Below are 57,671 nucleotides of genomic sequence, written 5' to 3'. Positions count from 1 at the left end.
CAGCTTGGCGCAGGCGCACCGCACCCAAAAGGACGGCGCGGTCATCGGCGGGCCGGTCTACTACATAAAGGCCGCCTTCAAGGGCCGTTTCGGCAGGGTGCTGGCCGTCCTCTTCTCGGTGTTCATCATCCTCGCTTTGGGCTTTATGGGGAACATGGTCCAGGCCAACTCCATCTCCTCGGCCTTCGCCACCGCCTTTGGCGCCAACAAACTGGTGGTGGGCGTTGTCATCGCCGTGCTGGCCGGCTTTGTCTTTATCGGCGGCATCCGCCGCATCGCCTCCCTCACCGAAAAGATCGTCCCCTTCATGGCTATCGTCTACATCCTGGGCTGTGTCGTCGCCCTGGCCCTTCACGCCGGCTCCATCGGCGACGCCTTCCGCCAGATCTTCGTGGGCGCCTTCTCCCCCGCCGCCGTGCTGGGGGGCGCCTGCGGCATCGGGGTGCAAAAGGCCATGCGCTACGGGGTGGCCCGGGGCCTCTTCTCCAACGAGGCCGGCATGGGCTCCACCCCCCACGCCCACGCCCTGGCCCAGGTGGAGCACCCCTGCCAGCAGGGCGTCGTCGCCATGATGGGGGTCTTTATCGACACCTTCGTGGTTCTCACCCTCACCGCCCTGGTGATCCTCACCAGCGGGCAGTACGGCTCAGGGGCGGACGGGATCGAGCTGACCCAGGCTGCCTTCACCGCCACCTTCGGTTCGTTCGGCAACGGCTTCATCGCCGTCTGCCTGCTCTTCTTCGCCTTCTCCACCATCGTGGGCTGGTTCTTTTTCGGCCAACAAAACATCATCTACCTCTTCGGGAAAAAGGCCGTCCTCCCCTACGCCCTGCTGGTGGTGGGCTTCATCGTCCTGGGTTCCCTGCTCAAACTGGAACTGGTCTGGTCCCTGGCCGACCTCTTCAACGGGCTGATGGTCATCCCCAACCTGCTGGGGCTGCTGGCCCTCTCCGGCTCCGCCTCCCGCCTCTACCGCGACTACGCCCAGTCCCCCCTGCTCGCCAAGGCCAAAAAGGGGCGGCGGTAACCCCCCACAACAGAAAAGGAGCCCGAGACCGCGCCTTCGGTCTCGGGCTCCTTTTTTGCCTTTTGGGCAGTTGCCTACTGCTCCGCCTCCTGCCGCAGCTCCACCCGGCGAATCTTGCCGCTGATGGTCTTGGGCAGCTCCTCCACAAACTCCACGATCCGCGGGTACTTGTAGGGGGCGGTGTTCTTCTTCACGTACTGCTGGATCTCCTTTTTCAGCTCCTCGCTGGGGGCGTAGCCCCGGGCCAACACGATGGTGGCCTTCACCACCTGGCCCCGCACCGGGTCGGGGGCCGCCGTCACCGCGCACTCCAGCACCGAGGGGTGCTCCATGATGACGCTCTCGATCTCAAACGGCCCGATCCGATAGCCGGAGGACTTGATCACGTCGTCGGTGCGCCCCACAAAGAAGAAGTAGCCGTCCTCGTCCCGCCAGGCGGTGTCGCCGGTGTGGTACATCCCGTCGTGCCAGGCCTCCTTCGTCAGGGCCTCGTCCAGGTAGTAGCCGATGAACATCCCACAGGGCTTCCCCCTGTCGGTGCGGATGACGATCTCCCCCACCGCGCCGGGCACGCAGGAGCGGCCGTTCTCGTCCACAATGTCCACGTCGTACTGGGGGCTGGGCTTGCCCATGGCCCCCATCCGCGGCTCGGCCCCCAGCAGGTTGCCCACCGTCAGGGTGGTCTCGGTCTGGCCAAACCCCTCCATCAAGGTCAGGCCGGTGGCCGCCTTCCACTGGCGAAACACCTCGGGGTTGAGGGCCTCGCCGGCGGTGTTGGAGTAGACCAGGGAGGACAGGTCGTACCTGCTCAGATCCTCCTTTATAAAGAAGCGGTACATGGTGGGCGGCGCGCAGAAGGTGGTGATCTGGTACTTGGCAAACAGGGGGAGGATTTTGTGGGCGTCAAAGCGGTCGAAGTCGTAGGTGAAGATGCAGTCCTCACACAGCCACTGGCCGTAGAGTTTCCCCCACATGGCCTTCCCCCAGCCGGTGTCGGAGATGGTGAAGTGCAGCCCCCCCGGCCGGTTGTTGTGCCACCAGCGGGCGGTCACCACATGCCCCAGCGGGTAGGTGAAGGAGTGGGCCGCAATCTTCGGGTACCCGGTGGTGCCGGAGGTGAAAAACATCAGCATCGGGTCCTCGTTGTCCGGCGCGTCCTCGGGCGCAGGGCGGGGGAACGCGCCGGGGAAGGCCCCGTACTCCGCGTCAAAGGGCCGCCAGCCCGGCCGCTCCCCGTTGACGCAGATTTTCAATTCCACCGTGGGGCTCTCCTCCATGGCCCGGTCCACCTCGTCGGCCACCGTGCCGTCGCAGGTGCAGACGATGGCCTTCACCCGCGCGGCGTTGAAGCGGTAGACAAAGTCCTTCTTCATCAGCTGGTTGGTGGCGGGGATGACGATCGCCCCCAGCTTGTGCAGCGCCAGCACCGCAAACCAAAACTGGTAGTGGCGCTTGAGCACCAGCATCACCACGTCCCCCCTGCCAATGCCCATGTTGGCAAAGTAGTGGGCCGCCCGGGAGGACTCCCGCTTAAAGTCTCCAAAGGTGAAGACCCGCTCCTCCATTCGCTCGGACAGCCAGACCATGGCCCGCTCGTCGGGCTTGGTCCGCCCCAGTTCGTCCATCACGTCAAAGGCAAAGTTAAAGTGTTCCGGCGGGTGAAAGGAGATGCCGGTCAGCCGCCCCTTCTCGCCCACCGTCTCCTCGGTAAATTGTTGGTAGATCATCTCGCTCACCTCTCGTCACGCCCTTCCACGACCATCGCCAAAAATTCGCAGTCCTCGCCCTCGGCGGCGATCATCCCGTGCCCATGGCTGGAATCGTAGTAGATCGAGTCCCCCGCGTGCAGCACCGTGTAGTGGTCCTCAATGCGCACCTTCAGGCTCCCCTTGAGCACAAAGTCAAACTCCTGCCCCTTGTGGCGTGAGAGGGCGATCTCCTGGTTTTGCTCTTCCTTCCGATAGGGAGCCTTGACCAAAAAGGGCTCGCACATCCGCCCCCGCAGCAAATAGGCCAGGTGCTGGTACTCAAATCCCGCCCGGCGGCGGATGGGCATCCCCTCGCCCCGGCGCACCACGGTGAAAAACGACAGCTTCGGCATCTCGCCGGTGATCAGTTCGGTCAGGTCCACCCCCAGGTGCTTGGCGCAGTTGTAGAGGAAGGTGAAGGAAAAGTCCCCCTCCCCCTCCTCCAGGCGCAGGTACTCCTCCACCGCGGTGTCGGTGACCTGGGCCATCTCCTCGGGGGTGGTGTCGGTCATCTGGCGCAGGCCCCGCAGTCTCTCGGCGATCTGGCTGATCTCATTTTGCAGCATTGAAATGTCCTCCCTTAACTCTGGTTTTGTTTCCCTGTTGGACGTGGGCCCTGCCGTGAAGGCAAGAAAAAAAGCCCCGCCCCCCTGACCGGCCCGCCCTCTCGGGCGAATCGGTTCAGAGAGACGAAGCCGACTGTTTTCATCGCTGCTCCGCGGTACCACTCTCAGTTGCCCTCTAAAAAGGGCCGCTCAGCCGTGTCCAACAACACGCTCCCCTCTAACGGTGGGATACCGGCGACACTTACTCCCCTCGTCCGGGTTTCACTGCGCAGCTCCGGGGTGATCGGCGGCGGTCTTACCCGCCGGGCCAAGGCCCTTCCACACGGTTTCCTTCGCGCCTTTCACCAACCGGCGCTTCTCTGTAAGGTTCCGTCTGGCCCGCTGTCCCCTTCTGGGCTTTTTGCTCTTTGGTGTAGCCCCAAAATACCACAATCCACCAGGGTTGTCAACAGCAGGCGCGGGCGGTATATTTCTTTTTTTATCCGCCGTCCCCCTGCCCGCTCACCGTCAACTCGCTCCAGCCCCCGTTGCCCAGCACATCGCAGACGCGCACCCGGTAACTGCCGGGAGACAGGTCAAAATACCCGGTCTCCCCCTGGGTGCACAGCGGGTCGATCCGCGCGCCGTCGGCCCCCTTCAGGTAGCAGCCGGCCCAGTCCACCCCGGTCTCATCGCCCAGCTGCAGGGCGATCAGTCCGCCCTCTCCCCGGCTCTCGACGATCTCCGGCGGCCGCTCATCGGCCTGGGTCACCGTCAACTCCCGGCGATCCTGCCGCCCATTGGCCCCGGCAGCCACCGCCACATAGCTGCCGTTGGGCAGCGGCTGTCCCTCATAGAGCCCCGCCGCCACCTCCACCAGGGGATACCGCTCCCCGTCTGCCGCCGCCAGCCAGACCTGTTTTGCGCCGCGGGCGGACACCACCGCCCGCGCCACCCCGTTTTGCCCCTCTGCGCGCACCTCCCCGATGGCCGGTGCCGGCAGCGCGGCCAGGCCCAGGGCCACCGCCGCCGTTCCCGCCGCCAGGGCGCCCACTGCCGGGCGGGACAGCTGCCGGCGCGGGGGGGCCGTCGAGGCCCGCAGCGCCGCCCCCAGCGGGAAAAAGACGGGCAGCACCCCGCCCAACAGCCGGTGCAGTGCCGCTTTGCCCCCCCGCAGTTCCCGCTTGACGGTGCTGTCCGAACACCCCAACACCTGGGCGATCTGTCGGATCGTCAGCTGTTGGCAGTAGCGCAGCACCAGCGCCTGCCGCTGCCGCGCGGGCAGCCCGGCCAGCCCCTCCGCCAGCCGCTCGGTCCGCTCCCTGTCCGCCAGCCGCTCCTCCGGCTGCGCAAAGCGGTCAAGATCCGGCAGTTCCGCAAGGCGCTCCTCCCCGTCGCTGCGCCGGGTGTGCCGGGTCTCCGCCCGGCGCAGGTTCTGGCAGACATAGAAGGTGGTTCGGTTGAGGTAGGCCACCAGCACCTGCGGGGGAGAAATGCTCTGCAAATTTCGGTAGAGGGCAATGTAGCTCTCCTGCACCGCCTCGTCGGCCAGGGCGTCGCTGCCCAGGAGCAGACGGGCCTGGGTCCACTGGGCGCGATAGGTGGCCCGGTAGAGCTGGGCAAACGCCTCCTCGCTCCCCCCCTGGGCCCGGGTCAGCAGCGCCGCCAGCTGTTGGTGGCTCAAAGGCCGTTCCCCCACAATTTTCCACCTCCCAAAACTTGTAGATACTCGCAAAATAGTTTACCATAGAATGCGCCGGCAGTCACCTCCTTTCGGCCGCTTTTTCCGTTTTTCTCCCCACCTCAAAAATGGTCAAAAAAACAGTTGACCCACTTCTCCTCCCGCCGCACATTTACAGGATGCGGTGTGTTGTGTCCTTTTGTACACAGGGAAGATTTTCCCATCACCCCGCCCGCCGCCGGGGCCGGTTGCCATTTCCCCGCTGGGTTTCCCGGCTGCTACGATTCATATTGCCGCCAGCACCGCGGCAGACAAGGAGTGATTTTTGTGCGCAAAGCGAGAAAAGCAGCGGCCAAACGGGTCCCCGCCGTCATTTCGGTCTTTTTGTCCGCGCTGATTTTGTTGGGGGGATTCCCCCTCCTGGGCGGCAGCGGGGTTGGGTGGGCGGCCACCGACGACTACATCGGCACCAACTCCCTGTCCGATGTCTTCAACTGAGATAACCGCTCCGGCTACGATCCCAAAGCGTACGGCCCCAAGGGGAACACTTTCTACCTCCTCAACACCGACGAGGACAAGACCTTTACAAACGAGGGTGTCTTCCAGGCTGGCAGCGTTTTTTTGAGCAAGCACCGCCTCTCCCTGGATGCCGACTGGTCGCTGAGCGGCAAGTTCAGCATTTCCTTTCCCGATTCCTACCCCAAAAACGCCATGTGCTTGGGAAACGTGGTCCTCCACGCCGGCGTATACGGTGACAATAAGCCGCTGCTGGCCTTTGCCGCCGGCAAAGAGGAGGGCAAGACCGCTCCCTCTGTCACCGTCATCCAGCGGTTGGTCGCCCTCAACTACGTGAGCATTCTGTCGAAACAGGTGGACAAAACCCACTTTGGCAGCCTAAAGACCTTCCGCCTCAGCTACAACGCCCAGACCAATATCCTCAGTTTCGACTACAACGGCACCACCCTCACCAAAAACATCTACGAGGTCTTTGGCGCCGATGTGAAAGACGTGCAGGTACGGATGTCCGGCCTGGCCCACTGGGGCGGCGGCGGCCGCATCCCCGGCTGCGCCATGTCCGGCGTCTTTTCCACCGCCGCCTACACCGGGTACTCCCCGGAATTCGTGGAGACCAAGCTGCTGAAAGCCAACGGCTCCGCCTTTGCCACCGGAGAGACCCCCAAAAACGGGGACACGGTCATCGTTCAGGCCAAGGTGAAAAACAACAACACCAAGGCCTCCACCCAGGCGGTGCCCTGCACCCTCAAGCTCCTCCAGAACGACAGAGACTACCCCACCGCCGGCATCGTCCCCCTCACCGATCGGGAGGGCCAGCAGATCGTCGCCAACGGGGCCCCTGTCCCCTCCACCACCGACATCATTGGCGACGGCATCCCCTTCAAGATGACCGGGGTGGGGGACAACATCATCACCTACAAGGCCAAAATCAACAATCCCACCGGGGCGGCGGTCACCGTGGGCCAGGCCATCGCCGACACCTTCTTCCAGTCCCGGCGGTGCTCTAAGGCCGAATTGGTGCCGGCGGTGGAGCTGGTGCCCCAGGACCCGGACGCCCAGCCGGAGCCGGGCCAACCCGCCCCCACCCCGGGCAGCGACTACCACTACACCCGCACCCCGGCCAACGAAAACGGCTGGAACAACACCCCGGTGGACCTGACCTTCCACGAGGGCACCTTCGACCAGTTCAATGTGAAAAAGGGGAACGCGGTGGACGCCACCCTCACCGCCGGCAACCCCACCAAGCAGTACGCCGGCGAGACCGACGGCACCGCCGTGACCTACCAGGCACAAAACAGCCAGAACGGGGCCATCTCTACCGTGGTCAACGACACCATCAAGGTGGACACCACCGCCCCCACCCTGGCCGCCGGGGCGGGGAAGAGCCTGGCGCTGGGGGACAGCCTCTCGGGGGTGTGGAAGCTGGAGCGGCAGGACCCGGCCACCGGGGGTTGGTCGGCGGCCAACACCTTTGTCCTCACAAACGGCAACGGCAGCCCCAGCCAGAGCGTCACCCCCACCAAAAACGGGGTCTACCGGGCGGTGGACGCGGCGGGGAACGTCTCGGACGCCACCCTCCCGGTCACCGTCAACGACCCACCGGAGATCGGCGTCGAAAATCCCCACCACCACAGCCCCCAGGGGCCCACAAATACCACCGACCAAAGCGGCCTGGTCCACGCGGTGTACCAAGACGCCATCACCGAGATTCTCTCCGACCCGCCAGCCTACGGCGGCGCCCTCACCGCCGGCGACTTGCAGGCCATCATCGAAAGCCGCTACCAGTTCGCCCCCTACGCCGGCTCGGTCAGCGGGGAGCTGGTCTCCATGACCCAAAACGGGACGGACATCGCCGCCACCGGGCTTTCCTCCTCCACCCCCGGCTCCTGCCAGGCGGTCTATACCGTAACCGATCAGGACGGCAACACCTCCACCCTCAACCTGACCTTCTCCTTCATTGAAAAGCCCCTGCCCCCCACCGTCACCCCCGCCGACCCGGAGGAGATCCTCCCCGCCCCCAGCGAGGAGATAGACGCCGAGAACCGGGTCCACCACCGCTACACCGACGCGGTGACAGAGCTCATATCCGACCCGCCGGCCTACGGCGGGACCTTCACCGCGGCCGACGCCCTGGCCTACATCAAGGGCCACTACGCCTTCGCCGCCCAAACCGGCGACGCCCTCACCGAGGCCATGACCATGACCCGGGGCGGGGCGGACATCGCCGCCACCGGGCTTTCCTCCTCCGCCCCCGGCTCCTGTCTCATCACCTACACCGTGACCGACCGGGACGGCAACACCGCCGCCCTGGAACTCACCTATGCCTTTAAAGCGCGCACCGAGCCCCCGGCCGTCGACCCGGCCGACCCGGCGCACCCCCTCCCCGAGCCGGAGGAAGAGGTGGACAAAAACGGCCTGGTCCACCAGACCTACCGGGACCAGATCGTCAAGATCATCGCCGACCCGCCGGAATTCGGCGGCTCCCTCTCGGCGGAGAAACTGAAGGAAATCGTGGAGAGCCGCTACACCTTTGGCCCCGGCGACGTCTCCTTTGCCATGACCCAAAACGGGGCGGACATCGCCGCCACCGGGCTGGACTCCTCTACCCCCGGCTCCTGTCTGGGAGCCTACATCGTCGCTGACAGCCAGGGCAACACCACCACCCTCCTCCTGACCTATACCTACATCGAAAAGCCCGATCCGCCGGCCGTTGTCCCGGCCGATCCCGAAAACCCGCCCGAAGGGCCCCAGGAGACGGTGAACCCGGACAACACCGTTCACCACCGCTACACCGACACGGTGGTGGAACTCATCAGCGACCCTCCCGCCTACGGCGGCCACTTTACCATCGGCGACGCCCTGGGCTACATCCGCGACCACTACGATTTTGCCGCCGGCAGCGCCTCCCTCACCGGCCATGCCCTCTCCATGGAGCAGGAAGGCGACCCGGTGGTGGAGATCTCCTCCGCCGTCCCCGGCTCCTGCCTCATCACCTACACCGTCACCGATCGGGACGGCAACTCCACCACCCTGGAATTGACTTACATCTTCAAAGAGCGGGTGGAGCCCCCGCTCATCACCCCCATCGACCCCGAAAACCCGCCCCTGGGCCCGGAGGAGACGGTGGACAGAGACGGTTCCGTCCACCACACCTATCGGGACAGGATCGTTGTCCCCATCACCGACCCGCCCCAGTTCGGCGGCCTCCTCACCCCCGAAAAGCTGCGGGAGATCATCGAGGAGCGCTACGCCTTCGGCCCGGGGGAGGTCTCCTTCTCCATGAGCACAGCGGGTCTGCCCTCCACCCGGCCCGGCTCCTGCACGGGGACCTACACCGTCACCGACGAAATGGGCAACTCCACCACCCTGGAACTGACCTATGAATACGCAGAGCACTTTGCGCCCCCGGTCATCACCCCTGCCGACCCGGAGCGCCCCCTGCCCACCCCCGAGGAGGTCACCGACCCCAACGCCACCGTCCACCGCACCTACCGGGACGGGATCACCGAGCAGGTGAGCTATCCCCCGGCCTTCGGCGGCTCCCTCTCCGCCCAGGAAGCCCTGGACTGGCTGCGGGGGCAATACCAAATCGCCCCCGGCTCCTCCCACCGGCTGCGGGAGACCATTGCGATCTCCCAAGACGGGGCCGACATCACCCCCCAGGGCTTTGCCACCGACCGCGAGGGCTCCTGTCTCATCACCTATACCGTCACCGACGAGTACGGCAACTCCGCCGCCCTTCTCTTTACCTATACCCTAAAGGAGAAGGGGGCCGCCAACACCGGCGTGGTGCCCGACCCCGACGGCGGCAAAAACATTTCCGGCCAGGGGTCCGGCAGCGGCCCCTACACCGGCGACAGCGGCTGGGCGGACAGCCGCGGCTGCTCGCTGCACTGGCTGATTCTGGGACTGGCCCTGCTGGCCGCCCTCTATGTCGCGGTGCGCTGCCGCCGCCTGGACCGAGAGGAGGAAGACGACCGTGTATCTCTTTGACAGCCTGGTGCTGGCCCTGCTGTTGGCCGCCGGGGCGGTGCTGGCCCTCTTTGCCCGCTGCCCCCTGGACTGGTGCGCCCTGCTGGCGCTGGCCGCCGTCCTCCTCATCGGCGGGCGGGCGCTGGCCCGCCGGGCCCGGCGCTGACCCTTCATCACCTTTCGCAAGGGCCGGTTCCCAGATGATGGGAACCGGCCCTTGATGGCGTTTTCACAAAAATTTTTATCCCCGCTTTTTTTGCCGGCGGGAGTGTGTTATGATATACAAATGGATGCGCCCGGGAAGCGCGGTAGCCCCGCCCCGGCGCAGCGCCAGCGAAAACACAGCGGCCGGGCGAAGAGCGCCCGCCGACTTTCAGGAGGTATTTCAATTGGCAGAATTCAAATACGAAATCGTGGACATGATCGGCGTTCTCTCTGAAAACGCCAAGGGCTGGACCAAGGAGCTCAACCTCATCAGCTGGAACGAGCGGGAGCCCAAGTACGACATCCGCGAGTGGTCCCCCGACCACAGCAAGATGGGCAAGGGCGTCACCATCACCAAGGAGGAGCTCTACTCCCTCAAAGAGCTGCTGATGGAGATGGAGATCGAGGCCCCGGACGACGAGCCCGCCCTCTAACCTTCGCTCCTTCCGGCCCTGCGGCGGGCCGGCCCAAATCCCATCACAGAGAGGACAGTGCACCCCCTATGGAAATTGCCCTTGCAGTATCCGGCCAGGTCGTGGTGATGGTCATCATCGCCGTCTGCGGCATCCTGCTGAAAAAGACCGGCAAGATCAGCGACGCCCTCACCACCCCCTTGAGCAACATCCTGCTCTACCTGGTCTCCCCCATGCTGATCATCAACTCCTTCCTGCGCCCCTTCGACGCGGCCGAGTTTCGCCTCTTCCTCTACGCCTTTGCCCTGGGGGTGGTGGTGCAGGGCATCTGCGTCCTCACCGGCACCCTGATCTTCCGCAAAAAGGGCGACCCCCTAAACGGCATCAACCGCTACGGCACCGGCTACTCCAACGCCGGGTTCATCGGCATCCCCCTGGTGCAGGCCAGCCTGGGCTCCACCGGGGTGTTTCTGCTGGTGGGCTTTCTGGCGGCCTCGGGCATCTTCATGTGGACCAACGGCGCCAAAGAGGTGTCAAACGGCCGCTACAAGATCAATTTGAAAAAGGCCCTCATCAACCCCAGCAACATCGGGGCGGCCATCGGTTTTCTCCTCTATATCTGCCGCTTCACCCCGCCCACCGTCTTCACCGGGGCCATTCAAAACATCGCCAACCTGAACACCGCCTCCTCCATGCTGATTATCGGCATCCTCATCTCCAACGTCAAGCCCAAAGAGCTTGTGAAAAACAGGGAGGTCTTTCAGGTGGCGGCGGCCCGGCTACTGCTCTGCCCCCTGCTGATTTTGGGGCTGGGGTGGCTCCTCTGTCAGACCGGCATCGACAACATCGAGTTCGCGGTGATGGTCAACCTGATCGCCAGCTCCACCCCCTCGGCGGTGGCCACGGCCATGTTCGCCAACATCTTCGGCGCCGACGACGTCTATGCCGGCAAGATCGTGGCGGTCACCACCATCTGCTCGGTCATCACCATCCCCGCCGTCCTCTTCCTCTCCACCTTCCTCATCCCCGTGTGAGGGCGGCCGGTTTCCCCGCGCCTGCAAGCCCCCCGCAGCCACTGCGCTGCGGGGGGCTTTTTTGCGGGCAACTGTCTCCTTTTCACAAAGCCGTCCCGCCTTTTTTCATAGGTATTAACTTTATGTTTTTGACTATTTTTTGAAATTCGGAATATTTAATATAATTTTACTTATTTATTTATTAAATTTATATATTGATAAAAATGTTTATAAGGAATATTCTGATAATATAAAGGGGTGATTCCATTGTGCAATAAAAAAGCAAGTTTCTAAGTTGTAGTTTGGAGTGTATATAATGAAAGCTAGAAATTTAAAAGTGATATACACCGTAAAGAGAAAGATAATTATACCTATTTTGTTGTTTTGTGTTGGATTATTATATTTTACCATTTACTATTTCGTCTACTATTTTGGAAACTTTAATTTTAACTATGTTGGTTTAAAACTTGTTTTTTTCCCTTGTCTTTACATTTCTATTTCATATTTTGTTGTATTGCTTATTAGTTTAAAAACTAACATCACTTATTCTGTCTCAAATTCCTTTGTCCGAATCAGCAAACTCGTTGTAAGTCTATTGATTACTATTTATTATAGTATGTTAGGATTGGCTTTTATTCTCAAAAATGAACGGATGCTAATAATTACAAGATATAATTGGATGTTTTATTTATTTGGACTTATTTATGGACTGAATAGTACTACAGTAATAAAAAAAGAGAAAGTAAAATGAAAAAGATCATTTCTTCTATATTCTATACTAGGATTAGTATTGGCTTTGTCTTGTTTCGTACCAGTTGGGGCTGCTCCCGTAAATGATAAGTCTATTCAACCCCGCGAAACCGTTAGTGCCTACTTAACGGACGATAGTGGAATAACACAAATCGTTACTGGTCATCTTGTCGATATAGTAACTCCAAAAAGCAGAATGTCTTCCGATGAATCCTCCGCAACATACGAATTCACACTATATTCGACTGATAACAAATTAGAGGCAACGGGTAAAGATGGATCTCAGTCTTCAACCGTTCGATTAACTATTTGGTATTCGCGAGACGGCTCTAACTTTTTATTAACAAAGGTATCCGGTGGCTGGACAATCCACGATAGCCGCATTTCAATTACTGGCACTCAGCTTTATTATAGGTGTGAATCGCTATTTATTGATCAGACGGCATATAGGTATCCTAGTACAACTGGCGGTAGCTTTGCTTATAAAACTGGATTTACAAAATATGTCCCTCGAAACGCGGGTACAATGGGTGCTTTTTTGACCTTGGACTATATGATGGGTTCAACTCGTACATAGAGTTTTACGATGGTCAATGACTTGTTTGAGGAATATGGAGTTTAGTTAATCCTAATTGGGGCTCTCGTTGCACTATGTAGCGGGAGCCCCATTTGAAGTTAGTCACTCACTTCCTACAATTTTGTTGTGTCTCTTTGAACCGCTACTAAAACCCAAAGCCAAGGCAATAAAAGGAGGTTTTTCCCATGCAATCCACACCCCGCAAAGTCATCCTCGACGTGGACACCGGCTCCGACGACGCCATCGCCATCATCATGGCCGACCTCTCCCCCGACATCGACCTGTTGGGGGTCTGCGCGGTCAACGGCAACCAGCCCCTGTGCTACACCCTGGAAAACACCCTGCGCATCGTCGAGCTGCTGGGGGCGCAGGATCGCATCCCCGTGGTCAAGGGGATGGACGTCCCCCTGGTCAAAGAGCTCAACCCCGGGCGGCTGCACCAACCCATGACCCCCACCACCCAGTACGACGACCAGGGCCGCAAAATCTGCTACCATCCCAAGGAGTTCGACCTGCCCAAAGCCACTCTCCAGCCGGTGGATGAAAACTTCATCCCCTGGTACATCCGCACCATCAAGTCCTGCCCCGAAAAGGTCACCCTCGTCCCGGTGGGCCCGCTGACCAACATCGCCATGGTGCTGCGGGCCGACCCCACCGTGGTGGAGAACATCGAGGAGATCGTCATCATGGGCGGCGGCCACACCGAGCGCAACTCCACCGCCGCGGCCGAGTTCAACATCTGGAAGGACCCCGAGGCCGCCGAGATCGTCCTCACCTGTGGGGCCAAGGTGGTGCTGGTGCCGCTGGACGCCACCCACAAGGCCTCCACCCGGCTGGAGGAGGCCCAGCTCTACCGCGACCTGCACACCCCCGTGGGGGAGATGGTGGCCCAGCTCATAGAAATCCGCACCCGGGCCTACAACCTCTTACAGCCCCTGCAGGAGCCCGACCTCTGCCCCATCCACGACGCCCTCTGCGTGGCCTATGTCATCGACCCCAGCGTCCTCCCCGGCCTGCTGCACACCCGGGTGGATGTGGACATCTCCGGCGGCTTTGCCGACGGCCAGACCATCGTGGACACCCGCAAACTCCACAACCTGCCGGACAACTGCTGGGTCGCCCTGGACGCCGACCGCGACAAATTCAACCAGATGCTGCTCGACATCTGCGCCCGCTACTCCCGCTAAATTTTCACCACTGTAAAAAAAGCCGCCCGCCGTTTCGCCGGCGGTTTTTTTGCGCATAACGGCGCTCCTGCGGGAAACACTCTGGAAAAAGGGCCGCCCTTTCCCGGCGGCCTCACAACGAGAATCGAGGTCCAACCGCCATGCGCCACACCCCCATCGCCCGCCTGCTCCCTTTGCTCCTGGCCGCCCTGCTGGCCTTTACCGGCTGCGGCAACGACTCCAACAGCTCCTCCAGCGACACCGACCTCTCGGCCATCCACCGGGAGATCAAGGCCCTCTACGGCGAGGCGTACTACCCCTCTCTGGCAATCGACAACGACACCCTGTCCCGCAAGTACGGCCTGACCCGGGAGAAGATGGACGAGGTCATCGCCGAGGAGGCCGCCCTCTCCGAGCACCCCGACGCCTTCATCGCCATCAAGGCCAAGAAGGGGGAGGCCGACGCCCTGGAGGAGGAGCTGGCCGCCTACCGGGACAGGGCCGCCCGCGAGTACCCCGACAGCCCCAAGGCCCAGGCCGCCCGGGTGGTGCGGGCGGGCGACTGCCTCTTCTACCTGGCCCTGGGCCCCGAGCCCGCCGAGGGGGCCACCCCCGCCGCCGCCCTGGAGAGCGCCCGGGAGGAGATCGCCAAGGGGGCGGACGCCGTTGCCGCCCGGCTCAAGGGCTAGCCGCTTCTTTCCCCCTTTCTTTCCCCTTCATTTCCCTCCCGCGGCCGCGCGCCGCGGGATTTTTTTGCCCCTTTCCCCCGCCCACCCCTCAAAAAGGGCCCATCAAAGGGCCTTTTCCTACCTCTTTTGGACCCTTTTGTCCTCTTTTGGCGCCAAATCGGTTCAAAAATGGCCGAAAGTGCATACAAATGGCTTGAAGGGCTTTCGCGCTCCCTCGCAAAAGCGCCCACAAACCATTTCGAGGAGGAACATTTCATGAAATCACTCAAGGGCACCGCCACCGAACGAAATCTCCGGGCCGCCTTTTCCGGGGAGACACAGGCCTGCGCCAAGTACCAATTTTACGCCACCCAGGCGGGGGTGGACGGGCTGCACGCCTACGGCAAACTCTTTGCCGAGACCGCCGCCAACGAGCTGGAACACGCCAAGGTCTGGTTCAAGCTGCTGCACGCCGGCATCCCCTCCACCATGGAGAACCTGCTGGACGCCGCCGGCGGCGAACACGCCGAGTGGACCGACCTCTACGAGCGCTTCGAGAAGGAGGCCCGGGAGGAGGGCTTCACCGAGATCGCCGACCTCTTCGCCAAGATCGGCTCGGTGGAGAAGGCCCACGAGGAGCGCTACCGCGCCCTGATCGAAAACCTCTCCCAGGGGGCCGTTTTCAAAAAGGGGGCAAAGGTGTTGTGGCAGTGCGGCTCCTGCGGCTACCAGTTCGAGGGGAAAGAGGCCCCGGCCATCTGCCCCGCCTGCCACCACCCCCAGAGTTTCTTCGCCGTCAAGTGCGAATCCTACAAGTAGCTGCCCCCCTCAAGGCGGCCGACTTGCCGCCCTTTTGCCCGCCCAAACCGTTCAAACGCGACAATGATCATTCACAATTTTCGTCAAATCTCCCAGTATTTCTCCTCCGCCTTTTCTGTGTGGGCCCTTTTGTTCACAAAATATTGATTGTTAAGGGCCGGCAATTCTGCTATAATGACCTTGATATAAACAACGGTTAACAGAGGTGAACACACACCTGGAGGCATTTTGAAGCAGATAGCGGAACAAGCGAATGACCCGGCACAAAAAATTCATTGATCGCGCTATACCTGAAGTGGGTTCGCCCCGCAAAACGCCCCTCCCGGGTGTTTTGCGGGGCTCTTTTGTTGAAAGACCGCCCTGTCTCTTCTCGGAGGGAGGAAATGACGATGGAAAAAATCATTCTCGGCGCATCCCTTGGCAACTGCGTACACGTGGGCGGCGTGGCCCACTTTTTGCAGCTGGCCGAACGGGAGGGCTATACCCCCGTCTACCTGGGGCCCGCCATCCCCGTGGACGACCTGCTGCGGGAAATTGAGCTGCACAACCCCGCCATGGTGGCCGTCGGCTACCGGCTCACCCCCGAAAACGCCCGCCCCCTGATCGCCGAACTGGTAGAGAAGGTAAAGGCGCGGGGGATCAAGACCGTCTGGTCCTTTGGCGGCACCGGCCCGGTGGCCCGGGTGGCCGAAGAATTTGATTTCTTTGACTACATCTCCGACGGGAGCGACGACATCGACGACTCCCTCTATTTCCTGCGCAACGGCAAAAAGGCCGCCAAGGACGAGGTTCTCCCCGACGACCTGGTGGCCCGCATCGGCGCCAAGTACCCCTACCCCCTGCTGCGCCACCACTACGGCGAGCCCTCGGTGGAAAAGACGGTCGCCGGCATCCGCGAGATCGCCGAGAGCCGGGTCCTCGACGTCATCTCCGTCGGCCCCGACCAGAACACCCAGCAGTTTTTCTTCCACCCCGAAAAGCGCAAGCCCGAGTACGAGGGCGCCGGCGGCGTCCCCCTGCGCACAAGGGAGGAGTTTGAGGCCCTGAAGGCCGCCACCAAGTTCGGCAACCAGCCCCTCATCCGCTGTTACAGCGGCACCGCCGACGTCTTCGACATGGCGCAGCTGCTCAAAGACACCCTCAACAACGCCTGGTGCGCCGTCCCCCTGTGCTGGTACAACAAGCTCGACGGCCGGGGCGACCGGGACATCGACACCTCGGTCAAAGAGGCGGTGGAGCTGATGCGCTGGCACGCCGAGCGGGGCATCCCCGTCGAGGCCAACGAGCCCCACCACTGGGGCCTGCGCGACGCCCACGACGTCATCCCGGTGGTCATGGCCTACTTGAGCGCCCGCAACGCCAAAAAGGCGGGGGTCCGCCACTATGTCAGCCAGTACATGTTCAACGTCCCCAACTCCCTCTCCTTCCCCATGGACCTGGCGCGGGTGCTGGCCATGATCGAGCTGACCGAAAGTTTGCAGGACGACACCTTCACCCTCTACCGGGAGACCCGGGCTGGCCTGCCCTTCCTCAGCGCCGATCTCGACGTGGCCAAGGGCCAGTTGGCGGCCACCACCTATATGCAGATGGCGGTGCGCCCCCACATCATCCACGTGGTGGGCTTCTGCGAGGCCGAGCACATCGCCTCCCCCAAAGACGTCATCGAGAGCTGCAAGATCGTGCGGGGGGTCATCAAGACCTGCCTGGAAGACCAGATCGACCTGGTGCACGACCCCCGGGTGCAGACCCGCAAAGAGCACCTTCTCAAGGAGGCCCGCTTCCTCCTCTCCTTTATCGAGCGGTTTTACAGCGATTACCAAGACCCCCTCTGCGAGCCGGCCGTCATCGCCGACTGCATCAAGCGGGGCTTTATCGACGCCCCGCACATCGTCAAGGGCGGCGAATTCACCGGCGACCTGTTCACCACCATCATTGGCGGCCGCTGCGTGGCGTACGACCGGAAGGCCGGTCGGGAATTGACCGAGCGGGAACGGCTGGCCCACCTCTGCGAAAAAGAGGGAATCCCGATTGAGGGACACTTGGACCCCGCTCCCCTTCACGCATAAGCAGAGGGGGAATCAGGATGAAAATTACTGTCATCGGCAGCGGCAACGGCGGCACCGCCTTTACCGGCTACCTGACCTACCTGGGCCACCAGGTCAAGCTGTTTACCCGCACCCCCCAGAAGGTGGAGCTCTACCGCGCCCAGCCGGAGATCAACCTGGCCGGGGTGGTAAACGCCACCGTGCCGGTGGGCCTGGTGACGCTGGACATGGAGGAGGCCGTTCGCGGCAGCGAACTGATCATGGTGGCCACCCCGGCCAACACCCACAAGGAGATCGCCACCAAAATGGCCCCCTATTTGAAGAGCGGGCAGACGGTGGTGCTCAACCCCGGCCGCACCTTTGGCGCTTACGAGTTTTCCCACACCCTGGAGAGCTGCGGCTGCACCGCCGACGTCACCGTGGCCGAGACCGACACCCTGGTGTTCACCTGCCGCAACCAGGAGTTCAACCACCCCATCATCTACTCCATCAAAGAGGACATCCGCCTCGCCTGCCTGGAGCCGGAGCGGACCCCGGCGGCGGTGGAGCTGATGCAGGAGCTCTTCCCCGGGATCCACGGGGTGCCCTCCATCCTCTACACCGGGCTGACCAACATCGGGATGATCTTCCACCCCACCCCCATCCTCCTCAACTACACCCGCATTGAGTCGGGGCAGACCTTCCTCTACTACAAAGAGGCCATCACCCCCATGGTCGCCCAGTACATCAGCCAGGTGGACGCCGAGCGGGTGGCGGTGGCCGCCGGCCTCGGGCTGGAGGTGGAGACCGCCCTGGAGTGGCTGGTGCGCTCCTACGGCATCGAGCCGGGGGCCGACCTCTACGAGACCATTCAGAAAAACCCCGCCTACGCCGACGTCTACGCCCCCCAGTCCACCGACTGCCGCTATGTCTGGGAGGATGTTCCCACCGGCCTGGTCCCCATCTCCAGTGTAGGGCGGCTGCTGGGCATCCCCACCCCCTTTATCGACACGGTGATCCAGCTGGCCTGCACCATCTACCGGGTGGATTTTCGCCAGACCGGGCGGATGATCGCCGACAAGGCTGCCCTCGACCGCATCCGCATGCCGGAGGCAGCACAGGTCTGACACGCGCAAAGGAGCGCCCGCGAAGGGATCTCGCGGGCGCCCTTTTTGTCGTCTACCGCCGCTCCCCTTCCGTCCACGCACCCGCTCCCATGGGGGGCAGAAAAAAAGAGCCCGCTTTTCGCGGGCCCTTTTTATGCGTTTTGCAGGACGGTGACGGTCACCAAAAGAATGGCCAACAGGGCCACCACCCCTGACATCATCAGCATTTTGGTGGTGTTGGGCAGTTTTTTAAACCACTTGATCACAGCCGGCTCCTCCCCGCCCCCAGGGGGCGATCTGTCGTTTTGTTCAGTATAGCACAGTTTGGCCGGCGGCGCAAAAAGGTACGGCCCAGCACCCGCCGGGCCGTACCCTACCGGGAGACCCTACTTTTTCTCGGCGAACTTGCACTGCATGCAGGCCACCGCCTCGTGGATGTTTTCCTGCCGGTGCAGCTTGATACACTCGCAGCAGTGGCCGTGGTTTTTGCAGTCGGCGGTGCAGGGGCAGGTGTCCTTGTTGGCGCTGGTGGAACAGGACATGGTCGTCCCTCCTTTCCTGAAAGGATACCCCAAGTCTATCAAAACTCGGCACCCCCTGCAACCGGCTCGCAAAAAAGAGAAGCCCCTTTTCCCCTCCCCGGCCAGCGGCGGGCGGCAGAGGGCAAGGGCAAGGGCAAGAGCAGGGGCAGGGGCGGTCCCCCCCTCTAAAGCAACATAAAAAGGCCAAACCATGTAAGTCATTTGACATCTTCACAGGGCAATACTAAAATGAACGCAGTTGGCCGTGCACCTGGCCGCCCGGGGCAGAACAGGGGCACTTGACAAAAGGCGAATGTTGCGTGCGGGGGGCAAAAATGAAGATCGTTGAGATAGAGGAGCGGAGCCCGTTGCTGCTGGAACAGCTGTTGGAGGTATGGGAGAGCTCTGTGCGGGCAACCCACCTCTTTTTATCGGAAGGGGAAATAGGGGACATCAAAAAATATGTCCCCCAAGCGCTCCTCGAAATCCCCCGCCTGGTGGTCGCCCAAAGCGAAGACCGGCTTCCCGCGGGCTTTATGGGAATTGCGGGACAGCACCTTGAAATGCTGTTTATCTCTGCCCAGGAGAGGGGGAAGGGATTGGGCAGGGAGCTGCTGCAATACGGTATCGAACGATATTCGGTGAACGATCTGGCGGTGAACGAGCAAAATCCCCTGGCAAAGGGATTCTATGAACACATGGGGTTTGTGGTTTACAAGAGGACCGATCGCGACGAGCAGGGAAACCCCTACCCGCTCTTATACATGGGCAGGCAGTGACTTTTTGTTTGTCAGGGTGTTTCCCCACACCCTTTCGGTGCAGGGCGGCCTGGACGGGGAGGACGCGTTCGACAATCCTAATTGGAGATGTATATGAAAATAGAAATTAAAGATATACGAAAAAAGGACTATAAAAAAGCGATTCAATTTGCAATTAAGGGCATGCACTTTGATTGGTATTTGACCAATCAATTTCTACTCAATGCTTATGGTAGATATTTTTGGCATCTCGAAATCAACCGAGCAACACAAGTTTTGGCGGCATATGCAGATGGTGAATTTGTAGGTGTTTTATTGGCGGAGATGAAAGGTGAAGAAAAGACGCACCAGAGCTTTCTTCAAAAAATCTATGTCAAACTTGTTGATGGAATACAGAAGTCCTTTTTTAAGGGGGGAGCAGGTCTTTACGAAGATACCACGAAAGAGCAGTTAGCACACTATTTAAAGTCTAATACGCCTGACGGTGAAATTATATTTCTTGCCGCAGACCCCGATTGCAAAATCAAGGGCATAGGTACGGCTCTCCTTAACGTTTTGGGAAAAAAAGAAAGAGGAAAAACCCTTTATCTTTACACCGATGATGCTTGCACATATCAGTTTTATGAACACAGAGGATTTAAAAGGGTAGAAGAAAAAGAAGTCATTTTAGAAATGCCGAAGGGAAAAGTTCCATTAAAATGCTTTGTTTACAGTAAGGTGATGTAACAGCTTCCCGCTTACCGAGTTAATTTGGCTGCGCATTATTGGTAAAAGGCGTATGGATCATTTTGCTGTTTTCAACTGTGGCAAGCAGGGTATAGGGGATATGCCCCCGCCCTGTTTGCCGCAACTGCCCCCAGTGAGATCGGTTTTCCACCGCGCACGACAAAAGCCCCCGCATGCAGTGCACGGGGGGCTTTCAGCAGGTCCTTGTATGGGCCTGCTGTTTTTTTATTTGGCGTCGCCCAACGGGAGGGGGGCCTTCGCCCGCCGGTCAGCGGCGGCCAGCCTGCTCCTCCAAAAGGGTCTCGGCGGCCTTTCTGACAACCGCCCACGATCATGCCAATATATTGCCCCCGGCAATAGAAAGCAAGCCAAAATTCCCCTGCCGGGGAGATGAAAGGAATGGGGGACAGGGCGCTGTTGCCGATGGGAGACATGGCGTGTCCTCAGCAGGTATTTCCTCCACCTCACACAAGCGGCACGCCGCAGATCTTCTCTCCTCCGGGCACTTCGTCGCAAGTCGGTCTCTCAGTCCCGGTAGCGGCGTAAGGGGAAGCCACTCCCGCACCCCGCTCTGACGCCGGCCACTAGTGGGGGAAAGCGGATGGCAAAAAGCGGGTTCCCCTTTTACAGGCGCCAGCCCCCTTTTGCCGTCAGCATCGCTTGGCCGGCGGCCGCCCACGGGGCCGCCACTCTATGCGCGGCATTGGGTCGCCCTGCGGGAAACCCACCGGGGAAAATACGGCAACTAGGCCCCGCGACAGGGGCCTAGTTGCAGCCAATTTCCGCAAAACAATGTCATTGATTGACCATTTTTGCCTTTTTTGTTAGAATGTTGGTACAGTTAAGCGGCGAGGGCCTGTCCTCCGCTGTGCAGACAACAGTCTTTCAATAAGGTGGTGTATCATGTTAATTACGCGGGAAATGGACTATGCCATTCGGGCGGTGCGCGCGCTGGCCGACGGCGAAAAACACAACATCAAAGAAATATGCAGCATGGAGGACATCCCCACCGAATTCGGTTACAAGGTTCTCAAAAAGCTCAGCCACAGCGAAATCGTAACTGTCATCCGCGGCCAGGGCGGCGGCTACCGCCTGCTCTGCGATCTCAACGAAACGACCCTGCTGGACATTGCCCGGGCAATCGGCGGCAACCTGCTGCTCAACGAGTGCCTAGAAGGGGGCTATATCTGCGTCAACAACAGCGGGGAAAAGGTCTGCACCGTCCACAAAGAGCTCTGCCGCATCCAAAACGTATTGATCGCGGAATTAAAGGCCAACACCCTGGCCCAAATTTTGGCCATGTGATGGGCGCGTTCGGCCGTCCCCGGCAGGCGGGGGCGGTTTTTTCGTTCATTCAAAAAGGGGCCCGGCGCGCAAGCGCCGGGTCCCTTCCCCTTTATCGGGCAGAGCCTCTATGCGGTCTGCTCGAACTGGGCGTTGTACATGGTCTTGTAAAAGCCGCCCTGCTCGATGAGCTGGTCGTGGGTGCCCTGTTCGATGATGTCGCCGTCCTTCATCACCAAAATCCAGTCGCAGTCCTTGATGGTGGAGAGCCGGTGGGCGATGATGAAGCTGGTGCGCCCCTTCATCAGGTTGTTCATGGCCTTTTGGATGCGCACCTCGGTGCGGGTGTCCACCGAACTGGTGGCCTCATCGAGGATGAGGATCTTCGGGTCGCTGACCATGGCCCGGGCGATGGTCAACAGCTGCTTTTGCCCCTGGGAGACGTTGCTGGCCTCCTCGTTGAGCTCGGCATCGTAGCCGCCGGGCAGGGTTTTGACAAAGTGCTCCACATGGGCGGCTTTGCCCGCAGCCTCCACCTCTTCATCGGTGGCGTCCAGCCGCCCGTAGCGGATGTTCTCGCGGATGGTGCCGCCATAGAGCCAGGTGTCCTGGAGCACCATGCCGAAGACGTCCCGCAGGTCGCTGCGCCGCAGGTCGCGGATGTCCACCCCGTCGACCTTGATGGCGCCGCCGTTGACGTCGTAAAAGCGCATGAGCAGCTTGACGATGGTGGTCTTGCCGGCGCCGGTGGGGCCGACAATGGCGATGCGCTGCCCCGGCTGGATGTGGGAGGTAAAGTCGTGGATGATGATCTTGTCGTCGCGGTAGCCGAAGGAGACGTCCTCAAAGTCCACCTGGCCCCGCACCTCGCCCAGCGCTTTGGGGGGATCTTTCTCGGGGGCCTCCTCGGTCTCGGCCAAGAACTCAAAGACCCGCTCCGCGGCGGCGGCGGTGCTCTGCAGCACGTTGGCGATGGAGGCCATCTGCGAGATGGGCTGGTTGAACTGCCGCAGGTACTGGATGAAGGACTGGATGTTGCCGATGCTGATGGAGCCCTGCACCGCCAGGTAGCCGCCCAGCACGCAGACCCCCACGTAGCCCAGGTTGCCCACAAAGGTCATGATGGGCATCATCAGCCCCGAGAGGAACTGGCTCTTCCAGGCCGAGTCGTAGAGCTTGCGGTTGATGGTTTTAAACTTTTTGACCGAGACGTCCTCCCGGTTAAAGACCTTGATGACGTTGTGGCCGGAGTACATCTCCTCGATGTGGCCGTTGACGTTGCCCAGATACTTCTGCTGGCCGACAAAGTGCTTCTGGCTCTTTTTGACCACGGTGGAGATCAGCCCCACCGAGATGGGCAGCATCACCAGGGCGACCAGGGTCATCCAAACGCTGATGGACAGCATCATGTAGAGGACGCCGGCCAGGGTGGCCACGGCGGTGACCATCTGTGTCAGGGACTGGTTGAGGGTGGTGGCCACCGTGTCCACGTCGTTGGTGACCCGGCTGAGCACCTCACCGTGGGTCTGGCGGTCAAAGTAGGCCAAGGGCAGCCGGTTGATCTTTTGGGAGATGTCCCGCCGCAGGTTGTAGGACACCTGCTGGGAGACCCCGTTCATGATAAAGCCCTGCACATAGCTGAAGACGGCGCTGAGGGCGTAGAGGCCCAGCAGCCAGAGGAGGATCCCCCCCACCCGGCCAAAGTCGATGCCCGGCTCGTGGGAGAGGTCCATCTCCTGAATTTTTTCCAGGGTGCTCTCGGGGAGCTGGGACTTGGCCTCCTCGGGCATCTGCGCCAGCAGCTGGCCGGCAGTGGTCCCCTCCGGCAGCTGGGCGCCCTCGGGCAGGTGTTCCATGATCTGGCCGTAGGCAGCCTTTTGCACAAAGCCGTCCACAATGGCGTCGGTGGCGTTGCCGAGGATTTTGGGGCCAATGACCACAAAGACGGTGCTGGCGATGGCGAAGAGAAAGACAACGGCGATTTTCAGGTAGTAGGGGCGCATGTACCGCGCCAACTGACCCATGGTGCCCTTGAAGTTCTTGGCCTTTTCACCCGCGGGCTTGATGCCGCCGGCCATGGGACCGCCGCGGCGGGAGCGGTGGGCGGTTTTCTCACTCATGCCAATTCCTCCTTTGAAAGCTGCGACTGGGCGATCTCGCGGTAGACTTCACAGGTTTCCAGCAGTTCCCGGTGGGTGCCGATGCCGGCGACCTGCCCGTCGTCCATCACCACGATCTGCTCGGCGTGCATGATGCTGGAGATGCGCTGGGCGACGATGAGGACGGTGGCGTCCTTGGTCTGGGGGGCCAGGGCCCGGCGCAGAGCCGCGTCGGTCTTGAAGTCAAGGGCGGAAAAGCTGTCGTCAAAGATGTAGATCTCGGGCTTTTTCACCAGGGCGCGGGCGATGGAGAGGCGCTGTTTCTGCCCGCCGGAGACGTTGCCGCCCCCCTGGGCGATCTCGGTCTCAAAGCCGTCGGGCTTCTCCTCGATGAAATCCAGGGCCTGGGCCACCTGGGCGGCCTGGCGCAGCTCCTCCTCGTCGGCCTCCTCGTCGCCGTAGCGCAGGTTGTCGGCGATGGTGCCGGTGAAGAGGACCCCCTTCTGGGGGACATAGCCGATCTTGTCGTGGAGGGCGTGCTGGCTCTGCTCCCGCACGTCCACCCCGTCCACCAGGACCTGGCCCTCGGTGACGTCGTAGAAGCGGGGGATCAGGTTGATGAGGGTCGATTTGCCCGACCCGGTGGAGCCGATGAAGGCGGTGGTCTGCCCGGGTTTGGCGACAAAGGAGATGTTCTTGATGACCTCGTCATCGGCCCCAGGATAGGCAAAGGAGACGTTGCGAAACTCCACCGTGCCGGGAATGGTGTCGCCGCCCTCGCCGGAGCGGTCGCTCTCGGGGTCGCGGATGGCGGGCGCACAGGTGAGCACCTCGTTGATGCGCTCGGCCGAGACGCTGGCCCGGGGGAGGAGGACGAAGGCCATGGACACCATGAGGAAGCTCATGATGATCTGCATGGCGTACTGGATGAAGGCCATCATGTCGCCGATCTGCATGCTGCCGGCGTCCACGTAGTGGGAGCCGAACCAGACGATGCCCACGGTGAGGGCGTTCATCACCAGCATCATGGTGGGCATCATGACGGCGATGAAGCGGTGGACGAAGGTGTTGAGGCGGGTCAGGTCGCGGTTGGCCTGGTCAAAGCGCTCCTCCTCGTGGCTCTGGTTGTTGAAGGCGCGGATGACCAACATCCCCACCAGGGATTCGCGGGTGACCCGGTTGAGGCGGTCCACCAGCTTTTGCACCACCTTGAAGCGGGGCAGGACGATGGAGAACAGCACCGAGATCACCCCGAGGATGACCAGCACCGCCAGGGCGATGAGCCAGCTCATGGAGGGGCTCTTCCCCACGGCCTTGATGACGCCGCCAATGCCCTGGATGGGGGCGTAGAGGACGAAGCGCAGCAGCATCACCGTCACCATCTGAATCTGCTGGATGTCGTTGGTGGTGCGGGTGATCAGCGACGAGGCGCCAAAGCGGTCAAACTCGGCGAGGGAAAAGCCCTCCACCTTGGCAAAGACGTCGTTTCGCAAATCGCGGCTGATGCCGGCGGCGATGCGGGCGGCGATCAGCCCCACTGCCACGGTGCAGCCGGCCCCCACCAGGGCCACCAGCAACATCTTCCCACCGGCGGGAAGGATGTAGGCCAGGTCCTGTTTGGCCACCCCGTTGTTGACGATGTCCGACATGTAGTCGGGCAGCGACAGGTCGCACATGGCCTGCAGAAACAGCAGCGCAAAAACGGCCAGGATCTGCGACCAGTACGCCTTGAAATACCTTGTCAGCTTGGTCAATCTCTCTCTCTCCCTTCACCTGGGTGCCGGGGCCCCTTGGACAGCTGCCCGGGGTGCTCCCGGTCGTATTGAAACGCGGCCTGAAAGGCCGCCTTGACAAGCGAGACCATCTGCAAAAAGTCGTCCTGCCCCATCTGGCGGATGATGTGGGTCACCTTCTCCACTAAGAGGTCGGTCTGGCCCTGAATAAAGGCCCGCCCCTCTTCGGTGAGGGTGACCTGGGCCCGACGGCGGTCGGACCGGCTGGGCTGGCGCTGCAACAGCCCCTTTTTCTCAAGGGAGTTGAGGGCCGAGGTCACCTGGGGCCGGCTGACCCCCAGTTCGGCGCTGATCTGTGAGGGGGAGAGGGGTTCCTCTGCCCCCTGGCCGCAGCCGTAGAGACAGCCCAGCACCGCCATCTCCCCCTGGAAGAGGGCGGCGTCCCGCGCCCGGGCCATCCGCCGGTAACCAAACCGGTGGGTCTCCTTCAAAATCTGCACCGCCAACGCGCGGTCATCCTGCATCTCCTGTTCCTCCCCTGCAAATAGTTCAATGTATAAATTATCAATGTGGTTTATTATACGTCTCTCGTTGGCGATATGCAACAATTTCTTTGTGAATCTTTTGTGAACTTGCACAGAGAATAGGGGGAAACTGGGAAAGCGGCGAAACAGAGGGGCCGGGTTGTGCTATACTAGGTGTACAGTATAAAAAAACGATTTGACAAGTGGGGAGACGGAGCGATGAACCATCTGGAAAAGCGGCTGGGCCGGCAGCGCGCCTACTTTGACAGCGGCGCGACCCGCCCTCTGTCCCGGCGGGAGACAGCCCTGCGCCGGCTGTTGCGGGCGCTGGATCAGAGCGAGGGCGACCTGCTGGCCGCCCTGGAGCGGGATTTGGGCAAACACCCCTTTGAGGGGTACGAGACCGAGGTGGGGCTGGTGCGGCAGCACCTGCGCTACACCCTGGCCCACCTGCACAGATGGGCCAGGCCCAAGCTGGCGGCGGTCTCCCCCCTCCACTTCCCGGCGGGGGGCTTCATCCGCCCTGAGCCCCGGGGGCTGGTGCTGATCATCGCCCCCTGGAACTACCCGGTACAGCTCTGCCTCATCCCCCTCATCGACGCCATCGCCGCGGGCAACTGCGCGGTGCTCAAGCCCTCCGAGGGGGCGCCCGCCACCGCCCAGGCCCTCTGCCGGCTGCTGCGGCTGGCCCTGCCCGAGGGGTGGGCCAGCTGTGTTCCCGGCGGGGTGGAGACCACCCGGGCCCTGCTGGCCGAGCGCTTTGACTACATCTTCTTCACCGGCGGCCAGCGGGTGGGAAAGATCGTGATGCGGGCGGCGGCGGAACACCTGACCCCGGTGACCCTGGAACTGGGGGGGAAAAGCCCCTGCATCGTCGCCCCCAGCGCCGACATCCCCCTGGCGGCCCGGCGCATCCTCTGGGGAAAGCTGCTGGGTGCCGGGCAGACCTGTGTGGCCCCTGACTACCTGCTGGTGCACCGCTCGGTGAAGGAGGCGCTGGTGGCGGAGCTGCGGCGGCAGCTGGCGCTGCTCTGCCCCGACTTTGCCCACAACAAGGACTACCCCCGCCTGGTGAGCGAGCGCGCCTTTGACCGGCTGGCGGGGCTGCTCATCGGCCGCACCCCCTTGGTGGGGGGCGGCGTCTGCCGGGAGGAGCGGCGGATCGAGCCCACCGTGATCGAGGCGGAGCCAGGCGACCCCCTTTTAAAGGAGGAGCTCTTTGGCCCCCTGCTGCCCCTGGTCTGCTTTGACCGGCTGGGCGACGCCATCCGCCTGGTGCGCGCAGGGGAGAAGTCGCTGGCCCTCTACCTCTTCACCCGCAGCGCGGGGACGGTTCGCCGGGTCTGCGAACAGCTCTCCTTCGGCGGGGGCTGCGTCAACGACACGGTGGTGCAGATGGCCGGGAACACCCTCCCCTTCGGCGGGGTGGGGGCCAGCGGGATGGGCCGCTACCACGGCCCCCACGGCTTTTTGGCCATGAGCCACCAAAAGCCGGTGGTGCTGCGGGGCCAACTAGACCTGCCGGTGCGCTACCCGCCCTACGGCGAAAAGCTCGACCTGTTAAAGCTGCTGCTGCGCTAGTGCGGCGCGCTGCAATAAAAAGGAGGCAACTGCCATGAATCAGACAAACCGCCCGGGCGGCTACGTGGTGGCCGTGGGGCCCAACGACATCGACGAGTATTACGAGTGCGTGCAACCGCTGGTGGTGGGGGACAAGTGCTTTATCCGCCAGCTGTCGGTCTCGCCCGGCGGGCTGACGGCCAACAGCGCGGTGATCCTCAGCGCCTTCGGCACCAAGACCTACCTGCTGGACTCCCTGGGGGATGACCAGTACACCCCCATGCTGCTGGAGGACCTGCGCCGCCACGGCATCGACACCGACTACATCGAGGTGCTGCCGGGGGAGGAGAACATCCGCGCCCAAATCCTCCTCTCGGGCAACGAAAAGACGGTGCTTCTCTACGAAAACCACAAGCCCTTCATCACCATGACCCCCCAGAAACAAAAGCTGATGGAGGGGGCCTCCTACATCTACACCACCATGGTCAACATGAAGGAGATCGCCGGCAACCGGGAATTGATAGAAGACCTGGTGGCCCACGGGGTCAAGATCATGTACGACGCCGAGCGCTCCACCTTTACCGCCTACGACGACCCGGACGACCGCTTCTACTTTGAGCGCGCCGCCGTCCTCTCCTTCAACGACGCCTCGCTGGAAAAATTCTGCGCCGGGCGGGGGCTGGCGGCCATTGACCAGCTCATTGGCGAGAGCGACAAGATCGTCCTTCTGACCTTGGGGGCCAAGGGCTGCATCGTCAAGACCCGGGAGGGGGCGATTGCCATCCCGGCCTACGACGTCAAGCCCAAGGACACCACCGGCGCCGGGGACACCTTTAACGCCGGGTTCCTGCACGGCCTCTGCAGCGGGATGACCCTGCGGGAGGCCGGGGAGTTCGCCACCGCTGCCGCCAACCGCTCCATCCTCTCGGTGGGCTCCCGCACCGGGGCCGTCTCGGTGGCCGAAGTGGAGGCCTTTGCCCGCGAGTACGCCGGCCTGCGGGTCGCGCCCCCCACCCTCTGATTTCGCTTTATACAATTCGTATAAATGCAGATACATATTTAATCTTGTTGACTGCGGGCGCCGCCTGACGGCTCCCTTTAAAAAAGGAGGACAACCTCATGTACCAACCCGACACCCTGAAAGAGTACCTCTCCCCCAGCGCCAAGGACGACTTTGACGACATCGTCCTCGCCCGCAAGCTGGGAGCCAGCGCCAACATCGTCTCCATCGGCAACATGCTCAAGGACATTGCCGCCCATGCCGCCGAAAACGGCCTCTCCGCCGGGGAGATGATCGACCGGGTGCTGGCGATCGCCGGGTACTTTGACAAGCTGCGGGGCGAGAGCACCGTGGCCGTGACCAACGCCATCAAACTGATGACCGGCGGCCTGAGCGCCCTGCGGGAAGCCCCCTTGGCCGAGGCCTGCAAGCGGGTGACCGACAGCTGCAACCGCTACGGCGAAAAGGCCCGGGAGTGGATGGACAACATCGTCACCTACGGCTACAACCTCATCAAGGGCTGCAAGGGGATTTTGGTGTTTGACTACTCCTCCTCGGTGGACGCCATCGCCAAGCAGGCAGCCCTGAACGGGCAGATCATGGACATCTACATCCCCGAAAGCCGGGTTCTGGACGGGGGCAAGCCCTTTGCGGTGACCGCGGTGGAGATGGGGCACCGGGTGCACTTCTTCCCCGATGTGGCCATCTACCACTTCCTCCAAAAAAGCGACATGGCCTTCATCGGGGTGGAGACCTTCTACCCCGACGGCAGCGCCGCCAACACGGTGGGCACCGACATGCTGGCCATCCTCTGCAAACAGGCGGGGGTCCCCTTCTACATCCCCACCACCCTCATCAAGGTGGACATGCGGGGGCTGCAGGGGATTGTGAAGCGGGATCTGGCCCAGGACCTGTCGGGGCTGCTGGCCGCCCACTGGGACGAGAACCTGCGCGCCCACACCGATTTCACCTGCCCCGACCTCTCGATCATCGGGCCGGAGTACATCACCGGCTACATCACCGAGGTGGGGATCGTGCCGGGGACGGCCATGTTCGGCGTCGCCCGGGAATACGCCGCGAAACTGGAAAAGGGGGAACTGTAAATGGAGCTGTTTGGAAAGAAGAAGATCGCCCTGGGGATGGTGCAGCCGCCGCCGCTGCCCGGCAGCTATCTCTACGACGGCCGCGAGATGGAGGCCATTCTGGACTACACCTTAAACGAGGCCGGCACCCTGCAGAAATACGGCTTTGACGGCTACATCCTGCAAAATTTCGCCGACGGCCCGGTCAAGCAGCAGTGCGGGCCCGAGACGGTGGCCTGCATGACCGCCCTGGCCACCCGGCTGAAGGCGGCCTTCCCCGAGATGGTCCAGGGGATTTTGGTCAACTGGGACGGGGTCGCCTCCCTGGCGGTGGCCGAGGCCGCTGGCAGCGATTTTGTGCGGGTGGAGCACGTCTACACCCGGGCCGAGATGACCCTCTGCGGGATGATCGAGGGCCAGTGCGTCGAGGTGCTGGAACTCAAGAAGAAGCTGGGCTCCAAGATGCCCATCTACGCCGACATCTACGAGTTCCACGGCACCCCGGCCTACCCCATCCCCCTGCCGCAAAACGCCTTTGAGACGGTGACCGGAGCCCATGCCGACGGGCTGCTCCTCTCGGCCCCCACCCCGGAAAAGAGCATCGAGTACGCCCAGTCGGTGCGGGGGCTGGTGGAGGTGCCGCTGATCCTGGGGGGCGGCACCACCGGCGACAACGTCTACGAACTGTTGCAGCACTACGACGGGGTCTGTGTTGGCGCCTGGATCAAGGACGGCAGCCTGCAAAACCCGGTCAACCCCGAGCGGGCCAAGCGATACATGGCCGAGGTGGACCGAGCCCGCGCTTAAAACCGGGCAAAAATGCCCGGCTTCTGCCGGGCGGCTACAAAAACAGATTGGAGGAGGGGGGAACCGGCCGGTCCCCCCCTCCTCTTTTTCCCTCCGGGCGCGACAAGGCGGCTATGGCCGGCCCTTCCTGCCGCACCGCCCCACAAAGACAGGCCGCCCGCTTCCCCCATGCCCTAAAGGCGTCTGGGTGAAAGCGGGAAAGAACACCCGCCACCGGCGAGGTGAGATGGGCCGAAACTGCAAAAAAATACCGCGCGGCAGCACAGAGCGCGGTCGCACGGCAGGCAGTTCTCACTATTTTGCAGCTTTGGAGCAGGCAACGCCGCCTTTCCCCGGTTGCAGGTCCACCCGTTCCGGCGATCATTTTGCAAGTTCATCCCCAGCGGTCGGGGAGCAGCTCGTCCAGGGTGGCCACCCGGTCGGCCAGCTGGACCAGACAGGCGGGGTTTTCGTCGTGGAGCTGGCAGAGGAATTCGCGGCAGCGGCCGCAGGGGGGGATGACCGAGCCGTCCTCGTACACGGCGATCAGCCGGACCACCTGGCTCTCGCCGGCGGTGACCATGGCAGCCGCCGCCGCGTGCTCGGCGCAAAAGCCCATGGAACAGGGGGTGTCGATACAGACGCCGGTGTAGACCGCCCCGCTCGGGGTCTCCATGGCGGCCGCCACCGAACCGGCAAAGCTGTTTTGGGAGAGCTGGCGGGGGCGGAGCACCGCCTTGGCCCGCTCGTAGAGAGCGGCGAATTCGGGTTGCACAGGGAATTCCTCCTCTCGGTTTTCAGCCGTCCAGGGCGGCCTTGCAGAACTTGATGGTCTTTCCCATTTCGACAAACATCTGCTCGTGCTCGGTGACGATGTTGTCGGGCAACCGCTGGGCGTGCAGATCGGTGGTGGCGTAGAGCACCCGCCACCCGCCCTCATCAAAATAGACCATGGTGTCGGCAAAGAGGGCGTCATCGTCGGTCTTGAACCAAATCTCCCCCCCGGGGGCCAGCAGCGCCCGGTAGTTTTGCAGCTGGCGGGGATGGGTGAGCCGCCGCTTCTGGTGCTTGGCCTTGGGCCAGGGGTTGCAGAAGTTGATGTAGATGCGCTCGACCCTGTCCTCGGGGGCCAGCACCTGGGGCAGCAGCTCGATGTTCTGGGCGAAGATGTAGAGGTTGTCCACCGGCCGCCCGGCGGCGGCATAGGCGGCCTCTGCCTTGCGCTTGCACAGCCCCAACATCTCGCTCTTGATGTCGATGGCCAGGTAGTTGCACTCCGGGTGCTGGGGGGCCAGTTGGGAGATGAAGCCCCCCTTGCCGCAGCCCAGTTCCAGGTGAAGGGGGGCGTCAGGGCGGACAAACTGCTGCCGCCAGCGCCCCCGGTTCTCGCCCGGCTGGGCGACGTAAAAGGGGCAGGCCTCCAACTCGGGGCGGGCCCAGGGTTTTCTTCGTATGCGCACGGTTGATCGCTCCCCACTTTCTGCTCTCTCGCATCCTTTACCTGGGTTATTATAGCACAGTGGGCGGGCGCTTGCCAGCCCTCTTCTCCCAAAGCGCAGAGGGGCGGCGCCGGTGCAAACCGGCGCCGCCCCTCCCCATTTGGATGGAGGTTCTCTCCGCGGCCTGTTTGGGGCCGCGGCGGGTCGCTTTGTCTGGATGTCTAGGGTTTGACCGAGATGTGCACCACCTCTTTGGGGGGCAGCTGGGCATAGAGCTTGCCGTTCTTGACCGACGCCTCGCCACTGCCCAGAATCACCTGGGCGGTGGAGCCGGGGACAAAGAGCTCGCAGAGGGCCCCGTCAAAGGGCAGGTCGCCGTCGTTGTAGAGGGAGTAGATCTGCTCGTCGCCGCTGTCGGCCGGGAAGAGGTTGCAGTAGACCTCCCGCGGGGCCACCGGGTAGAAGGGGGTGGGAAGGGCGCACTGGTAGGTGAGGCGGTGGGCCAGGTAGACTTCCTTCCAGCCCTTGATGGCGGCCTTCTGCTCGGCGGAGAAGGGCATCCAGCGGCCAAAGATGTCCTGCCAGATGACCAGGGGGGCCGCGCCGAACTGGCTGTACTGAATGAGCAGGTCCTTGTCCTCCTTGCGGTACCAGCGGGAGATGACCGGGGCGATGTGCCGGGGGCAGAGGAAGCGGAAGATGTCCACCTTGGGCATGGGGCGGGTGTCCCAGAACTCGTCCCAGGAGGTGGTGATCTTCTCAATGGGGTGTTTCTTGTCGGGGTGATGCTGGGTGGTCATCACCAGCCCGGGGCGGACTGCGTCGCACTTCTCGCGGAAGGAGTCGGGAATGTCGCCCAGGGTGTCCAGCTGGTAGCCGTCGGCGCCGGTCTGCTCCAGCAGCCCGGCAAAGTGATCCCCCAGGGTCTCGGGGGATTCCTCGGCTCCGGCGTCCCAGGGGATGTAGGGCATGAACACCTGCACCCCCTTGGCGTGAAAGGCGTCCACCGCCTCCTTAAAGGCAGCCATCCCGCCGGGGAAGTCGTTGTAGAAATCCCACTGGTTGCGCTTGTCGACGCCCAGTCGGGGGTACTGGTTCCAGAGGGTGACGGTGTCGAATCCGCCAAACGCCTCCCCCTCTTTGAGCAGCTTTTCGGGGTCGATCTTCTGGCGCTCGGCGTCATAGGCCTCGGTGCCGTAGAGGAAGGAGAACTGGTGGAGGAACTTCTCATTAAACCACTTCAGGTCCTCCTTCTCGTACTCGGAGAAGTCGTACCCGCTCTCCCACTGCTGGCGGAAGCGGGCAAAGGCCTCCACCCAGCCGCCGGAGAGGCCGGTGATCTCGAACTCAAAGGTATCGTTGTAGGTGTTGTCTGGGTTACAGAGTATCTGGTGGGTGTGCAGGTCCTCAGCGCTGGCGATCTTGGAAAACTGCATATTGCGGTTTTGGATGGCGCCGCAGTCGTCCAAGTCGGCTTTGGAGGGGAACTGCACGGCAAAGCCGCTCTTCCCGCCCTTGTCACAGCAGACCAGGGGCAGCTTGACGTCGTTGTTGTAAAAGCTCTCCCGCATCATCTTCAGCAGGGGGGTGCCGTCGGGGCTCTCGACGGCGTTGGCGGGGTAGTAGTAGCGGTCCCCCTCCCCCCGCATCGACAGCTGGGCCAAAAAGGGGCTGTGGAGGAACAGTTCATAGGGGACGCCGTGGATGTACCGGTCCCGGATCTGCGCGATGACCGAGATGGTCTCTTTTTTGTCGTTGAGGAAGTGGACCCGGATGGAGAGGCCCAGGGCCTCGTTTTCCAGGGGGACCGTCAGCAGCTGGTGCACCCGGTCCTGACAGGTGAGTACCTCCCCCACCGCAAAGTCGCGGGAGGAGTACTGCCCGCCCATAAAGGTGAGGTTGAACAGTTCGCGCCGAAGGTTTTGCTGGTCCCCTGTCAGGAGGTTGGAGCACTCCTCAATGAGGATGCCGTCGGCGAAGTTCAGGGTCATCTGGAGGGTGTTGTTGCGGATGACCGCCCGCTTGGTGTTCTGGTCGTATTGCAGCATATCAGTCTCCCTCCTTTACACAGCGAAAACCAACGGTGGCGTTGCGGCTCATGGCGCCGCTCAAAAACTGCATCTTCAAATGGGTGTTGTTCCTCTGTGGTCCACCCTCGGCGTGCCAGTAGTGGTGGGCCCGGTAGAAACTGCCGCCCCGCAGCAGCTGGAAGTAATGGCTGCCGTCAAAGTGAAATTCGTCCACCATCTCCCAGCAGTTGCCGCACATGTCCATACAGCCGGTGGGGGACACTCCCTGGGGGAAGGCGTCCACCGGGGTGAGCCCGTGGCTGTACACGTTGGCCCGGCTGTAATCGGGGCTGTTGCCCCAGGGCCACTCGAGGCAATCGTCCCCGGCGGCCAGATACTGCCACTCATAGTCCTTAGGCAACCGCTTGCCGTAAAAGGCAGCGTAGGCCCTGGCGTCCTCCAAGCTGACCCAGACCACCGGTTTGTCGGCGTCCTCGGGCTTGTAGCAGCCGTCTACCCAGTGGCGCAGGTAGCCCCGGTCGTCCTTTGGCCGGTAGCCGCTGTCCTGTACAAATTGGTAGTACTGGGCGTTGGTGACGGGGTAGACGTCGGCGTAAAGGGGGCCGACGGTGACCGGTATGGGGCCGTGCTCGCACTGGCAGTCCCCCTCCATCACCCGGTGTACCACCCGGTAGATGTAGGTGGTTTGGGGAATGAATACAGCGTTGTCGCGTTCCATGGAATACCTCCCTCAAATTGGCTTTGAACAGTACAGCGGCGGCCCCGGCCAATGGCCCTGGCCGCCGCTGACGGTGCGTTTTGCGTGTCGGAAAACAGAAGTGCCCCTTACGGTTTGACGGATTCGCGGATCCTCACAAACTCGTCCTGGCTCATGCCGTACATGGTGGAGACCGTCTGCTCGCCGCTGATGAGTTTCTTCTCCAACTCGTCGATATAGGTCTGCACCTCCTGTGGGGTATGCTCCTTGTAATAGTCGTTCTTGGCCAGGCCCACAGCCTCTTCCTTCAGGCCCCACTTCTCCAGGTGGCCGTATGTCTGGGTGCCGGCCAGGTTGTCTTTGATCACCTTGTAGACCACCATGTCCCCCCGCTTCATGGCCGAGGTGAGGATGGTGTCGGCGATGTCCTTCTTGGTGTCGATGAAAAACTGGCGCTGGTCGGCGTCCACGCCGATGGCCCAGAGGTCGTTGTCGCGGCAGGCCTCAATGACCCCCAGCCCGGCGCCCATGGCGCAGGGGTGGAGCAGGTCGGCCCCCAGCTGTTTGATCTGCACCAGGGCCATCTCTTTGCCCTTGGCGGCATCGGTCCAGCTGCCGATGTAGGAGGTGGCCACCTTGCCGTTGGGGGCAACCAGCTGCGAACCCTCGATAAAGCCGATCAAAAAGTCGTTGATGATGGTGTCCTCGGCGCCGCCCAAAAAGCCGATGGTGTGGGACTTGGACATCTTTTGCGCCAGTGCGCCGGCCAGAAAGTCCACCTGGTTTTGCAGATAGGTGATGCAGAACATATTGGACATCTTGATCTCGGTGCTGGGCTCGATGTCAAAGCCCACGAATTTGGACTCCTTGTACTCGTCCATGTGCTTTTCGATGATGGGAATGTACTCGCTGCTGCCAAAGAAGATCAGGTCGTACCCGGCGTCGGCCACGTCCTGAATGGCGGGTTCCATCTTGGACTTGTCGGTGCCGATCTCGGCCACCTTGATCTCCACTCCCAGGTCGGTCTCAGCCCGTTTGAGGCCCTCATAGGCGATGTCGTAGTAGGACTTATCCCCCAGGGCCGAACAGATCATCACCACCCGGTACTTTTTCTCCTCGTCCTTTTTGCCCTCGTCCTTCTCGCCGCAGCCGGTCATCAACAGCGACGACGCCGTCAGGGCGGCCAACAGAATTGCCAGTACCTTTTTCACGTTTTTCCCTCGCTCTCTCTTTTTGCATATTTGCGATTTTGGCGGGTGCCCACCCGCTCTTTACACCCCCATCCCAGACCTTGGAAAGAAGAGGGGCTAGGACAATTGTCCCGTTGGAAACTGTCTTTGCAGGCTTTGACCGATCGATGGACTGCCTGTTTTTCGCCACTTCTTCCAACTGGCGACAAGTCGATTTGGCTCTTTTGGTGAAAAACTTCGCCCACCTTTGTAGGGAGGAACAAAACCATTCGTTTTTTCTTGGCCAAAACATCCAGAAAGAATCTGGGAAAGAAAAGCGGCCAACCCTTTCAGGTTTTTATTTTTTCTGCCTTCTGCGGGGGGAAGAGAAAAAGGCCCTCGCCGCCGCCCAAGGGCGCGCGAGGGCCTTTTCATGTTGTCTATTCCCTCTCTTTACCGGGGAGACAGAGCACCTCTTTGACTTTGGTGGCAAAGAGCTTGGAGGAATAGCTGGGGCGCAGGACCAGGGCCGTATCACAGCCGAGGCTGGTCCCCCCCACCGCCACCACATCCTCCCCAAAGGGGAGATAGCCGCCGTCCATGGCCATGGCGGAGCACTCCACACAGACCTTGGTCCCCTGGGAGAACATCCGCAGGGTATTGGCGACGATCTCCAGCGGGTACATCCCGCCGGCAGCGCCGGAGATGGCCCGCTCGGCCGCTGAGAGGGCGTGGGCAGCGGTGCAGACCGAGAAGCCCCAGTCCTTTAACTTCTGGCGCTCGGCCTCCTCCATGACGTTTTTGCCCGGCTCCTTGGAGCCGTAGGCCAGGGTGACCACCGTCACCTGTAAGCCGCAGTCCCGAAAGAGTTCGGCCGTGGCGCCGGAGGAGCTGGCCACCACCAGGTGGCGGATGCCCCGGGCCTTGGCCCCTTCAACGGCGATGCGGGCGGTTTCCTCTGCCCCGGCGGGGCCGACTGGTACCAATTTCAACTGTCTTCCTCCCATTCTGTGCGCCCGCCGCCGGCAGGGGTGTCGGGCGGGCGCTCCTCCCCCCGCCGCGGCGGGGGATAGCGAACTTTCGTGACTCGGTGCCCATCGCACCAGGCGGTAAAGGCGGGCCCAAAAAAGCAGAGCCCTCCCGACCAGGGGCGCACCCCTGTCACCCCCTGCGCCACCGCCGGGGGCAACCGCTTCCCCCCGCCCGGGGGGAGGGGAAGGGCACCGTCGCCCACCGCCCGGGAAAAGAGGGCGCAGACCGTCTCCTCCCAGTCAGGGGGAAGGGCGTCGCCCTTTTCCCGGTTGCAGGCCCGGCAGCAGAGAACCAGGTTGTAAACTGCCGAAGGCCCTCCATGGGCGCGGGGCAGGTGGTGGTCCAGGGTGCCGCCGCCAAAGGAGAGGGGTTTGCCGCAGTAAAAGCAACGCCCCCCTTCCCTTTGATAACAGTAGCGGCGCTTGGTCTTGTCAAAGACGTAGGGGCGCACCGGCTATTTCCCAAAGAGGCGGGTGGCCCTGGCCATGTTCTCGATCACCGGCACCCCAAAGGGGCAGTTTTTCTCGCAGGAGCCGCAGGCAATGCACTCCCCCGCGGTGACGGGCAGGGCCTCGTAGTGGGCGGCCACGGTGGCGGGCACCGACAGCCCCTCCCCCGCCTCGGCCAGGTCCAGGTATTTGTGGACGGCGGCCACGTCGATGTGCTGGGGGCAGGGCAGGCAGTGGTTGCAGTACATGCACCGGTGGGAGAGGGAACCCCGCATCTCCTGGGCGAGGAAAGAGAAGTCCCGCTCCTCCTCGCTGGCGTCGAAGTAGCCAAGGGCGTCCTCCAACTCGGCCACACTCTGCACCCCCAACAGCACGCTGGCCACCCCGGGTTTGGAGAGGGCGTAGTGGATGCACTGGGCGACGGTGAGGGGCCGGTGGAAGGGGGTGGTGGCCGGGTCCAGCAGCTTGCCGGCGGCCAGGGCCTTCATGACGGTGATCCCCACCCCGCGGGCCCCGCAGAGCTGGTAGAGCCGCTCCCTTTCAGGGGAGAGCTGTCCCTGGGTGGGGGCGGCGGCGATGAGCTGGTCGAGGGTCTTCTCGGCCGGCTCAAAGTCGTAGGCGGGGTTGATGGAGAAGAGGAGGAGGTCGAAGATCCCCGTCTCCACCAGTTTGATGGCGGTGGCTGGCATGTGGCAGCTGACCCCCAGCTTGCGGATGACCCCCTTTTCCTTGAGGCGGAGGGCGTAGTCGATAAAGTCGCTCTCAAAGACGCCGTCCCAGTCCTTCTGGGTGTCGACGAAGTGGATCATCCCCAGGTCGATGTAGTCGGTGTGGTACTTCTCCAAAAAGTCGCGCACATAGGTGTCGGCCTCTTTCACCTTGCGGGAGCGGGCGTACTGCCCCCCCTGGAGCACCGCACCGATGTGCCCTTGCAGGTAGACGTTTTTGCGGTAGGGGCGCAGGGCGTCCCCCATCTTTTGGCGGTACTCCACCTCGGGCATAAAGAGGTCAAAGATGTTGACCCCCCGCTCCACAGCGGCGCCCACGGTGGCCTCAACGGTGGGGTAGTCGCGGGTGCAGAGGTGCTCGCCCCCCACCCCCACGGCGCTGACAGAAAATCCGGTGTTGCCCAGCTGTCTGTATTCCATCTCCATGAAAAAGGCCTCCTTCTCTCCTCCGCGGGCGCGGTGAACCGGCCCGGCAGAATCTGTTGTAACCCCAGTATACCCCTCCCTTCAAAGGGGCGCAAGGAGCGGGGCGCAAAAAAGGGCCGGGGCAACTGCCCCGGCCCTTTTCAACTGCGAAAAGAGGGTGGTTACTTCTTGGACGCGACCGGTTCGGGCTCGGTCTTGCCCTGCTCGTAAACTTTGATGATGCCCTTTTTGTACATCAGCCAGGAGGCCAGGATGGTAACGGGGATCATACCCACGATGACAAAGCCCTGGTAGGTGCTCAGCGGCACGCCCATGATCATCATGATGATGACGATGATGACGGCGGGGACAGCGCCCAGCAGCTTGCCCTTGATGTTGTACTTGCCGGACCGGCCGTTGAAGATGCCCAGGGCCAGGCCGCCGAACAGAGCGGGCAGCATGTAGCCAGTAGCGGTTTTGACGGCGGGGATGGCGAAGATGGGCTGCAGCGGTACCAGCAGCAGCACGCCCACGGCGATGATGGCCATGGTGACGATGGAGGAAGCGCCGACGGCCACGGTGACAACGGCGTCGCCCTCGTCGGTGGACTGCTCCACCCCGGCGATGTCGATGGCGTTGATGGCCACAGGCAGTTTCAGGTTCATGACGTTGCCGGTGATAAAGGTGATGTAAGAGGCGGAGCCGAGCACGGGGGCGTAGCTGAACACCTCAGAGATGGCGATGGGGATGAACATGGCCAGCAGGCCGGTGCCGCTCTGGATCACCAGGCCGAAATCCGGGAAGCAGCTGTAGATGGTGCAGATAACCAAGGGGATACCCACCATGAAGCCGAGGGCGCCGAGACTGCCGAGCCGGCCCAGGCGATGGATGGACTTTATGTATTTCTCGTTGTTCATTGTATAGTCCTCCTTTCCCTATTAAGCGAACATGCCGACCACGTTGGTCCAGAGCACAGAGGAAGCCATGCCCAAAATCAACACGATGGCGAGGTTGAAGTCGTTGAGCCACTTGGCCCCGGTCTTCTTGGAGATGGTGGCAATGAGCAGGCCGATGCCGGCACTGGTGAGCAGGGTCAGGGTGCCGACAAAGTTCCAGCCGCTGGCGGGGTTATAGACCTGCAGGGGCATCATGACGGACATCATGGCCATCATGAAGCAGCCGGAGAAGACAGCGCCCCAGCCGCCGCTCTTCTTGTTGTAATCGGCCATGCTGGTGGTGATCTTCTTGGCGGCGATGATGTTGGTGATGATGCCGAACATAATGCCGATGCTCATGACGATCATCACGGCGCCAAAGACGTTGGCGGGCTGTGTCCCGGCGCTGGCGAAGTTCAGGCCCATGGCCTGAATGACCATGTCGGCGGCCATCAGCTCATAGGAGACGGCGCCCACGACGGAGAGCCGGAACCAGGCCCAGGGGGTGCCCAGGACAGCGGCCAGAGAGATCAGGCCGATGACGATGGACAGGGAGGGGACGATGGAGAAGGTGCAGGACGAGCTGATGACCTTTTTGATGGTCGTGTTCTCGATGCCCAACTCCAGGCAGCGCTTGCGGGCCTTCACCATAAAGGCGGCGGCCAGTCCGGCTACGTACAGCAGGCCGGCGATGACCAGAATCCACAGCCAGGTGCTGTTTGACAGTTCTTTGAATGTCATTTGATTCACTCCTCATTTCTGTTTCATAGTTTATCGCAACAGCGCAGTTACCGCTCGCTGTTTGAGACCGTTAGTCCAAATAGGGCTTGACGTCGTCGGGGAAGGGGCAGTTGTACTTGCCGCCAGTCTTTTTCAGGTACTCCTCCTGGGCGGGGCCGAGGACGGAGGGGTCTTCGATGACCTTGACGGCGGCCAGCGCCATGGCCTTGCCGGCCTGCAGCAGCCCCTTGTGGGCCAGGCGGGAGCCGGCCTGCGCCGTCTGCTGCCAGGAGTGCCCGGGGGTACCCAGACAGGCGGTGGGGGCGGTCATCTGCGCGGTGGGGGTGACATAGCTGACATCGCCCACATCGGTGGAACCCGGCATGGCGATATGGCCCATGGGCCGGTAGGGGAAGACCTCGCCGCAGATGGCCTTGTCGGCGTATTTCTGCGCCAGATCCGGGCCGCCCAACATGCCCAGCTGCTGGGCCGAAGCGGCCTTTTCTGCGGGGGTGAGGGTGTCGCGGAAGGACTGGGCCAGGGCCTTGTCCTCCTCGTCAAAGGGGACCTCGCCCACCTCGTTCATGGCCTCGTTTAGCAGGGTGGTGAGCACCTCGTTGGGGACGTAGTCGGAGAGGCCGTCTTTGATCTGGATGATCGACTCGGTCTCGGTCATCATGGCCGCGCCCTTGGCGATCTTCTGGATGCGGGCAAAGAGCTCTTTGGCCTCGGCGATTTTGGGGGCGCGGATGTAGTAGTGGAGCTTCGCCCGGTCCTGCACCACGTTGGGGGCGGTGCCGCCCACATCGTGAAAGGCGTAGTGGATGCGGGCCTCGGGGCTGACGTGCTCGCGCAAAAACTGCACCCCGATGTTCATCAGCTCGGCGGCGTCGAGGGCGCTGCGGCCCAACTGGGGCGACGCGGCCGCGTGGGAAGTTCTGCCCACAAAGCTGAAAAAGACGCTGATGTTGGCCAGGGAGCTGACCCCCATGGGGGCAAAGCAGTCGCCGGGGTGCCAGCTGAAGGCGCAGTCGAGGCCGTCAAAGCAGCCCTCTCTGGCCATGAAGGCCTTGCCGCAGCCGAACTCCTCGCCGGGGCAACCGTAGTAGATGACGGTGCCGCTCTTGCCGGTGGACTGCAGGTAGTCCTTGACGGCGACGGCCGCCGCCAAACTGCCCGCGCCCAGGGCGTTGTGCCCACAGCCGTGACCGGGGGCGTCCTTGACCACCTCTTTTTTGGAGGGGCAGCTCGCCTCTTGGCTGAGGGATGGCAGGGCGTCAAACTCGCCCAGGATGCCGATGACCGGCTTGCCGCTGCCGAATGTGCCGGAGAAGGCGGTGGGAATGCCCGCCAGCCCTGTCTCCACCGAGAAGCCCTCCTGCTTTAACACTTCGATGAGGGCGGCCGAGGACTGGAACTCCTTAAAGCCCAGTTCCGGCGTAGACCAGACCTTGTCGCTGACCTGGGTGAAGAGAGCGGCCTTGTCGTCCACCAACTTGCAGATGTCGTCCCGTACCGACATGATTTTGATCGCCTCCTAATCTAAAGCGCGGCTGCCAGTCATTGGTGATAATGACGAAAAACAACAGGTTTTTTTGGTAAATGCAACCTATGCCTTCTTTTTCTTGCAGAACAGCGCCCTTGTATTTTTGAATTGTAACATAAAATGAACAAACAAGCAATTGCGTTTTAACGATTTATGAATATTGGCCAAAGGGATGTTGCAGAATTTATCTATTTATATTTGCTGGGAAATATGGTAGAATCAACCCATGAAAAGAAGGGGAGGGCGTTGTTATGCGCTATCGCGCGCTGCTGCTGGATATGGACGGGACCCTGATCGACTCTTCCGGGGGGATCGTCGCCTGCGCCAAAGAGGCCATGGAGGAACTGGGGATCCCCATTCCGCCGGAAGACACCTTTCACCGCTTTATCGGCCCGCCCCTGAAGGAGTGCTTCCGCATTGTCGCCGGGGTGGAGGACGAGGCCCTGCTGGACCGGGCGGTGGCCAGCTACAAAGCCCATTTTCGGGATGAGCACATCGCCGCCGGCAAACTCTACCCCGGGTGGGAGACCCTGCTGCCCGCCCTCAAGGCCCAGGGGGTCAAACTGGGGGTGGCCACCCTCAAATTTGTGGGCTTTGCCCGCAAGACCACCGACCACTTCGGCCTGACCCCCCTCTTCGACGCCATCTGCGGGTCGGTGCCGGAGAAGACCCCCTCCAAAGAGGGGATCATCCGGGAGGCGCTGGCCGAAATGGGGATCGACGAGGCCGACGCCGACGCAGTGCTGATGGTGGGGGACAGCCCCTACGACGAGGAGGGGGCCGCCGCCGTGGGCTGCCGCTTTGCCGCCGCCACCTACGGCTTTGGCTACCTGGGGATGGAGGAGAGCCAGATCGAGGCCGACGTGTTGGTGCACAGCGTGGAGGAGCTGGCCGACTACCTGCAAAACAGTTGACCGGGGCGCCCGCAGGCTGTCTGCCGCGGGCGCTCTTTATTGAGAGAGGAGAGAGATGATGGACTGGACAGAGATTCGGGTCGCCGTCGCCGCCGGGGATGTGGAGGTGGCCTCGGCCATTGCCCACATGGTGGTGCCCTACGGCATCTATATTGAGGACTACTCGGATTTGGAGGAGGTCGCCCCCCAGGTGGCCCACATCGACTTAATCGACGAGGAGCTGCTGGCCCGGGACCGGGAGCACGCGGTGATCCACCTCTACATCCCCGCCGACCAGGCCCCCATGGAGGCCGTCTCCTTTCTGACAGGGCGGTTGGAGGAGGAGGGGATCGGCCATACCCTCTCCACCGGCGAGATCGCCGAGGAGGATTGGGCCTTTGGCTGGAAGAAGTACTACCACCCCCTGCCCATCGGCCAGCGGCTGGTGGTCTGCCCCAGCTGGGAACACTACGAGAAATCGCCCGGCCAGGTGGTGGTGACCCTGGACCCGGGGATGGCCTTCGGCACCGGCACCCACCACACCACCAAGCTCTGCCTGGAGCGGCTGCAGGAGGTGGTGCGCCCCGGCTGCAGCGTGCTGGACGTGGGCTGCGGCAGCGGGATCCTGGCCATCTCCTCCCTGCTGTGCGGGGCTGGCTCGGCGGTGCTCTGCGACATCGACGAGACGGCGGTCAAGGTGGCCCGGGAAAACGCTGCCCTCAACGGGGTGGATGGGCGCTGCACCGTGGTGCAGGGGGACCTGGCCACCGGGGTGCAGGGGCGCTTTGACGTGATCTTTGCCAACATTGTGGCCGACATCGTGATCCGGCTGCTGCCAGACGTGAAACCCCACCTGAACGAGGGCGGGGTGCTGGTGGCCTCGGGGATCGTGGACGTGCGCCGGGACGAGGTGCTGGCGGCCATGCAGCAGGCCGGGCTGACGGTGCTGGACCTGCGGGAGGAAAAGGGCTGGTACGCCATCACCTGCCGGGCCTGATGCCCGCCTGCGCGGGCAATGGACAGCGCGGACAGCTTTGTTAAAGGAGTATGCGGGATGCCCAAGTTTTTTACCGAAGACATCGCCGGGCAGCGGGGGATTTTGCGCGGCGGGGACGTCAAACACCTGACCCGGGTGCTGCGGCTGGGCCCGGGGGACGCGGTGACCCTCTGCGATGGGGCGGGGTTTGACTACGACTGCCAGATCGAGGCCGTCGAGGAGGGGCAGGTGGTCTGCGCCGTGCTGGAAAAGCGCCCCTGCCCCGCCGAGCCCGACCTGGACTTGACCGTCTACATGGCCCTGCCCAAGCAGGACAAGATGCAGCTGGTGGTGCAAAAGTGCGTGGAGCTGGGCTGCCGGGAGATCGTGCCGGTGAGCAGCGAGTGGTGCGTCTCCCGCCCCGACCCCAAGAGCCTGCAAAACAAGACAGAGCGCTGGCAGAAAATCGCCTGGGAGGCGGCCAAGCAGTGCGGGCGGGGGGTGCTGCCCACCGTCTCCCCCTGCCTGCCCTTTGCGCAGGCGGTGGAGGAGCTGGCGGGGAAGGACCTCCCCCTTCTCTTTTACGAGAAGGGGGGCCGCCCCATCGGCGAGCTGCTGGCCCGGGCCCAGGCGGCCGGTCCGGTGCGCAGCTGCGGGCTGCTGGTGGGCAGCGAGGGGGGGCTGGCCCCCGAGGAGGTGGCCCTGGCCGAGGGCCGCGGGGTGGGGATCGCCTCCCTGGGGCCCCGCATCCTCCGCTGCGAGACCGCCCCCCTGGCGGCGGCGGCCGTGGTGATGTATTTGACGGGGAATTTGTAGCCCCGTTGTAAAAGCAAAAAAGGGCGCCGGCAGACCAAACTGCCGGCGCCCTTTTTGTCAGTGAATCCGGTACTGCCTCTCTCGAATATAGGCCAACGCAAAGAGCGCTGCGGCCAAAAAGAGAACGGGAATGTAGCGCGTCTTTAGGTCCATCGGCGAAACAAAACCTGTTTGGCCCCCGCCATAATCGAAGTAGACGCTGATAAAAGGGTTGCTCATCTGTCCCGAGAGGGAAATGGCAAAGTAGTATAAAATGGAGCAAACCATGCCCGCAATTGTGGAGCGGAGCAGGTACATGACCAAATACGTCAACCCGGTGAAAAAAAGGCAGACGACGCCCATCTTTACATAATCCACCCAGATGATGGAGGTCCATTTCGCATAGAGAACTGACAAAAAGGCGTAGTCAAATGCCAACAAAGCCAGGTAACAAGCCAGTGTAAACAGGACAAGGCCCAGTTTTGAGCGGTAAACCCCCTCATAGGTATAGAGAATTTCCGCCCCGTCACCGTCAATGTACTCGCGGAGGATGAAAACCAGCCACCAGGTGGAAAAAAGGGGAATTACCTGCTGGAAAATGCGCAGCATCTGTTGAAGGGCCGCCGCCTCCTGCTCTGCCATGGTATTGTAAAGGGTACCTATCACCACCGGGATAAGAATAAACAGCAGTACAATTGGAACCCAGAAGAGAGACTTGATATTTTTAAAGTAAAAGCCCTGTTTTTTCAACATGGACGATCCCCTCCACTGCGCCAATATAGCCGTCTTCTACCGTAGGTAAAACCGGAGTTCCGGAACAGGGCGCCGTTGTCACCACCCTGCAAAACCGCTGGCCGTCATGCTCTGTTATTTTAGAAACCACCGCCTTTTCTGGCACCGTCTCCCCCTCGGGAATCTCATAGGTCATTCCATCTGCCAGGGAAGCGATCTCCTTTGGAGAGCCAGCGGCGATTACCCGGCCTTGATTGACAATGACAATCTGCTGGCAAAGGGCCTCCACATCCTCCATAATGTGGGTGGAGAGAATAACCGTCCGCTCCCCCCCGAGAGAGCGGATGATATTTTTAAAGCGCATCCGCTCCTCTGGGTCCAGGCCGGCCGTGGGCTCATCCAAGATCAAAAGCGGAGAGTCGCCTACCAATGCGCCAGCCAAACCGAGCCGGCGCACCATCCCTCCCGAAAGCGCCCCCACCCGGCTGTCCCTGCGCGCCAGGAGGTTTACCTGTTCCAGCTTTTGCTCAATTTGCTTTTTTCTGGCTGCCTTGGGAACGCCTTTGATAACGCAGAGATACTCCATGGCCTCCCACACCGTCAATTCCGGATAGATGCCAAATTTTTGCGGAAGATAGCCCAGGTGGCGGGTGACATCATTTTTTCTCCCCACCGGCGCTCCATTGTACAGCACCCTGCCCGCAGTGGGGGGATAAACGCCAATAAGACAGCGGAGAAAGGTCGTTTTGCCGGCACCGTTTGGGCCCACCAGCCCATATATCCCCTCGCCGAAAGAGAAGGACAACTCCTGAAGAACCTGCTTTTTGCCAAATTTTTTCGTCAACCTTTGGGCACCAATCACGACATAGCCCTCCTCAATAGTCCGTCCACCCGATACTCGCAGAGATAGAGGTTGCGAAACTCCACCTGTATTTCCTCTGCCCCTGTGTTTAAGATGAGTTCCTTAAAATCCGTTGGCTGGGGGAAAACCTCCACTTCTACGGTCAAGGTCAGATCGTCGAGCCGATCTCCATAAAAATCGATGGTATTGATGGTCCCCAAAAAGGTTTTTTCCCCGACGTGAAAGTAGATACAGCGGTTTTCCGGGACAAAATCACGCGGCACCCGCCCGGTGGTATGGGAAAAATAGGCAGCTGGTATTTGGTCAAGGGGAAAGGGCGAGAGGATGGAAAACCCCTGCTCAGTTTGAACCGAACGGAACTGCAAGCAGTACTGAAGGGCTAGATTCTCTTCTTCGGGGAGACCCCCGAATTCAATGATTTCTCCCTGCAGCCGAGAGCCCTCATCCAGCTTGCGCATCAAATCGTAGGCTATTATCCCCCCCTGCATTTCGGCAATCTGCATCCCTTGATGTTCCGCCAGTAAAACATTTTCCTGATCCAGCAGACCCCACACCGATAGAGCTGCCCATTGGGACCCCTCAATTTGCCGGTTAAAAAGGGGCGCTTTTGTCTCTACTGTCTTGCGAAACTGGCCTTCCGCACCAAAGAGAACGTATCTGACATCGCTGAAAAGGAGCGCCAGAATACAGCCAAAGGCCAGCAACAGCGCAACCCATCCCCGGCAGCGCATGAAAAATCGCTTCAATTCACTCCCTCCCTTTGCAACTCCCACAAAAATTGGTAGGGCGTTCGCGTATCGGCGGAGTCGGTCAGGTAGGCGAGTATCTCGTTCACAACAGGCTGACTGCCCCGGTTCTGCACTGCGTCGGCGATGGAGCCGCGCACATACGCGTAGCGGGTCGTATATCTGCCTGTCAACCCCCCTCCCATACTCACTTCAAGAAAGCCGTTCTCATCTGCCCAGTACTCCTGGAGGGCACCGGCCACCTCGCGCTTTTGAGGCGGGGTATCGAGCTGCATAACCGCGAGGGCAGCCGCCAACTCTCTGCTGTTGAGATAGTCCTTATAGACAATATGGTCGTTCAAGACATAGGGGGCGCCCGTGTCGTTGACCAATTGGGGGACCTGGATGGTCTTGAGGGTGGGCGGCAGCTGAATCTCTTCTAGAGCAGGGTACTCCTCCCGCAACTGGTCGACCGCTTTTTCTAAGTTGGGAAGGAGATCGTTTACCTGGAGGTCTCGCTCTCTGGCATAGAGCTCGGCGCGCACCCCCACGGCGCCATTCTGTCCCGTGCGTTCACTGACCAAACCGCCAATGAGCGTCAAGCCGGTGGTCTGCCCCGCATAGCTGCCATCAGGCTGTTTATCTAAGTTGGTGTAAACGGGGTATGGGGCCTTAACGGTCAATCTCATGTCAACTGGCTGCCAGTCTTGCAGGGGGAAGTAAAATCCGTCGCCCAGCCCCCGCACCCTGCCAAAGGTGCGGGTGGAACCGGCACGGGGATAATAGGCCCAGTAGCCCGGCAGGTTGAGCGCCTGATCGGAGCTGTAATAGAGCTTGTTTGCCCCCTGATAGCGCAGAGAGATGCGGGTGACCCCTTCTCGGTTATCCACTGTCAACAAATCTCCCCGCTGCACATAGGGAAGGGGCACCCCCTCCTCTGTCTGCACCGAGAGGACCCGGTAGCTGTGCATCAATGTGAAATCGTACTGGGGAAGCTGCCTGTCCAACTCCAGGGTAGCCGCCACTTCCAAGCGGTCGGTTACCCGCAAATCCATAGTGTAGGAAGTCACAGCGAAGCGACCCCTTGTCTCCTCCATGGCGGGGGCACTTTGGTAGTACAGCCCATCGCCGTTGAAGTTGTTTTCCCGATCCCCCACATAGTAGAAATCCTCGCTGCCCCAAAGAGGATAGCCGCCCGGTGAAAGCAGCCGGCTTGTACAAAACGTCAAAAACAGCAGGGGGAGAATCGCAGCGCTTGCTTTCTTAGCACCTGTGACGCCCGGCAGGACAATTAGAATCAACAAGAGGATACAGGCAAACCAGAAGAGGAGCAAAATCAATCTGTACCCCTCCACGGGAAATCCGTAATAAGAATTGCCCGCAAGGGAACCCGTCGGCAGCCCAGGCAAAAAAAGGGTGTGGATCAGGCGGGTGGGCAGACCCAACTGCTCTAAAAAAATCCACAGGCTTTCCGAGAGGTCTGTGGTGAGAAAGACAATAGCCAGTACCGCCAGCACGGAGGCAAGACGGCGGCGCAGCAGGGAGAGGGCAAAGCCCAAGAGGATAGCCAGCTCTCCCAACAAAATAAAATAGAGCCCGACCGCCTTGCCCCACTGGGGCAACAGAGAAGCGGGCAGGTCATGGTGTTGAAAGACAAAAACCGACCACCCGCCAAAAGAGAGGCAGGTGAAAACAACATAGCTATTTAAAACCAGCACTTTGGCTCCCGCCGCCTGTAACTTGGCGCGAAGCCCTACCAAAATCTCCCCTGTTTCCCCCTGAAAAGTCTGGCTCATATACTCATAAGACAGGTAGAGCAGCGGAATGAAATAAAGGGCAAAGCAGGCAAACATCCCATATAGTGTGTAGTAGCCCCAAAGGGGATTGTCATACCGAGCCTGCCGGGTCTCATTCCACCAGTAGCCATTTAAAAGAAGCTGGGAGAGCAGCGTCAGGACAAGGAGCATTTTCTTGCGGTAAAAGGCCCGCCACTCATTTTTGAGGTTGCACATCCCAAACGCCCCCTTAAAAAAGCAAGGAAACTCACAAACAACAAAACGGTCGCCCAACTTCAGCGGTTTACAAAGCGTTTATCGTCTGTTCGGTCAGAAACAGAGGAAACTGGTTGTCAGTTGGTCTCCAGGTAGGAGTAACGGCCGCTGGGAACACTGCCGGTAATGGTCAGTTTGTAATCCGGCCGCTCCCCTCTGTTTTGGGCGCTGGTCCCATTTGTATATGTGCCAGTGATGGCATACGTGTAGGTGTTCGTGCGCAGACCGTACTGGTAGAGATACCCTGTGCCATTTGCACTCGAACCAGACTGCGTAGTCCCCCTACCATAGCCGTTGGCGCCGCTTGCATATGGACCAACAGAACCTGTTCCGTACCTACCACCCGACGCCGCAACTGCGGAGAGACCAAAGGCCATCACAAAACAAAGAGCAGCGAGCAATGTGGCCAACGTCTTTTTACCTTTTCATTGTCGTCCCCGCTTTTTAGGCGTCCATTTCGCTATTGTATATATCGTACTATATAATCTCCTTATTTTCAATATTTTTATAATTAACTACGCATGCATACCCTGGCAACCTTTGCAATGACGTCATTGCGAAGGATCATCTATTTCTTTTCTCAGATTGACGTTCCTCTCCTTTACAGCTCTATTTTGAAGTGAAACACCTCCCCTCTGGCGGCGGCCGCGGTGATGTATTTGACGGGGAACCTGTGAGAACTGCAAAAAAAGAAGGGGAGTTCTTTCCCTTCTTTTTTGCACCAACTAGCCGCCTCAGTGAACCCGGTATTCCCGTTCCCGCAGATAGCCGAAAAGCAGCAGCGAGCAGGAAAGGACAAAAACAATTGAGTAATGCCTCCCCAATTCCCCCCAGGTCACAAACGCCCCTTGCGCCCCGCCATAATCAAAATATGCGCTGATAAAAGGATTTCCCATTTGACCGGAGAGAGAAATGGCAAAGTAATATACGATGCTACTGACAATCCCCACAACAGTAGAGCGCAGAAAGTACATCAGAAAATACGTACCCCCATTTAAAAAGAAACAAATGAAGGCTGTTTTCAAATAATCCAGCAAGAACAGCTCTCCTTGGGTGGGGTAGAGAAACCAGAGGAGAAGATAATCCGTTGCGGCGCAGACCAAATAAACCCCCAAAGTCAACAGTACTACCTTTAGCTTAGAGGTGTATATTCCCTCATACGTATAGAGAATCTCAGCCCCGTCTCCATCAATATATTCACGAAGGATAAATACAATCCACCAAGTAGAGAAAATAGGTATTATTTGCTGCATAAATATGAGCGTTTGGAGAATCGCTTCCCGCTCATATTCTGCTGAGGCATTAAAAATCCCGCCAATACACACAGGCATGACAACAAAGAGGAATACAAGTGGCACCCAGAAGAGAGTTTTTAGATTCTTAAAGAAAAACAGTTCCTTTTTAAGCATCCATGATCCCCTCCACCGCACAAATATATCCATCCTCTACCGACGGTTCAACCGGCTCTGCCTGACAGCGCGCAGCAGTAACCACTCGCACCATCCGCCGTCCATTTCTGTCAACAATTTTTGAGACTGCAGCTTGAGGAGGGATCGGGTCTGCCTCCGGCAATTCATACGTTTTTCCCTCTGCCAAAGCCGCGATCTCCGCCGGTGATCCACTGGCCACAATATCGCCTTGACGCATCACCACGATCGCATCGCAGAGGGCCTCCACATCTTCCATGATGTGGGTAGAGAGCAAAACCATCCTCTTCCCCTTGAGGGATTTGATGATATTTTTGAAGCGTATTCTCTCTTCAGGGTCTAAGCCAGCCGTCGGCTCATCCAATACAATGATCGGGGAATCTCCCAGCAACGCGCCGGCCAAGCCCAAGCGGCGGATCATCCCCCCGGAGAGAGCGGCGACCCGGCTGTCTTTGCGGGACAGCAAGTGAACCAGTTCTAGCTTTTCTTCGATCTGCTCCCTTTTTATCTTCTTCGGGAGCCCTTTGATGACCGAGAGATACTCCATTGCTTCCCACACAGTGAGCTCCCGGTAAATCCCAAATTTTTGCGGCAGATAGCCCAGATCGCGGGTAATGTCATTTTTTCTTCCCACCGGCAAACCGTTGTAAAGAACTGTTCCCGACGTCAGAGGATAAATTCCAATAAGGCACCGCACAAATGTCGTTTTCCCCGCCCCATTCGGTCCTACAAGGCCATATATTTGATCGCCAAAGGAAAAATTAATTCCCTTCAGAACCTTCGTTTTGCCAAAATTTTTAGCTGCATTTTGCAGTTCGATCATCGCATTGCCCTCCCCAGCAAACCGCCAACACAGTACTCGTAGAGATAGGGGGATTCTACGATCACCTCGATCTCTTCCGTATCTCCCTCTATAATAGCCTGTCTGAAATCGCTTGCATTGGGAAAAACTTCAAATTCGACCTCCATGCTCAAGTTATCCAGTTTTTCCCCTACAAAAGAGACGCCGCGTATTTTCCCCTTCCACTTCTGTCCTCCCACCGCAAAATAAACGCATTCATTTTGGGGCATAAACTCCTGCTTGGGAGGAACGGAGAGATCCGACCAAAAATCAGTTGGGACTTTTTGCAGGTCGAAGGGAGACGCGATGGCAAAGCCCTCAGGTGTCTCCCGGCTGAAAAAAGATAGCGTAACTAACAGGGAACAGTCATCTCTCGAATCAACTTCCCCATTGTTTTGAAGGGTTTCACCTACCCCGTGTTCTTCTATGAATCTCAGGGTAGAGTAGTAATCAACTGCTGCGCTGCGCAGATGAATTCTCGTTCCACCAGAGGACAGCTGCAGGTCGCTTTCTCGAAGGCCAGCCAAGTTCCACACCGGCATCTTCCCTGCAGAACATTCGCCATGGGAAGAAACGGCGGGGGAATTTTGCAAAATCTTTTTGAGCTGACCTGACGTCCCAAAGACAAAAAAGCGGATATCCGTAAAGAGAAAGGCAGCCAACAGCCCTGCCAAACCGATGCCGATCACCCATTTTAACCCTTTATTCAAGTTCCTCCCCCCTTTCCAAATCGCGGCAAAACGCATAGAGAGAACGAGCGTCCTCATCCCCTTGTAAATACATCAAAATGGCGCGCACTGTTTCCTCTTCTCCACGCTGCTCTATTGACGTATTCATCGCCTCTCCCACCATTGTTCCTGCATCGTTGTACCACAGGACAGGGTCTGCGCCCGCAAAAAGGGACAGGTTATCTGGATCGTCAAGATACTGTCGCAGCCGATTTGCCAATACCGCTTTTCCATTGGTGTGGGAAACAGACGACACCAGAAAATCTGCAGCCAATTGCCGCGGAGAAATGTACTCCCGATAGGCAATGTGATCGGAAAAGGCGACCGCTTGAGAATAGTCGTTGAGAGTGATAGGAAATTCGAGATACTGTGTTTGGGAGAAAGAAGGCAGCTTGAGTTGCAAATTGCAAGAGTCCGCCATCTCCGCTAGTTCCTGCCTTGCAGAGGAAGCGATACCGCTCAACGTCTTTTCCCTGTTATTTGTTGAAATGGCGCCTACCACTTTAACTGCACCGCCCTCTTCCTGCTTTTGTTCCACCAGTCCGCCCAAGAGAGATACGCCCGTTGTTTCACCGCGATATATGCCGTCTTGATCTTTTGCAAGGTTTGTGTAGATCGCCCTGTTTCCCTCCAATTGAAGAGTTACTGGTATCGGATGGTTTTCGCGCAAAAAAAGATACCAGGGAGACTCAAAAACAGAGTCACTTCCATAGGTGCGATGTTTGCCTGCCCTCGGATAGTACGCCCAATATCCCGGCAAATTGACCGCTTGATCATTGCTGTAATAAATCGGGTGCCCTCCTTCGTACTGGATGGAGAAGGAGGTGGCGCCTCCTGGATTTTGCACGGTCAAATAGTCCCCCTCTTGTACAAAGTCAAGAGGTAAGCCACCCTCAGCTAGGACTTTGGACACAGCATAGGCGTGGTGAAGTGTGAAGTCATATTGGGACTGCACTCGGTCCACACCCACCTCTACTTTGGCCTTTAGGCGGTCTGTAACCTTTATTTTCATGTCGTACCGGGTGATCGAAAACGTCTGGCTCTCCTCCTGAGATGCCGCTACGTAACTGTAATAAAACTGGTCTTTTCCATAGTCCTTTGCCTGCGTTACTGGGTCGCCATAGTTGTAGTCAATGCTCTGTACAAACAGATACCCCCCTGGATTCGCCAAACAATACCCACAAAAAAGAGTTATGAGCAAGGAGGATGCGCAGACACCTATCCTCCACCCCTTCGACTGGGCTAAAATTTTTATCGCAAGGCCAGCCACCAGCAGAGAAATCCAGAAAAAAGCCAGCGCATAGCGGTAGCGCTCAACAGGAAAGCCATAAATGCGATCGTGAAAGGACTCAGAGTACGGTATGCCAATTGCCAACAGCTGTCTCACAGCTCTTACCGGGAAGTGAAAGACAGAAAGCGTATAGTACAGAGACTCCGAGAGATCCGTCAGCAAAAACACCAGACCCAAAACAGACAAAATAGCCCCCAACCGCTTGAGAGTGAGAGCCAAAAGAAACCCTCCCAGGATGGCAATCAACCCTGGAAGAAAAAAATTCAAGACAATACTCTGTATCAATTGGGTAATCAGTAGAGCTGGTAAATTATAACGACTGAATGCAGCTACACAGTAGCCGCCAAAATTTACACACAAGAAAATAAGGTAAAAAAGCAAAACCAACAACTTGCCGGTTATCATCTGCAGTTTGCCTGAGAGAGAGCAGATCGCCTCATAAAAATCAGTTTCCCTCGGCCGCGCCATAAACTCATATGCAACGTAAAAAAGCGGAATAAAAAAAAGAGGGAGACAGTGAAACATTTTGTACAAAGCCATAAAGCCCCAGTATGGCGTCAAAAACTTGGGCTCCAAAAACGCGCCTATCCAGTAAAAATTCAGAATTGCTACTTCTGCCAAAAGCACCACTAACATGAGTTTGTTGCGGTACAATACTCGCCATTCATTCCTAGTTTCTCTCACAACGGTCCCCCCTCGGCAGATCGTCAACAAAAGCAATATCCCTTTTGCTATTCACTGGTGCGATACACGGTGAACATATTCGCTATACATAAAAGGCAGAGTGGCTGTCCTTTTTCAGTGAATAGGCTTTATTCAGAGTAAGTGTTCAATAAGTCGTCAGCGCAGAGCCACGACTGCCGTCAGAGAGACCTGTGACACGCAAGCGGTAATCAGGCCGTACAGATGCATTGGAGGCATTTGTCCCCGAAGCATATTTGTCAATTGAATAGCTGTATGTTCTCACGCTCAATCCAGCCTGATCCAAGTAACCCGTACCCGTTCCATTGCCCGCTTTGGTAGTCGCCACACCTTTTCCCTGATCTCCACTTGCAAGGTAGCCAATGATGCAGTTGCCAACGCCATTGTTGTCGCCATAATCGTCGGCACCACTTTTTACCCGTTTCATTGCCTTCCTCATTTTCTGGACAAATACCCCTCTGTACTAAATTATATAATTTATTCTAAAAAAGTAAATGATTTTTTAGCATATTATTTTAACATTATATGACTTTTTGCGCCGTTTTCACTCGCATTAGCGATCTTCTCTCAATTGACGGCTTTCTGACAAAGCGCTATACTGAAAAAAACAACCTGCCTTTGTAATTACAGAAGGCCGAAGGGGGAATTGCCTTTGCTCGCTCAAGAATTGGCCCAGAAATACGCCGGATACGTCACCGATTTTCGCCGGGAACTGCACGCCCACCCGGAGCTGTCCATGGAGGAGGAGTGGACCTCCGCCCGCATTGCCCGGGAGTTGGAGGGGCTCGGCATCCCCCACACCGTGCTGCCGGACCGGGGGATCGTCGCGGTGGTGGACAGCGGCCGCCCGGGGCCCCGGCTGGCCTTTCGGGGGGATTTTGACGCCCTGCCCCTGCAAGAGGAGGTGGAGTTGCCCTTTCGGTCCCAGTTTGAGGGGAAGATGCACGCCTGCGGTCACGACGCCCACGCCGCCATGGTGCTGGGGGCCGCCCGCATCGCCTGGGAGCAGCGCGGAGAGCTGTGCGGCACGGCCTATTTCTGCTTTCAGCCCGGGGAGGAGACCGGCGAGGGCGCGGGTTCCATCGTCGCCCACCTAAAGGCCTTGGGCGGGGTGGACCGGGCGGTGAGCCTGCACGTCAACGGCGCTTACCCGGTGGGCAGCCTCTACCTGCAAGACGGGCCGATGTACGCCGGGGCCACCCGCTTCGACATCGCGGTGGAGGGGGTGGGGGGCCACGGCTCCCGCCCCGACCTGGCGTCCGACCCCATCCGCCCGGCCTGTGAAATCCTCCTCAAGGCGGCGGCCATCCCCGTCAACCGGCACGACCCCTTCGCCACCTGCGTGGTGAGCCCCTGCCTGATTCGCGCCGGCACCAAGAACAACATCATCCCCGGCAGCGCCTCCATTGCCGGAAACATCCGCTTTTTTCGCTACGGGGACGGGCCGTCCCTGGTGGAGGAGATCCGCCGGCTGGCCGAGCCCACCGCCGCGGCCTACGGCTGCACCGCCCGGGTCACCGGGGGCGAACGGTGCACCGAGCCGGTCCTCAACGACCCCGCCTCCGCCGCCTGGGGGCGCGCCCTGGCCACCGACCTGGGCTTTTCGCTGATCCCGGCCCAGGGCCCCTCGGCCGCATCGGACAACTTTTCGGAATTTCTCGCGGCCTTCGGCGGCTTCTACGCCATGCTGGGGGCCCGCAGCGAGCGGCCCGGCACCTCCGGAAACGCCCACAACCCCACCTTCTGCATCGACGAGGGCTGCCTGGAAAAGGGGCTGTCCCTCTTTGCCGCCTGCCTGTTTGACCTGCTGGGGGCCAAGGCGTAGGGCGCCATCTGTCTGCATACAAAATGTACCAAGAATAAAAAGGAGTGTTTTGAGATGTCTGTCATCAAAGAATTGAGCGAGAAGTACGAGTCCTACGCCATCGACCTGCGGCGGGAGCTGCACGCCCATCCCGAACTGAGCCTGCAGGAGGAGTGGACCTCCGCCCGCATCGTGGAGGAATTGGGGAAACTGGGCATTCCCTGCGAGGTGGTGGGCCCCCGCAACGTGGTGGGGCTCATCGATACCGGCAGGGAAGGCAAATCCATCGCCATCCGCGCCGACATCGACGCCCTGCCCCTGACCGAGGAGGTGGAGCTGCCCTTTAAATCCCAGTTTGAGGGAAAGATGCACGCCTGCGGTCACGACGCCCACGCCGCCATGCTGGTGACCATCGGCCGGATTCTCCAGGAGACCAAGGAGCAGTTTTCCGGCAAGGTCTACCTCTGCTTCCAGGTGGCCGAGGAGACCGGCTTTGGCGCGGACGACATCGTGGCCTACCTGCAGGAAAAAGGCGGGGTCGACCAGGTGATCGCCACCCACATCGCCGGGGCGGCCCCGGTGGGGACCATCTGGATTCCCGACGGGCCGATGTACGCCGGCAACATGGGCTTTAAGATCGTGGTGCACGGGGTGGGGGGCCACGGCTCCCGCCCCGACGCGGCGGTCGACCCCATCCGCCCGGCCTGTGAGATTTTGCAGGCCATTGCCGCCATCCCGGTCAACCGGCACGACCCCTTTAAGACCCTGGTGGTCAGCCCCTGCACCATCCACGCGGGCACCAAGAACAACATCATCCCCGGCGAGGCCGAGATCGAGGGGAACATCCGCTTCTTCGCCTACGGCGACGGCGAGGCCACGGTGGACGAAATTCGCCGGATGAGCGAGCACCTGGCCGCCGCCCGCGGCTGCACGGTGACCGTCACCAGCGAGGCCATGGCCCCCTACCCGGTCATCAACAACAACGAGGCCGCCGCCCGGGGCCGCGCCCTGGCCGCCCAGCAGGGGCTGACCGTTTTGCCCCCCGCCGACCCCCAGGCCGCGTCGGACAACTACGCCAACTTCCTCAACGCCTTCCCCGGCTTTTACACCATGCTGGGGGCCCACAGCGAGATGCCCGGCACCTCGGGCAACCACCACAACCCCACCTTCTGCCTCAACGAGGACTGCATCAAACTGGGCATCGCATTCATGGCCGAATACGCCTTTGCATTTTTGAAATAGCCCCGCGGCAGACGCGCCGTTTCTGTGCGCTGTTCACAGAAAGTTGGTTTGACAGCCCCATTTTTTTCCTCTATAATACAAAGTAGTGAGTCTATTTCACCATCATCAAGGAGGGTATCTTTCCATGACCATTCAAGAACTGATCGCCCAAAATGAGGACTACATCATCGAGATGCGCCGGGAGTTTCACATGCACCCCGAGTTAAGCTACCAGGAGGAGCGCACCTCCCGCCGGATCTGCGAAGAGCTGGAGAAGATGAACATCCAGTACGAGGTCGTCGGCCGCCGCAACGTCATCGGCATCATCAACAAGAACAAAGAGGGCAAGAAGATCGCCATCCGCGCCGACATCGACGCCCTGCCGGTCTGCGAGGAAGTCGACCTGCCCTTCAAGTCCCAGACCCCCGGCGTGATGCACGCCTGCGGCCACGACGGGCACACCGCCATGCTGCTGGGCATCGCCAAATCCCTCAACGAACTCAAGGACGAGCTCAACGGCTCGGTCTACCTCTGCTTCCAGGTGGCCGAGGAGGTCGGCGGCGGCGCCGCTGAGGAGTGCGTCGAGTACCTGCAGGCCCACGGCGGCGTGGACCAGGCCATCGGCACCCATCTGATGGGCCAGATGCCCGTCGGTCTCATCGGCATCCCCGACGGGGCGATGATGGCCGGCAACACCGGCTTCAAAATCAAGGTGCACGGCGTGGGCGGCCACGGTTCTCGCCCCGACCTGGCGGTCGACCCCATCCGCCCGGCCTGCGACATCCTGCTGAAGGTGCAGGCCATCCCGGTCAACCGGCACGACCCCTTCTCCACCGTGGTGGTGAGCCCCTGCATGATCAACGCCGGCACCAAGAACAACATCATCCCCAACGACGCCGAGATCGAGGGCAACCTGCGCTTCTTCAAGGCCGGCGAGGACATTGAGGTCATCGACCTGATGCGCAAGATCGCCGAGAACGTGGCCGCCGCCTACGGCTGCACCGCCGAGGTGGAGCGGGTGGTCATGGCCCCGCTGCCGGTGGTCAACGACAAGGAGGCCGCCGCCGCTGGCCGCGCCCTGGCCGCCGAGCAGGGGCTGACCGTTCTGCCCCAGGGCGACCCCGCCACCGGCTCGGACGACTACGCCGCCTTTGTCCACGCCTTCAAGGGC

Annotated in this window: 51 protein-coding genes (2 of these 51 running past the window's edge); 24 read left to right on the top strand and 27 right to left on the bottom strand. The window is 60.4% G+C overall.

Annotated elements, in window-relative coordinates:
* Nucleotides 1–1,027 carry the 3' portion of an alanine/glycine:cation symporter family protein gene (locus tag HJY11_RS05405; protein ID WP_208074971.1) on the top strand. It extends 353 nt beyond the left edge of the window, so only the last 1,027 of its 1,380 coding nucleotides appear in the window; its start codon lies off the left edge, out of view; its stop codon occupies nt 1,025–1,027.
* 74 nt (nt 1,028–1,101) lie between these two features.
* Here the strand turns inward: HJY11_RS05405 and HJY11_RS05400 are convergent, their stop codons facing one another.
* The 3 genes from HJY11_RS05400 to HJY11_RS05390 form a co-directional block, all read right to left on the bottom strand.
* Nucleotides 1,102–2,754, bottom strand: a complete 1,653-nt coding sequence (locus HJY11_RS05400; RefSeq protein WP_208074970.1) for an AMP-binding protein — start codon at nt 2,752–2,754, stop codon at nt 1,102–1,104.
* A 5-nt stretch (nt 2,755–2,759) separates the two neighbouring features.
* On the bottom strand, nt 2,760–3,341 hold the full coding sequence (locus tag HJY11_RS05395; RefSeq protein WP_208074969.1) for a helix-turn-helix domain-containing protein: 582 nt from the start codon (nt 3,339–3,341) through the stop codon (nt 2,760–2,762).
* A 478-nt stretch (nt 3,342–3,819) separates the two neighbouring features.
* Nucleotides 3,820–5,019, bottom strand: coding sequence for an RNA polymerase sigma factor (locus HJY11_RS05390; protein WP_208074968.1), 1,200 nt, complete (start codon nt 5,017–5,019; stop codon nt 3,820–3,822).
* Nucleotides 5,020–5,328: 309 nt separating this feature from the next.
* Here HJY11_RS05390 and HJY11_RS05385 point away from each other — a divergent pair, with 309 nt between their 5' ends.
* The 10 genes from HJY11_RS05385 to HJY11_RS05340 all read left to right on the top strand — a co-directional run bounded on the left by HJY11_RS05385 (nt 5,329) and on the right by HJY11_RS05340 (nt 18,250).
* Nucleotides 5,329–5,499 carry a hypothetical protein gene (locus HJY11_RS05385; protein ID WP_208074967.1) on the top strand — a complete coding sequence of 57 codons (171 nt, stop codon included), beginning with the start codon at nt 5,329–5,331 and terminating at the stop codon, nt 5,497–5,499.
* A 123-nt stretch (nt 5,500–5,622) separates the two neighbouring features.
* On the top strand, nt 5,623–9,510 hold the full coding sequence (locus HJY11_RS05380; RefSeq protein WP_208074966.1) for a hypothetical protein: 3,888 nt from the start codon (nt 5,623–5,625) through the stop codon (nt 9,508–9,510).
* Entirely contained in the window at nt 9,497–9,655 is a 159-nt protein-coding gene (locus tag HJY11_RS05375) for a hypothetical protein (protein ID WP_208074965.1), read from the top strand. The genes HJY11_RS05380 and HJY11_RS05375 overlap by 14 nt, the downstream gene beginning before the upstream one ends.
* Nucleotides 9,656–9,878: 223 nt before the next feature.
* Nucleotides 9,879–10,127 (top strand): YdbC family protein, encoded by a 249-nt coding sequence (locus tag HJY11_RS05370; RefSeq protein WP_208074964.1) that lies wholly within the window; start codon nt 9,879–9,881, stop codon nt 10,125–10,127.
* Nucleotides 10,128–10,195: 68 nt separating this feature from the next.
* Nucleotides 10,196–11,140, top strand: coding sequence for an AEC family transporter (locus HJY11_RS05365; RefSeq protein WP_059003350.1), 945 nt, complete (start codon nt 10,196–10,198; stop codon nt 11,138–11,140).
* Nucleotides 11,141–12,631: 1,491 nt separating this feature from the next.
* Nucleotides 12,632–13,633 (top strand): nucleoside hydrolase, encoded by a 1,002-nt coding sequence (locus tag HJY11_RS05360; protein ID WP_208074963.1) that lies wholly within the window; start codon nt 12,632–12,634, stop codon nt 13,631–13,633.
* A 140-nt stretch (nt 13,634–13,773) separates the two neighbouring features.
* Entirely contained in the window at nt 13,774–14,301 is a 528-nt protein-coding gene (locus tag HJY11_RS05355; protein WP_208074962.1) for a DUF4358 domain-containing protein, read from the top strand.
* Between the two features lie 255 nt (nt 14,302–14,556).
* Complete coding sequence (rbr, locus tag HJY11_RS05350) at nt 14,557–15,099, top strand: rubrerythrin (RefSeq protein WP_208074961.1); 543 nt, start codon at nt 14,557–14,559, stop codon at nt 15,097–15,099.
* 389 nt (nt 15,100–15,488) lie between these two features.
* Nucleotides 15,489–17,165, top strand: coding sequence for a methionine synthase (locus HJY11_RS05345; protein ID WP_208074960.1), 1,677 nt, complete (start codon nt 15,489–15,491; stop codon nt 17,163–17,165).
* 17 nt (nt 17,166–17,182) lie between these two features.
* Nucleotides 17,183–18,250 carry an NAD/NADP-dependent octopine/nopaline dehydrogenase family protein gene (locus HJY11_RS05340; RefSeq protein ID WP_208074959.1) on the top strand — a complete coding sequence of 356 codons (1,068 nt, stop codon included), beginning with the start codon at nt 17,183–17,185 and terminating at the stop codon, nt 18,248–18,250.
* A 365-nt stretch (nt 18,251–18,615) separates the two neighbouring features.
* Here HJY11_RS05340 and HJY11_RS05335 read toward each other — a convergent pair whose 3' ends face one another.
* Nucleotides 18,616–18,771, bottom strand: coding sequence for a hypothetical protein (locus HJY11_RS05335; RefSeq protein WP_021660986.1), 156 nt, complete (start codon nt 18,769–18,771; stop codon nt 18,616–18,618).
* Nucleotides 18,772–19,085: 314 nt separating this feature from the next.
* On the opposite strand from HJY11_RS05335, the gene HJY11_RS05330 reads away from it, so the two are divergent.
* From HJY11_RS05330 to HJY11_RS05320, 3 genes are all read left to right on the top strand, one after another.
* Nucleotides 19,086–19,529: a GNAT family N-acetyltransferase gene (locus HJY11_RS05330; RefSeq protein WP_208074958.1), complete on the top strand. Its 444-nt coding sequence runs from the start codon at nt 19,086–19,088 to the stop codon at nt 19,527–19,529.
* Between the two features lie 93 nt (nt 19,530–19,622).
* Nucleotides 19,623–20,234 (top strand): GNAT family N-acetyltransferase, encoded by a 612-nt coding sequence (locus HJY11_RS05325; protein WP_208074957.1) that lies wholly within the window; start codon nt 19,623–19,625, stop codon nt 20,232–20,234.
* A gap of 903 nt (nt 20,235–21,137) precedes the next feature.
* On the top strand, nt 21,138–21,539 hold the full coding sequence (locus HJY11_RS05320) for an RrF2 family transcriptional regulator (protein WP_021660992.1): 402 nt from the start codon (nt 21,138–21,140) through the stop codon (nt 21,537–21,539).
* A 107-nt stretch (nt 21,540–21,646) separates the two neighbouring features.
* On the opposite strand, the gene HJY11_RS05315 is transcribed toward HJY11_RS05320, so the two are convergent.
* From HJY11_RS05315 to HJY11_RS05305, 3 genes are read right to left on the bottom strand one after another with little or no spacing between them, the layout of a single operon-like run.
* The gene (locus HJY11_RS05315; RefSeq protein ID WP_208074956.1) at nt 21,647–23,638 is read right to left on the bottom strand and encodes an ABC transporter ATP-binding protein; all 1,992 of its coding nucleotides are present in this window, start codon (nt 23,636–23,638) and stop codon (nt 21,647–21,649) included.
* Nucleotides 23,635–25,371 (bottom strand): ABC transporter ATP-binding protein, encoded by a 1,737-nt coding sequence (locus HJY11_RS05310; RefSeq protein ID WP_208074955.1) that lies wholly within the window; start codon nt 25,369–25,371, stop codon nt 23,635–23,637. Before HJY11_RS05310 ends, HJY11_RS05315 begins: the two co-directional genes overlap by 4 nt.
* Nucleotides 25,368–25,874 (bottom strand): MarR family transcriptional regulator, encoded by a 507-nt coding sequence (locus HJY11_RS05305; RefSeq protein WP_208074954.1) that lies wholly within the window; start codon nt 25,872–25,874, stop codon nt 25,368–25,370. Before HJY11_RS05305 ends, HJY11_RS05310 begins: the two co-directional genes overlap by 4 nt.
* Nucleotides 25,875–26,093: 219 nt before the next feature.
* Between HJY11_RS05305 and HJY11_RS05300 the strand changes: the two genes are divergently transcribed.
* The 4 genes from HJY11_RS05300 (at nt 26,094) to HJY11_RS05285 (ending at nt 30,323) form a co-directional block, all read left to right on the top strand.
* Entirely contained in the window at nt 26,094–27,455 is a 1,362-nt protein-coding gene (locus HJY11_RS05300) for an aldehyde dehydrogenase family protein (RefSeq protein WP_208074953.1), read from the top strand.
* 34 nt (nt 27,456–27,489) lie between these two features.
* Nucleotides 27,490–28,455, top strand: coding sequence for a carbohydrate kinase family protein (locus tag HJY11_RS05295; protein ID WP_208074952.1), 966 nt, complete (start codon nt 27,490–27,492; stop codon nt 28,453–28,455).
* A gap of 98 nt (nt 28,456–28,553) precedes the next feature.
* A complete protein-coding gene (locus tag HJY11_RS05290) occupies nt 28,554–29,537 on the top strand; it encodes an initiation factor 2 (protein WP_208074951.1) in 984 nt (327 codons plus the stop codon).
* A complete protein-coding gene (locus HJY11_RS05285; RefSeq protein WP_208074950.1) occupies nt 29,538–30,323 on the top strand; it encodes a BtpA/SgcQ family protein in 786 nt (261 codons plus the stop codon).
* A 373-nt stretch (nt 30,324–30,696) separates the two neighbouring features.
* Here the strand turns inward: HJY11_RS05285 and HJY11_RS05280 are convergent, their stop codons facing one another.
* From HJY11_RS05280 to HJY11_RS05230, 11 genes are all read right to left on the bottom strand, one after another.
* On the bottom strand, nt 30,697–31,077 hold the full coding sequence (locus HJY11_RS05280; protein ID WP_208074949.1) for a cytidine deaminase family protein: 381 nt from the start codon (nt 31,075–31,077) through the stop codon (nt 30,697–30,699).
* A 22-nt stretch (nt 31,078–31,099) separates the two neighbouring features.
* On the bottom strand, nt 31,100–31,762 hold the full coding sequence (gene trmB / locus HJY11_RS05275) for a tRNA (guanosine(46)-N7)-methyltransferase TrmB (protein WP_208074948.1): 663 nt from the start codon (nt 31,760–31,762) through the stop codon (nt 31,100–31,102).
* 200 nt (nt 31,763–31,962) lie between these two features.
* Nucleotides 31,963–33,789: a hypothetical protein gene (locus tag HJY11_RS05270; protein ID WP_208074947.1), complete on the bottom strand. Its 1,827-nt coding sequence runs from the start codon at nt 33,787–33,789 to the stop codon at nt 31,963–31,965.
* Nucleotide 33,790: 1 nt separating this feature from the next.
* On the bottom strand, nt 33,791–34,489 hold the full coding sequence (locus HJY11_RS05265; protein ID WP_208074946.1) for a formylglycine-generating enzyme family protein: 699 nt from the start codon (nt 34,487–34,489) through the stop codon (nt 33,791–33,793).
* Between the two features lie 107 nt (nt 34,490–34,596).
* On the bottom strand, nt 34,597–35,679 hold the full coding sequence (locus tag HJY11_RS05260; RefSeq protein WP_208074945.1) for a BMP family lipoprotein: 1,083 nt from the start codon (nt 35,677–35,679) through the stop codon (nt 34,597–34,599).
* A 398-nt stretch (nt 35,680–36,077) separates the two neighbouring features.
* Nucleotides 36,078–36,629: a pyruvate kinase alpha/beta domain-containing protein gene (locus HJY11_RS05255; RefSeq protein ID WP_243764207.1), complete on the bottom strand. Its 552-nt coding sequence runs from the start codon at nt 36,627–36,629 to the stop codon at nt 36,078–36,080.
* Nucleotides 36,626–37,120, bottom strand: coding sequence for an HNH endonuclease (locus HJY11_RS05250; protein WP_208074943.1), 495 nt, complete (start codon nt 37,118–37,120; stop codon nt 36,626–36,628). The genes HJY11_RS05255 and HJY11_RS05250 overlap by 4 nt, the downstream gene beginning before the upstream one ends.
* 3 nt (nt 37,121–37,123) lie before the next feature.
* Complete coding sequence (locus tag HJY11_RS05245; protein WP_208074942.1) at nt 37,124–38,272, bottom strand: aldo/keto reductase; 1,149 nt, start codon at nt 38,270–38,272, stop codon at nt 37,124–37,126.
* A gap of 161 nt (nt 38,273–38,433) precedes the next feature.
* The gene (locus HJY11_RS05240) at nt 38,434–39,168 is read right to left on the bottom strand and encodes a hypothetical protein (protein ID WP_243764206.1); all 735 of its coding nucleotides are present in this window, start codon (nt 39,166–39,168) and stop codon (nt 38,434–38,436) included.
* Between the two features lie 21 nt (nt 39,169–39,189).
* A complete protein-coding gene (locus HJY11_RS05235; RefSeq protein WP_208074941.1) occupies nt 39,190–39,927 on the bottom strand; it encodes a DUF5058 family protein in 738 nt (245 codons plus the stop codon).
* A 70-nt stretch (nt 39,928–39,997) separates the two neighbouring features.
* On the bottom strand, nt 39,998–41,428 hold the full coding sequence (locus HJY11_RS05230; RefSeq protein WP_208074940.1) for a M20 family metallopeptidase: 1,431 nt from the start codon (nt 41,426–41,428) through the stop codon (nt 39,998–40,000).
* A 275-nt stretch (nt 41,429–41,703) separates the two neighbouring features.
* Between HJY11_RS05230 and HJY11_RS05225 the strand changes: the two genes are divergently transcribed.
* From HJY11_RS05225 to HJY11_RS05215, 3 genes are read left to right on the top strand one after another with little or no spacing between them, the layout of a single operon-like run.
* Nucleotides 41,704–42,366 carry an HAD family hydrolase gene (locus tag HJY11_RS05225; protein ID WP_208074939.1) on the top strand — a complete coding sequence of 221 codons (663 nt, stop codon included), beginning with the start codon at nt 41,704–41,706 and terminating at the stop codon, nt 42,364–42,366.
* 55 nt (nt 42,367–42,421) lie between these two features.
* The gene (gene prmA, locus HJY11_RS05220; protein WP_243764205.1) at nt 42,422–43,342 is read left to right on the top strand and encodes a 50S ribosomal protein L11 methyltransferase; all 921 of its coding nucleotides are present in this window, start codon (nt 42,422–42,424) and stop codon (nt 43,340–43,342) included.
* A gap of 57 nt (nt 43,343–43,399) precedes the next feature.
* The gene (locus tag HJY11_RS05215) at nt 43,400–44,137 is read left to right on the top strand and encodes an RsmE family RNA methyltransferase (protein ID WP_208074938.1); all 738 of its coding nucleotides are present in this window, start codon (nt 43,400–43,402) and stop codon (nt 44,135–44,137) included.
* A gap of 57 nt (nt 44,138–44,194) precedes the next feature.
* On the opposite strand, the gene HJY11_RS05210 is transcribed toward HJY11_RS05215, so the two are convergent.
* From HJY11_RS05210 to HJY11_RS05170, 9 genes are all read right to left on the bottom strand, one after another.
* A complete protein-coding gene (locus HJY11_RS05210; protein ID WP_208074937.1) occupies nt 44,195–44,869 on the bottom strand; it encodes a hypothetical protein in 675 nt (224 codons plus the stop codon).
* Nucleotides 44,841–45,710, bottom strand: a complete 870-nt coding sequence (locus HJY11_RS05205) for an ABC transporter ATP-binding protein (RefSeq protein WP_208074936.1) — start codon at nt 45,708–45,710, stop codon at nt 44,841–44,843. The genes HJY11_RS05210 and HJY11_RS05205 overlap by 29 nt, the downstream gene beginning before the upstream one ends.
* Complete coding sequence (locus HJY11_RS05200) at nt 45,707–46,456, bottom strand: hypothetical protein (RefSeq protein ID WP_208074935.1); 750 nt, start codon at nt 46,454–46,456, stop codon at nt 45,707–45,709. Before HJY11_RS05200 ends, HJY11_RS05205 begins: the two co-directional genes overlap by 4 nt.
* The gene (locus HJY11_RS05195; protein WP_208074934.1) at nt 46,453–48,447 is read right to left on the bottom strand and encodes a hypothetical protein; all 1,995 of its coding nucleotides are present in this window, start codon (nt 48,445–48,447) and stop codon (nt 46,453–46,455) included. Before HJY11_RS05195 ends, HJY11_RS05200 begins: the two co-directional genes overlap by 4 nt.
* A gap of 773 nt (nt 48,448–49,220) precedes the next feature.
* Nucleotides 49,221–49,895 (bottom strand): hypothetical protein, encoded by a 675-nt coding sequence (locus HJY11_RS05190; RefSeq protein WP_208074933.1) that lies wholly within the window; start codon nt 49,893–49,895, stop codon nt 49,221–49,223.
* Nucleotides 49,888–50,736 carry an ABC transporter ATP-binding protein gene (locus tag HJY11_RS05185; RefSeq protein WP_208074932.1) on the bottom strand — a complete coding sequence of 283 codons (849 nt, stop codon included), beginning with the start codon at nt 50,734–50,736 and terminating at the stop codon, nt 49,888–49,890. Before HJY11_RS05185 ends, HJY11_RS05190 begins: the two co-directional genes overlap by 8 nt.
* Nucleotides 50,733–51,464 carry a hypothetical protein gene (locus HJY11_RS05180; RefSeq protein ID WP_208074931.1) on the bottom strand — a complete coding sequence of 244 codons (732 nt, stop codon included), beginning with the start codon at nt 51,462–51,464 and terminating at the stop codon, nt 50,733–50,735. The genes HJY11_RS05185 and HJY11_RS05180 overlap by 4 nt, the downstream gene beginning before the upstream one ends.
* The gene (locus HJY11_RS05175; protein WP_208074930.1) at nt 51,457–53,457 is read right to left on the bottom strand and encodes an ABC transporter permease; all 2,001 of its coding nucleotides are present in this window, start codon (nt 53,455–53,457) and stop codon (nt 51,457–51,459) included. The genes HJY11_RS05180 and HJY11_RS05175 overlap by 8 nt, the downstream gene beginning before the upstream one ends.
* A 145-nt stretch (nt 53,458–53,602) precedes the next feature.
* Nucleotides 53,603–53,902 (bottom strand): hypothetical protein, encoded by a 300-nt coding sequence (locus tag HJY11_RS05170; protein ID WP_208074929.1) that lies wholly within the window; start codon nt 53,900–53,902, stop codon nt 53,603–53,605.
* A 225-nt stretch (nt 53,903–54,127) separates the two neighbouring features.
* Here HJY11_RS05170 and HJY11_RS05165 point away from each other — a divergent pair, with 225 nt between their 5' ends.
* From HJY11_RS05165 to HJY11_RS05155, 3 genes are all read left to right on the top strand, one after another.
* The gene (locus HJY11_RS05165) at nt 54,128–55,300 is read left to right on the top strand and encodes a M20 metallopeptidase family protein (RefSeq protein ID WP_208074928.1); all 1,173 of its coding nucleotides are present in this window, start codon (nt 54,128–54,130) and stop codon (nt 55,298–55,300) included.
* Between the two features lie 54 nt (nt 55,301–55,354).
* A complete protein-coding gene (locus HJY11_RS05160) occupies nt 55,355–56,521 on the top strand; it encodes a M20 metallopeptidase family protein (RefSeq protein ID WP_208074927.1) in 1,167 nt (388 codons plus the stop codon).
* 124 nt (nt 56,522–56,645) lie between these two features.
* A protein-coding gene (locus HJY11_RS05155; RefSeq protein ID WP_208074926.1) for a M20 metallopeptidase family protein crosses the window boundary here: on the top strand, nt 56,646–57,671 show its 5' portion. 144 nt of this gene lie beyond the right edge of the window; the window shows 1,026 of its 1,170 coding nt (coding positions 1–1,026); its start codon is at nt 56,646–56,648; the stop codon falls past the right edge of the window.

Origin of the sequence: Bittarella massiliensis (ex Durand et al. 2017) (assembly GCF_017566145.1) — a bacterium.
GTDB lineage: Bacteria > Bacillota > Clostridia > Oscillospirales > Ruminococcaceae > Bittarella > Bittarella massiliensis_A.
Note: the sequence above shows the minus strand (reverse complement) of the source record. Positions and strands in the feature narration are given on the sequence as shown.

What these genes read in the sequence shown, in the direction of transcription:
- HJY11_RS05290 (WP_208074951.1), top strand. Translation starts at nt 28,554, where the DNA reads ATGTACCAACCCGACACCCTGAAAGAGTACCTCTCCCCCAGCGCCAAG.
- HJY11_RS05395 (WP_208074969.1), bottom strand. Translation starts at nt 3,341, where the DNA reads ATGCTGCAAAATGAGATCAGCCAGATCGCCGAGAGACTGCGGGGCCTG.
- HJY11_RS05330 (WP_208074958.1), top strand. Translation starts at nt 19,086, where the DNA reads ATGAAGATCGTTGAGATAGAGGAGCGGAGCCCGTTGCTGCTGGAACAG.
- HJY11_RS05225 (WP_208074939.1), top strand. Translation starts at nt 41,704, where the DNA reads ATGCGCTATCGCGCGCTGCTGCTGGATATGGACGGGACCCTGATCGAC.
- HJY11_RS05170 (WP_208074929.1), bottom strand. Translation starts at nt 53,902, where the DNA reads ATGAAACGGGTAAAAAGTGGTGCCGACGATTATGGCGACAACAATGGC.
- HJY11_RS05300 (WP_208074953.1), top strand. Translation starts at nt 26,094, where the DNA reads ATGAACCATCTGGAAAAGCGGCTGGGCCGGCAGCGCGCCTACTTTGAC.
- HJY11_RS05295 (WP_208074952.1), top strand. Translation starts at nt 27,490, where the DNA reads ATGAATCAGACAAACCGCCCGGGCGGCTACGTGGTGGCCGTGGGGCCC.
- rbr (WP_208074961.1), top strand. Translation starts at nt 14,557, where the DNA reads ATGAAATCACTCAAGGGCACCGCCACCGAACGAAATCTCCGGGCCGCC.
- HJY11_RS05345 (WP_208074960.1), top strand. Translation starts at nt 15,489, where the DNA reads ATGGAAAAAATCATTCTCGGCGCATCCCTTGGCAACTGCGTACACGTG.
- HJY11_RS05185 (WP_208074932.1), bottom strand. Translation starts at nt 50,736, where the DNA reads ATGATCGAACTGCAAAATGCAGCTAAAAATTTTGGCAAAACGAAGGTT.
- HJY11_RS05160 (WP_208074927.1), top strand. Translation starts at nt 55,355, where the DNA reads ATGTCTGTCATCAAAGAATTGAGCGAGAAGTACGAGTCCTACGCCATC.
- HJY11_RS05320 (WP_021660992.1), top strand. Translation starts at nt 21,138, where the DNA reads ATGTTAATTACGCGGGAAATGGACTATGCCATTCGGGCGGTGCGCGCG.
- HJY11_RS05230 (WP_208074940.1), bottom strand. Translation starts at nt 41,428, where the DNA reads ATGTCGGTACGGGACGACATCTGCAAGTTGGTGGACGACAAGGCCGCT.
- HJY11_RS05270 (WP_208074947.1), bottom strand. Translation starts at nt 33,789, where the DNA reads ATGCTGCAATACGACCAGAACACCAAGCGGGCGGTCATCCGCAACAAC.
- HJY11_RS05360 (WP_208074963.1), top strand. Translation starts at nt 12,632, where the DNA reads ATGCAATCCACACCCCGCAAAGTCATCCTCGACGTGGACACCGGCTCC.
- HJY11_RS05305 (WP_208074954.1), bottom strand. Translation starts at nt 25,874, where the DNA reads ATGCAGGATGACCGCGCGTTGGCGGTGCAGATTTTGAAGGAGACCCAC.
- HJY11_RS05315 (WP_208074956.1), bottom strand. Translation starts at nt 23,638, where the DNA reads ATGAGTGAGAAAACCGCCCACCGCTCCCGCCGCGGCGGTCCCATGGCC.
- HJY11_RS05365 (WP_059003350.1), top strand. Translation starts at nt 10,196, where the DNA reads ATGGAAATTGCCCTTGCAGTATCCGGCCAGGTCGTGGTGATGGTCATC.
- HJY11_RS05325 (WP_208074957.1), top strand. Translation starts at nt 19,623, where the DNA reads ATGAAAATAGAAATTAAAGATATACGAAAAAAGGACTATAAAAAAGCG.
- HJY11_RS05340 (WP_208074959.1), top strand. Translation starts at nt 17,183, where the DNA reads ATGAAAATTACTGTCATCGGCAGCGGCAACGGCGGCACCGCCTTTACC.
- HJY11_RS05400 (WP_208074970.1), bottom strand. Translation starts at nt 2,754, where the DNA reads ATGATCTACCAACAATTTACCGAGGAGACGGTGGGCGAGAAGGGGCGG.
- HJY11_RS05210 (WP_208074937.1), bottom strand. Translation starts at nt 44,869, where the DNA reads ATGTTGAAAAAACAGGGCTTTTACTTTAAAAATATCAAGTCTCTCTTC.
- HJY11_RS05195 (WP_208074934.1), bottom strand. Translation starts at nt 48,447, where the DNA reads ATGTGCAACCTCAAAAATGAGTGGCGGGCCTTTTACCGCAAGAAAATG.
- HJY11_RS05285 (WP_208074950.1), top strand. Translation starts at nt 29,538, where the DNA reads ATGGAGCTGTTTGGAAAGAAGAAGATCGCCCTGGGGATGGTGCAGCCG.
- HJY11_RS05190 (WP_208074933.1), bottom strand. Translation starts at nt 49,895, where the DNA reads ATGCTTAAAAAGGAACTGTTTTTCTTTAAGAATCTAAAAACTCTCTTC.
- HJY11_RS05245 (WP_208074942.1), bottom strand. Translation starts at nt 38,272, where the DNA reads ATGGAGATGGAATACAGACAGCTGGGCAACACCGGATTTTCTGTCAGC.
- HJY11_RS05215 (WP_208074938.1), top strand. Translation starts at nt 43,400, where the DNA reads ATGCCCAAGTTTTTTACCGAAGACATCGCCGGGCAGCGGGGGATTTTG.
- prmA (WP_243764205.1), top strand. Translation starts at nt 42,422, where the DNA reads ATGATGGACTGGACAGAGATTCGGGTCGCCGTCGCCGCCGGGGATGTG.
- HJY11_RS05240 (WP_243764206.1), bottom strand. Translation starts at nt 39,168, where the DNA reads ATGAACAACGAGAAATACATAAAGTCCATCCATCGCCTGGGCCGGCTC.
- HJY11_RS05335 (WP_021660986.1), bottom strand. Translation starts at nt 18,771, where the DNA reads ATGTCCTGTTCCACCAGCGCCAACAAGGACACCTGCCCCTGCACCGCC.
- HJY11_RS05235 (WP_208074941.1), bottom strand. Translation starts at nt 39,927, where the DNA reads ATGACATTCAAAGAACTGTCAAACAGCACCTGGCTGTGGATTCTGGTC.
- HJY11_RS05265 (WP_208074946.1), bottom strand. Translation starts at nt 34,489, where the DNA reads ATGGAACGCGACAACGCTGTATTCATTCCCCAAACCACCTACATCTAC.
- HJY11_RS05355 (WP_208074962.1), top strand. Translation starts at nt 13,774, where the DNA reads ATGCGCCACACCCCCATCGCCCGCCTGCTCCCTTTGCTCCTGGCCGCC.